This is a genomic window from Lederbergia citrea, assembly GCF_018343525.1.
GTDB lineage: Bacteria > Bacillota > Bacilli > Bacillales > Bacillaceae_C > Lederbergia > Lederbergia citrea.
Genome location: NZ_JAGYPH010000001.1, coordinates 1343806 through 1401476, shown reverse-complemented (window position 1 = coordinate 1401476; position 57671 = coordinate 1343806). Strand labels below are relative to the sequence as shown.

At 39.3% G+C, this 57671-nt stretch carries 58 protein-coding genes (2 of these 58 only partly in view); 56 read left to right on the top strand and 2 right to left on the bottom strand.

Annotated elements, in window-relative coordinates:
• The 30 genes from spoVE to pyrE form a co-directional block, all read left to right on the top strand.
• Window positions 1-799: the 3' portion of a stage V sporulation protein E gene (gene spoVE, locus KHA88_RS07250; protein ID WP_213096558.1), read on the top strand. The gene continues 302 nt to the left of window position 1, outside the view; the window shows 799 of its 1101 coding nt (coding positions 303-1101); its start codon lies off the left edge, out of view; the stop codon is at window positions 797-799.
• Window positions 800-1093: 294 nt separating this feature from the next.
• Window positions 1094-2206 carry an undecaprenyldiphospho-muramoylpentapeptide beta-N-acetylglucosaminyltransferase gene (gene murG / locus KHA88_RS07245; RefSeq protein WP_213096559.1) on the top strand — a complete coding sequence of 371 codons (1113 nt, stop codon included), beginning with the start codon at window positions 1094-1096 and terminating at the stop codon, window positions 2204-2206.
• A 6-nt stretch (window positions 2207-2212) separates the two neighbouring features.
• Window positions 2213-3109: a UDP-N-acetylmuramate dehydrogenase gene (murB, locus tag KHA88_RS07240; RefSeq protein ID WP_213096560.1), complete on the top strand. Its 897-nt coding sequence runs from the start codon at window positions 2213-2215 to the stop codon at window positions 3107-3109.
• 41 nt (window positions 3110-3150) lie between these two features.
• Entirely contained in the window at window positions 3151-3930 is a 780-nt protein-coding gene (locus KHA88_RS07235) for a cell division protein FtsQ/DivIB (RefSeq protein WP_213096561.1), read from the top strand.
• Window positions 3908-4615 carry a DUF881 domain-containing protein gene (locus KHA88_RS07230; RefSeq protein WP_213096562.1) on the top strand — a complete coding sequence of 236 codons (708 nt, stop codon included), beginning with the start codon at window positions 3908-3910 and terminating at the stop codon, window positions 4613-4615. Before KHA88_RS07235 ends, KHA88_RS07230 begins: the two co-directional genes overlap by 23 nt.
• Entirely contained in the window at window positions 4615-5340 is a 726-nt protein-coding gene (locus tag KHA88_RS07225; protein WP_213096563.1) for a DUF881 domain-containing protein, read from the top strand. The genes KHA88_RS07230 and KHA88_RS07225 overlap by 1 nt, the downstream gene beginning before the upstream one ends.
• Window position 5341: 1 nt before the next feature.
• Window positions 5342-5698, top strand: coding sequence for a small basic family protein (locus KHA88_RS07220; protein WP_213096564.1), 357 nt, complete (start codon window positions 5342-5344; stop codon window positions 5696-5698).
• 130 nt (window positions 5699-5828) lie between these two features.
• Entirely contained in the window at window positions 5829-7121 is a 1293-nt protein-coding gene (gene ftsA, locus KHA88_RS07215; protein WP_213096565.1) for a cell division protein FtsA, read from the top strand.
• Window positions 7122-7158: 37 nt separating this feature from the next.
• Window positions 7159-8301 carry a cell division protein FtsZ gene (ftsZ, locus tag KHA88_RS07210; protein WP_213096566.1) on the top strand — a complete coding sequence of 381 codons (1143 nt, stop codon included), beginning with the start codon at window positions 7159-7161 and terminating at the stop codon, window positions 8299-8301.
• Window positions 8302-8719: 418 nt separating this feature from the next.
• Complete coding sequence (gene spoIIGA / locus KHA88_RS07205; RefSeq protein WP_213096567.1) at window positions 8720-9646, top strand: sigma-E processing peptidase SpoIIGA; 927 nt, start codon at window positions 8720-8722, stop codon at window positions 9644-9646.
• A 51-nt stretch (window positions 9647-9697) separates the two neighbouring features.
• The gene (gene sigE, locus KHA88_RS07200) at window positions 9698-10417 is read left to right on the top strand and encodes an RNA polymerase sporulation sigma factor SigE (RefSeq protein ID WP_213096568.1); all 720 of its coding nucleotides are present in this window, start codon (window positions 9698-9700) and stop codon (window positions 10415-10417) included.
• Window positions 10418-10529: 112 nt separating this feature from the next.
• Window positions 10530-11348: an RNA polymerase sporulation sigma factor SigG gene (gene sigG, locus KHA88_RS07195; protein ID WP_346728954.1), complete on the top strand. Its 819-nt coding sequence runs from the start codon at window positions 10530-10532 to the stop codon at window positions 11346-11348.
• A gap of 136 nt (window positions 11349-11484) precedes the next feature.
• Entirely contained in the window at window positions 11485-11760 is a 276-nt protein-coding gene (locus tag KHA88_RS07190; RefSeq protein ID WP_213096570.1) for a YlmC/YmxH family sporulation protein, read from the top strand.
• A 92-nt stretch (window positions 11761-11852) separates the two neighbouring features.
• Window positions 11853-12524: a YggS family pyridoxal phosphate-dependent enzyme gene (locus KHA88_RS07185; RefSeq protein ID WP_213096571.1), complete on the top strand. Its 672-nt coding sequence runs from the start codon at window positions 11853-11855 to the stop codon at window positions 12522-12524.
• A 17-nt stretch (window positions 12525-12541) separates the two neighbouring features.
• On the top strand, window positions 12542-12988 hold the full coding sequence (locus tag KHA88_RS07180; protein ID WP_213096572.1) for a cell division protein SepF: 447 nt from the start codon (window positions 12542-12544) through the stop codon (window positions 12986-12988).
• Between the two features lie 5 nt (window positions 12989-12993).
• On the top strand, window positions 12994-13257 hold the full coding sequence (locus KHA88_RS07175; RefSeq protein WP_213096573.1) for a YggT family protein: 264 nt from the start codon (window positions 12994-12996) through the stop codon (window positions 13255-13257).
• Between the two features lie 32 nt (window positions 13258-13289).
• Window positions 13290-14066: a YlmH family RNA-binding protein gene (locus KHA88_RS07170; RefSeq protein WP_213096574.1), complete on the top strand. Its 777-nt coding sequence runs from the start codon at window positions 13290-13292 to the stop codon at window positions 14064-14066.
• Between the two features lie 89 nt (window positions 14067-14155).
• The gene (locus KHA88_RS07165) at window positions 14156-14665 is read left to right on the top strand and encodes a DivIVA domain-containing protein (protein ID WP_213097813.1); all 510 of its coding nucleotides are present in this window, start codon (window positions 14156-14158) and stop codon (window positions 14663-14665) included.
• A gap of 338 nt (window positions 14666-15003) precedes the next feature.
• Window positions 15004-17763 (top strand): isoleucine--tRNA ligase, encoded by a 2760-nt coding sequence (ileS, locus tag KHA88_RS07160; RefSeq protein WP_213096575.1) that lies wholly within the window; start codon window positions 15004-15006, stop codon window positions 17761-17763.
• Between the two features lie 94 nt (window positions 17764-17857).
• Entirely contained in the window at window positions 17858-18334 is a 477-nt protein-coding gene (lspA, locus tag KHA88_RS07155) for a signal peptidase II (RefSeq protein WP_213096576.1), read from the top strand.
• The gene (locus KHA88_RS07150; protein ID WP_213096577.1) at window positions 18321-19232 is read left to right on the top strand and encodes an RluA family pseudouridine synthase; all 912 of its coding nucleotides are present in this window, start codon (window positions 18321-18323) and stop codon (window positions 19230-19232) included. The genes lspA and KHA88_RS07150 overlap by 14 nt, the downstream gene beginning before the upstream one ends.
• Window positions 19233-19421: 189 nt before the next feature.
• Complete coding sequence (pyrR, locus tag KHA88_RS07145) at window positions 19422-19964, top strand: bifunctional pyr operon transcriptional regulator/uracil phosphoribosyltransferase PyrR (RefSeq protein WP_283247421.1); 543 nt, start codon at window positions 19422-19424, stop codon at window positions 19962-19964.
• 148 nt (window positions 19965-20112) lie between these two features.
• Window positions 20113-20997: an aspartate carbamoyltransferase catalytic subunit gene (locus KHA88_RS07140; RefSeq protein WP_213096579.1), complete on the top strand. Its 885-nt coding sequence runs from the start codon at window positions 20113-20115 to the stop codon at window positions 20995-20997.
• A gap of 13 nt (window positions 20998-21010) precedes the next feature.
• Entirely contained in the window at window positions 21011-22291 is a 1281-nt protein-coding gene (locus tag KHA88_RS07135) for a dihydroorotase (RefSeq protein ID WP_213096580.1), read from the top strand.
• Entirely contained in the window at window positions 22288-23388 is a 1101-nt protein-coding gene (locus tag KHA88_RS07130) for a carbamoyl phosphate synthase small subunit (RefSeq protein ID WP_213121685.1), read from the top strand. Before KHA88_RS07135 ends, KHA88_RS07130 begins: the two co-directional genes overlap by 4 nt.
• Window positions 23372-26587, top strand: a complete 3216-nt coding sequence (gene carB, locus KHA88_RS07125) for a carbamoyl-phosphate synthase large subunit (RefSeq protein ID WP_213121684.1) — start codon at window positions 23372-23374, stop codon at window positions 26585-26587. The genes KHA88_RS07130 and carB overlap by 17 nt, the downstream gene beginning before the upstream one ends.
• Entirely contained in the window at window positions 26584-27366 is a 783-nt protein-coding gene (locus KHA88_RS07120) for a dihydroorotate dehydrogenase electron transfer subunit (RefSeq protein ID WP_213121683.1), read from the top strand. The genes carB and KHA88_RS07120 overlap by 4 nt, the downstream gene beginning before the upstream one ends.
• The gene (locus KHA88_RS07115) at window positions 27363-28304 is read left to right on the top strand and encodes a dihydroorotate dehydrogenase (RefSeq protein WP_213107207.1); all 942 of its coding nucleotides are present in this window, start codon (window positions 27363-27365) and stop codon (window positions 28302-28304) included. The genes KHA88_RS07120 and KHA88_RS07115 overlap by 4 nt, the downstream gene beginning before the upstream one ends.
• A complete protein-coding gene (gene pyrF, locus KHA88_RS07110; RefSeq protein ID WP_213121682.1) occupies window positions 28276-28989 on the top strand; it encodes an orotidine-5'-phosphate decarboxylase in 714 nt (237 codons plus the stop codon). The genes KHA88_RS07115 and pyrF overlap by 29 nt, the downstream gene beginning before the upstream one ends.
• Entirely contained in the window at window positions 28986-29615 is a 630-nt protein-coding gene (pyrE, locus tag KHA88_RS07105; RefSeq protein ID WP_213096586.1) for an orotate phosphoribosyltransferase, read from the top strand. The genes pyrF and pyrE overlap by 4 nt, the downstream gene beginning before the upstream one ends.
• 40 nt (window positions 29616-29655) lie before the next feature.
• Here the strand turns inward: pyrE and KHA88_RS07100 are convergent, their stop codons facing one another.
• Window positions 29656-31368, bottom strand: a complete 1713-nt coding sequence (locus tag KHA88_RS07100) for an Rqc2 family fibronectin-binding protein (RefSeq protein ID WP_213096587.1) — start codon at window positions 31366-31368, stop codon at window positions 29656-29658.
• Between the two features lie 139 nt (window positions 31369-31507).
• Here KHA88_RS07100 and KHA88_RS07095 point away from each other — a divergent pair, with 139 nt between their 5' ends.
• The 15 genes from KHA88_RS07095 (at window position 31508) to spoVM (ending at window position 47122) form a co-directional block, all read left to right on the top strand.
• Window positions 31508-34186, top strand: a complete 2679-nt coding sequence (locus KHA88_RS07095; protein WP_213096588.1) for a cation-translocating P-type ATPase — start codon at window positions 31508-31510, stop codon at window positions 34184-34186.
• A gap of 133 nt (window positions 34187-34319) precedes the next feature.
• Window positions 34320-34580 carry an extracellular matrix/biofilm regulator RemA gene (gene remA / locus KHA88_RS07090; protein WP_213096589.1) on the top strand — a complete coding sequence of 87 codons (261 nt, stop codon included), beginning with the start codon at window positions 34320-34322 and terminating at the stop codon, window positions 34578-34580.
• A gap of 12 nt (window positions 34581-34592) precedes the next feature.
• The gene (gene gmk, locus KHA88_RS07085; protein WP_213097814.1) at window positions 34593-35207 is read left to right on the top strand and encodes a guanylate kinase; all 615 of its coding nucleotides are present in this window, start codon (window positions 34593-34595) and stop codon (window positions 35205-35207) included.
• A gap of 2 nt (window positions 35208-35209) precedes the next feature.
• Window positions 35210-35410 carry a DNA-directed RNA polymerase subunit omega gene (gene rpoZ, locus KHA88_RS07080; RefSeq protein WP_213096590.1) on the top strand — a complete coding sequence of 67 codons (201 nt, stop codon included), beginning with the start codon at window positions 35210-35212 and terminating at the stop codon, window positions 35408-35410.
• A 119-nt stretch (window positions 35411-35529) separates the two neighbouring features.
• Window positions 35530-36738, top strand: a complete 1209-nt coding sequence (coaBC, locus tag KHA88_RS07075; RefSeq protein WP_213096591.1) for a bifunctional phosphopantothenoylcysteine decarboxylase/phosphopantothenate--cysteine ligase CoaBC — start codon at window positions 35530-35532, stop codon at window positions 36736-36738.
• Window positions 36735-39140, top strand: a complete 2406-nt coding sequence (priA, locus tag KHA88_RS07070) for a primosomal protein N' (protein WP_213096592.1) — start codon at window positions 36735-36737, stop codon at window positions 39138-39140. Before coaBC ends, priA begins: the two co-directional genes overlap by 4 nt.
• 25 nt (window positions 39141-39165) lie before the next feature.
• Entirely contained in the window at window positions 39166-39651 is a 486-nt protein-coding gene (gene def, locus KHA88_RS07065; RefSeq protein ID WP_213096593.1) for a peptide deformylase, read from the top strand.
• Window positions 39648-40601, top strand: coding sequence for a methionyl-tRNA formyltransferase (gene fmt, locus KHA88_RS07060; protein ID WP_213121681.1), 954 nt, complete (start codon window positions 39648-39650; stop codon window positions 40599-40601). Before def ends, fmt begins: the two co-directional genes overlap by 4 nt.
• Window positions 40594-41937 (top strand): 16S rRNA (cytosine(967)-C(5))-methyltransferase RsmB, encoded by a 1344-nt coding sequence (gene rsmB / locus KHA88_RS07055; protein WP_213121680.1) that lies wholly within the window; start codon window positions 40594-40596, stop codon window positions 41935-41937. The genes fmt and rsmB overlap by 8 nt, the downstream gene beginning before the upstream one ends.
• A 75-nt stretch (window positions 41938-42012) precedes the next feature.
• Window positions 42013-42768, top strand: coding sequence for a Stp1/IreP family PP2C-type Ser/Thr phosphatase (locus tag KHA88_RS07050; RefSeq protein ID WP_213096596.1), 756 nt, complete (start codon window positions 42013-42015; stop codon window positions 42766-42768).
• Window positions 42762-44717, top strand: a complete 1956-nt coding sequence (gene pknB / locus KHA88_RS07045) for a Stk1 family PASTA domain-containing Ser/Thr kinase (protein WP_213121679.1) — start codon at window positions 42762-42764, stop codon at window positions 44715-44717. The genes KHA88_RS07050 and pknB overlap by 7 nt, the downstream gene beginning before the upstream one ends.
• Before the next feature lie 23 nt (window positions 44718-44740).
• Window positions 44741-45622: a ribosome small subunit-dependent GTPase A gene (gene rsgA, locus KHA88_RS07040; protein ID WP_213121678.1), complete on the top strand. Its 882-nt coding sequence runs from the start codon at window positions 44741-44743 to the stop codon at window positions 45620-45622.
• Window positions 45623-45626: 4 nt separating this feature from the next.
• Window positions 45627-46280, top strand: coding sequence for a ribulose-phosphate 3-epimerase (rpe, locus tag KHA88_RS07035; RefSeq protein ID WP_213121754.1), 654 nt, complete (start codon window positions 45627-45629; stop codon window positions 46278-46280).
• A 1-nt stretch (window position 46281) separates the two neighbouring features.
• Window positions 46282-46944: a thiamine diphosphokinase gene (locus KHA88_RS07030; protein WP_213121677.1), complete on the top strand. Its 663-nt coding sequence runs from the start codon at window positions 46282-46284 to the stop codon at window positions 46942-46944.
• 100 nt (window positions 46945-47044) lie between these two features.
• Window positions 47045-47122 carry a stage V sporulation protein SpoVM gene (gene spoVM / locus KHA88_RS07025; RefSeq protein ID WP_213097815.1) on the top strand — a complete coding sequence of 26 codons (78 nt, stop codon included), beginning with the start codon at window positions 47045-47047 and terminating at the stop codon, window positions 47120-47122.
• Window positions 47123-47179: 57 nt separating this feature from the next.
• On the opposite strand, the gene rpmB is transcribed toward spoVM, so the two are convergent.
• On the bottom strand, window positions 47180-47368 hold the full coding sequence (gene rpmB, locus KHA88_RS07020) for a 50S ribosomal protein L28 (RefSeq protein WP_213096601.1): 189 nt from the start codon (window positions 47366-47368) through the stop codon (window positions 47180-47182).
• A gap of 292 nt (window positions 47369-47660) precedes the next feature.
• Here rpmB and KHA88_RS07015 point away from each other — a divergent pair, with 292 nt between their 5' ends.
• From KHA88_RS07015 to rnc, 11 genes are all read left to right on the top strand, one after another.
• Window positions 47661-48023: an Asp23/Gls24 family envelope stress response protein gene (locus KHA88_RS07015; protein WP_213096602.1), complete on the top strand. Its 363-nt coding sequence runs from the start codon at window positions 47661-47663 to the stop codon at window positions 48021-48023.
• A 17-nt stretch (window positions 48024-48040) separates the two neighbouring features.
• Window positions 48041-49711, top strand: coding sequence for a DAK2 domain-containing protein (locus KHA88_RS07010; protein ID WP_213121676.1), 1671 nt, complete (start codon window positions 48041-48043; stop codon window positions 49709-49711).
• A gap of 84 nt (window positions 49712-49795) precedes the next feature.
• On the top strand, window positions 49796-50458 hold the full coding sequence (gene sdaAB / locus KHA88_RS07005) for an L-serine ammonia-lyase, iron-sulfur-dependent subunit beta (protein ID WP_213096604.1): 663 nt from the start codon (window positions 49796-49798) through the stop codon (window positions 50456-50458).
• Between the two features lie 37 nt (window positions 50459-50495).
• Window positions 50496-51392 carry an L-serine ammonia-lyase, iron-sulfur-dependent, subunit alpha gene (gene sdaAA / locus KHA88_RS07000; RefSeq protein ID WP_213121675.1) on the top strand — a complete coding sequence of 299 codons (897 nt, stop codon included), beginning with the start codon at window positions 50496-50498 and terminating at the stop codon, window positions 51390-51392.
• The gene (gene recG / locus KHA88_RS06995; RefSeq protein ID WP_213121674.1) at window positions 51376-53427 is read left to right on the top strand and encodes an ATP-dependent DNA helicase RecG; all 2052 of its coding nucleotides are present in this window, start codon (window positions 51376-51378) and stop codon (window positions 53425-53427) included. The genes sdaAA and recG overlap by 17 nt, the downstream gene beginning before the upstream one ends.
• A gap of 98 nt (window positions 53428-53525) precedes the next feature.
• On the top strand, window positions 53526-54107 hold the full coding sequence (gene fapR / locus KHA88_RS06990) for a transcription factor FapR (RefSeq protein ID WP_213096607.1): 582 nt from the start codon (window positions 53526-53528) through the stop codon (window positions 54105-54107).
• Window positions 54107-55096, top strand: coding sequence for a phosphate acyltransferase PlsX (plsX, locus tag KHA88_RS06985; protein ID WP_213096608.1), 990 nt, complete (start codon window positions 54107-54109; stop codon window positions 55094-55096). Before fapR ends, plsX begins: the two co-directional genes overlap by 1 nt.
• 22 nt (window positions 55097-55118) lie before the next feature.
• The gene (gene fabD / locus KHA88_RS06980) at window positions 55119-56066 is read left to right on the top strand and encodes an ACP S-malonyltransferase (RefSeq protein WP_213121673.1); all 948 of its coding nucleotides are present in this window, start codon (window positions 55119-55121) and stop codon (window positions 56064-56066) included.
• Window positions 56063-56806 (top strand): 3-oxoacyl-[acyl-carrier-protein] reductase, encoded by a 744-nt coding sequence (gene fabG, locus KHA88_RS06975; RefSeq protein WP_213096610.1) that lies wholly within the window; start codon window positions 56063-56065, stop codon window positions 56804-56806. The genes fabD and fabG overlap by 4 nt, the downstream gene beginning before the upstream one ends.
• Window positions 56807-56907: 101 nt before the next feature.
• Window positions 56908-57138, top strand: coding sequence for an acyl carrier protein (locus KHA88_RS06970; RefSeq protein WP_213096611.1), 231 nt, complete (start codon window positions 56908-56910; stop codon window positions 57136-57138).
• A 307-nt stretch (window positions 57139-57445) separates the two neighbouring features.
• Window positions 57446-57671: the start of a ribonuclease III gene (gene rnc / locus KHA88_RS06965; RefSeq protein WP_213096612.1), read on the top strand. 506 nt of this gene lie beyond the right edge of the window; only the first 226 of its 732 coding nucleotides appear in the window; its start codon is at window positions 57446-57448; the stop codon falls past the right edge of the window.

The following is a 57671-nucleotide window of genomic DNA, read 5'->3' as shown; positions in this document are numbered from 1 at the left end:
TAGAAGCTGGATTGGTGTGGGCGCTTTTTCTATCCAGCCTTCTGAATTTATGAAACTGGCGATGATTGCTTTTTTAGCAAAATTTCTTTCCGAACGGCAGCGATACATTACAACAATAAAAAAAGGGCTTTTACCATCATTATCACTCGTGTTCCTAGCTTTTGGGATGATCATGCTTCAGCCGGATTTAGGGACAGGGACAGTAATGGTCGGGACATGCATTGTAATGATATTTATTGCTGGTGCTAGAATTGCTCACTTTGCTGTCCTTGGATTGTTTGGCTTGGCTGGATTCGCAGCTCTTGTTATATCTGCACCGTATAGAATAAAGAGGATTACTTCTTTTCTCGATCCGTGGCAAGATCCATTAAATAGCGGATTTCAAATCATTCAATCATTATATGCCATTGGACCGGGCGGATTATTTGGTTTAGGACTAGGAGCAAGCAGACAGAAGTTTTTCTATTTACCAGAACCGCAAACTGATTTTATATTTGCCATACTTACAGAAGAACTTGGTTTTATCGGAGGAAGCTTCGTCCTGCTATTGTTCGCAATTCTTTTATGGAGAGGGATTCGGATTGCACTCGGAGCACCGGATCTTTTTGGAAGCTTTCTGGCAATCGGGATCATTTCAATGATTGCAATCCAAGTTATGATTAATATCGGAGTAGTCACTGGTTTAATGCCAGTAACAGGTATTACCCTTCCATTTCTTAGTTACGGTGGCTCATCATTGACCTTGATGTTAATGGCAGTAGGTATATTGCTAAATATAAGCAGATATTCCAAAATATAGTGTAAAAATAGGAACTCACATGGGTTCCTATTTTTTCTGTCCAGCTCTAGCGCCTAGCCCCTCGAGGTCAAATAACCTGATCCAATAAAAGTCAAGACCGGACTTTTTTTGGATCAGAACATTTGCTTGTCGGGGCTGACCAAGGCGCTTGCGCTTTTGTTCTTTCTTTACAATTCGACAACAATCCATTGAGAACACATTTTTCTTGTATAATATATAGTAAGATAAGATAATTAAAGAGTTCATCATGGAACATCTTTATACATAATGATTATATCGATCGAGGTGGCAATAATGAAAATCGTTGTTAGCGGCGGAGGGACAGGAGGCCATATTTATCCTGCACTCGCCTTAATCCGGACGATTAAAAAGCAGTATCCAAACACAGAATTTCTATATATAGGAACTGAAAAGGGATTAGAAGCCAATATTATTGGAAGAGAGAATATTCCGTTTGAAGCAATTAATATTACCGGATTTAAGAGATCACTTTCATTTGAAAACGTCAAAACAATTTTTCGCTTTCTAAAAGGGGTTAGAGATAGCAAAAAAATACTAAAAAAATTTAAGCCTGATGCAGTAATTGGTACTGGTGGGTATGTTTGTGGCCCGGTTGTTTATGCTGCTGCAAAAGCGAACATTCCAACTATTATTCATGAACAGAATAGCGTACCGGGATTAACCAACAAGTTTTTGAGTCGATACGTAGATAAAGTTGCGATCTGTTTTCAGCAAGTAGAAGAATTTTTCCCAAAGGAAAAGGTTGTCCTCACGGGTAATCCTCGAGCGTCTGAAGTAATTGGCTCCAAGTCTAAAGGCATTTTGGAATCGTTTGGCTTAAAAGAAAACGTTAGTACTGCACTTATTGTTGGTGGCAGCAGAGGAGCGAAACCAATAAATGAGGCGGTTATTAAATCATTATCTCAATTATCTAGTAAACCCTATCAAGTTATATATGTAACTGGCGAAGCTCATTTTAATGATGTTAAAAAAGAAGCAGAATTGTTAGGGGCTAATCATCAAGTAGCTATTTTGCCCTTTATTCATAATATGCAAGAGGTTATTACTTCCATTGATGTCGTAGTGGGAAGGGCAGGAGCGACGTCATTAGCCGAAATTACAGCACTTGGCTTGCCGTCAATATTAATTCCTAGTCCATATGTGACGAATAATCATCAAGTAAAAAATGCTGAAGCATTGGTGGAAAATGGCGCAGCTATGATGCTTGCCGAAAACGATTTAACTGGTCAACGACTCGTGGAATCCCTAGATTCCATTTTACTGGATGACGTTAAAAGAGAATTGATGGGAGAGGCTTCCAGAAAACTAGGAATGCCGGACGCTTCGGAAAAGTTATTTGCATTAATACTTAACTTGGTAAAAGGTAGACCAAAAAGAAAGGAGTAAGACGGCTTGGATAATTTATTGAATGAATTACACGGCAGCGATGTCGGAAAAGTAAAGGAAAAAGAGCCGCTGGCTACCCATACAACAATTAAAATTGGAGGCCCTGCAGATATTTTTGTAGAGCCTGCATCTGTAGATAATCTTGTCAAAACAATGAATATCATAAAAAATTATGACGTTCCTTGGAAGATCATCGGCCGAGGTTCAAACTTGCTTGTCGCCGATGAAGGAATTGAAGGAATTGTCATCAAAATTGGAAAAGGTATGGATCATCTAGAGATCAACGGGTCAGAAGTCAGGGTTGGCGGTGGTTACTCTTTTATTGTCCTGGCAAATGTCTTAAGCAGAAAAGGCTACAGCGGCTTAGAATTTGCGGGTGGAATTCCTGGTTCAGTTGGTGGAGCAGTTTATATGAATGCTGGTGCTCACGGATCGGATATTTCAAAAATTTTAAAGAAAGCGCGCGTTCTTTTTCCTGATGGCAAAGTGGAGTGGTTGTCAAAGGAAGAGATGAAGTATTCATATCGCACCTCTGTTTTGCAGAAGGAACGTCCAGGAATTGTTATTGAAGCAGTTTTTGAGTTAACTCCTGGTAACTTAGAAGTTATTTCAACTGAAATGAAGAAGCATAAAAGTTATCGGCGTGAAACTCAGCCAGTGAAGCCTTGTTGTGGAAGTGTCTTTAGAAATCCTCTTCCGGACCATGCAGGGAAATTAATCCAAGATGCAGATTTAAAAGGTTTTTCTATTGGTGGAGCCCAAATATCAGAGCTCCACGGTAATTTTATCGTTAATAACGGCAATGCTACAGCAAATGATGTTTTATCTTTAATTGAGCATATAAAAACTACAATTCTTGAAAGAAACGGTATTCAGCTTCATACTGAAGTAGAATTCCTTTAAAAAATACTTATAAAAGAAATGTCTTTAAAGGGGAAGTGGTTATGCAAAAAGGGAAAGTATTGTCCCTAGAAGACAGGATTCCAAAAATAAAAGAGCATCGAAAGCGAAAGGCAAACAGGCGCCTTATTATTCTACTTTCTTTATTCTTCTTGCTCATTGCTTGTGTCGTTTATTTTCAATCCCCTCTAAGCCAAATTAAAAAAATTGATGTCCTCGGCAATGCTACAGTCACAATTGATGAAGTGTTATCAGCATCTGGATTGAAAGCAGGCAATAATATTTGGAAAATAGATAAAGCCAAGGCTGAAGAAAATTTATTAGCCCTCCCCGAGATTAAAAGCGCCAAGATTAAGATCGGATTTCCGAATAAGGTAGTTATAAAACTAAAGGAATATCCCGCCATCGCCTTTATGAATTCTGAGAATCATTTTTATCCAATCTTGGAAAATGGCGTCATTCTGAAAAAAAACAAGGGAGCATATGTTAATGCACCTATCTTAACTAATTTCAAAAAGGGCGTTATATTAGAAGAATTGGCGGGGCAACTAAAACAATTTTCTCCTGAGATATTGAATGCCATTTCCGAGATCCACTATGATCCGAAAAAAACAGACAAGTATCATATATATTTATTTATGAATGATGGTTTTGAAGTGAATGCAACGATTCCGACTTTAGCATCTAAAATGGTCCATTATCCTTCTATAATTAGCCAACTAGATCCTAATGTGAAGGGAGTTATTGATTTAGAGGTAGGTTCATTTTTTAGGGCTTATAAAAACGAAGGAGAGAAAAAGGATGAAGAAGAGGATGAAAGGTAAATACGTTATTTTTTCTTTTGTCTTCTTAGTGTTTGGCTTTATTCTTGCCTTTTCCTATAGTCAATCCGGCAAGGAGGCTAGGATGGCTACTAATATTACCGATAAGCAATATTTAATGGAAAATAATTTAAGAAAAGAATTGATTTTAACACAAGATAGAAATCGAGATTTACAAAGAGAATTGTATGACAAGCAAGAGAAGGTACGCCAATTTGAAAAAGAATTATCTCAAGAAGAAAAGATTTATTTCAACTTAGCCGAAGATGCGGAAAGATATCGGATGTTTCTAGGTAAAGTTAAAGTTCAAGGAAGTGGCATTGAAGTAAGTCTGGAAGATGGGGAGTATAAACAAAGTGAGGATGCTAATAATTACCTCGTTCATGAACATCATGTATTTAAGGTAGTGAATGAACTATTTATTGCGGGAGCATCCGCTGTCGCCATTAATGGGCAAAGACTTAATCATGATTCTTATATTATTTGTAATGGACCCGTTATTACTGTTGACGGAAATCCCTTCCCTGCTCCTTTTAAAATAACAGCCATTGGCGATACAGATATACTCTTATCCGCACTTACATTAACTGGTGGCGTCCGGGATCAACTAGTTAACGATAATATTATATTTACAGTTGTGAAGAAAAAACAAATTATTTTAGATCCGGTACTGGGAGAGTCATCATAATGGTAAAACGGGCAAAAATATATTTTACATTAATTGCTTTCATCATCGGATTTATGATTGCTGTTCAATTCCAAACTGTTCAAGAGCCTGTTATTAGAGATACTAGGGATATATGGGAGCTTCGCGACTCATTATCCAAGGAAATGGATCTCCAATCAAAGCTGTTGGAGGAAATTCGTTTGAACGATAAAAGAATGAATGATTATGCTTCGGAGATAAAGGGAAGCCAAGAAGAGGCGCTTAAACAGACATTATCAGAACTGAAAAAGGAAGCCGGACTTACTGAGGTAAAGGGCCCTGGACTCACTTTAACAATTGCCCCGATTGACAAAGCGCTCTTAATTGGGAAAACCATTCACTCAGTATCACCAATTACTTTAAAACGACTTATTAACGAATTAAATATGTATGGTGCAAAATACATATCGATTGATGGGGAGAGAATTATCAATACCACAGTCATCAGGGATATAAATGGGGAAACTAAGGTTGGGACCCATTCTCTTAACTTGTTTCCATTTAATATTCATATCATTACAGAAAATATGGAAGTAGCTAATAAAATGTATAATAGAATGCAAATTTCCCCATCGATTGATGACTTTTTCATTGATAATTTGGTAGTCGAAATATCCAAGCCAAATGAGTCAATTTTGGTTCCAGCACATGTTGAATCCATCCGCGTTCAAAATATGGAGCCTGTAGAAGATAAAGGAGAGAGCTGATATGTGGCTTCCGATACTCGGTCTCCTAATTGGGCTGTTTTTAGGGTTATTAACAGATATAAAAGTGCCTGAGGAATACGCTAATTATTTGTCTATTGCTGTTTTAGCAGCTTTAGATACTTTCTTTGGCGGTATAAGAGCATATTTACAAAATCTTTATGATAATCGTGTATTTGTTTCCGGTTTTTTCTTTAATATATTGCTTGCAGCAAGTTTAGCTTTTCTAGGTGTCCATCTTGGTGTAGACTTGTATTTAGCCGCAGTTTTTGCTTTTGGAGTTAGGTTATTTCAAAATATAGCCGTTATTCGAAGAATATTGTTGAATAAATGGGGAACTGCTAGAGAAAATTCTAAATAAATAGTATTATTAAACAGGAAAATATGAATAGATGACGAATAAATCTAATTAAGTATACTCTAGGATGATTACGAATGATATTGATAAAAAAATGTGAGAGAAAGCTTAGTGTAAAAGGAGGTGCCAGTGAATGAACAACAGTGAGGTATTTGTAAGCTTAGACATCGGTACGTCCTCAGTCAAAGTGATCATTGGGGAAATGTCCAATAATTCACTGAATATCATTGGAGTTGGAACGGCAAAAGCTGAAGGTATCAGAAAAGGTTCAATTGTTGATATTGACGAAACAGTTCATTCGATTAAACAGGCAGTTGAGCAAGCAGAAAGAATGATCGGAATGAAGATTAATCGCGTCATCGTTGGAATTGCTGGCAGTAACCACGTTGGATTGCAGCCATGCCATGGGGTTGTGGCAGTATCAGGTGAGAATAGGGAAATTAGTGATGACGATGTAGCGAGAGTAATTGATGCTGCTGAGGTTATATCCATCCCCCCAGAAAGAGAAATCATCAATATCATCCGGCACCAATTTGTAGTAGATGGACAGGATGAAATTAATGATCCTCGCAGAATGATTGGAGTTCGCCTCGAAATGGAAGGTACGATTGTCACAGGATCTAAAACCCTTTTACATAATACACTTCGCTGTGTTGAACGGGCCGGACTGGAAATTGTGTATATCGTTTTACAGCCGCTGGCAGCCGCTTCAGCAGCATTATCAAAAGACGAACAAAACCTAGGTACTGCCTTGATTGATATAGGAGGCGGCTCTACTACTCTAGCAGTTTTTAAGCAGGGACAACTAAAAGGAACGGCTGTTATTCCTATCGGCGGCGAGCATATTACTAAAGACTTATCGATCGGACTACGAACTGCTACAGAGGATGCGGAGAAAATTAAAATTAAACATGGCCATGCATATTATGACCATGCCTCTGAGGATGAGGTGTTCAGTGTTCCGATTATAGGAAGCGACCAACACCAGCAATTTAATCAGCTTGAATTGGCTGATATCATTGAAGCAAGAATGGAAGAGGTTTTTGAGCTAGTCCAACAAGAAATGAATACGATGGGCGTATCCGATTTACCAGGCGGATTTGTATTGACTGGTGGAGTTGCGAATATGCCTGGAGTAATGGAGTTAGCCCAGGTCATTTTACAAAATAGGGTCCGAGTTGCAATACCAGATTATATTGGAGTAAGAGAACCTCAATATACAAATGCTGTTGGTCTAATTAGGTATGCAAACAAGGATGCGAGATTACTAGGAATAAATGTAAGTGCTGCTCCAATTCAAATAACTGATGAGTTGACAGAAAAACGGCCTGCTAGGCCTTCTACGCAAAAACAAAATAATGAAAAACATCCGGATGAGAAAATCTCCTCAAAAGTAAAAAAGTTTTTTGGATACTTTTTCGAGTAGGGCATCCCAGTTAGTAAACAAATTAGGAGGACTTGCCATGTTGGATTTCGATACAAATTTGGATTCATTAGCAACGATTAAGGTAATAGGTGTCGGTGGAGGCGGTAATAACGCTGTAAACCGGATGATTGAGCACGATGTACAAGGAGTAGAATTTATTGCTGTAAATACAGATGCACAAGCACTGAATCTATCAAAAGCAGAAATCAAAATGCAAATTGGTGCAAAACTGACAAGAGGACTAGGAGCGGGAGCAAATCCTGAAGTCGGGAAAAAGGCAGCTGAGGAAAGTAAAGAACAGATTGAAGAAGCACTAAGAGGCGCTGATATGGTGTTCGTTACTGCTGGAATGGGTGGAGGAACAGGAACAGGTGCTGCTCCTGTTATCGCTCAAATTGCAAAAGATTTGGGAGCATTGACAGTTGGTATTGTGACAAGGCCGTTTACATTCGAAGGCCGTAAGCGTGCTAATCAAGCAGGTGTCGGCATCGATGCAATGAAGGAAGCGGTCGATACATTGATCGTAATTCCTAATGACCGTCTACTTGAAATTGTAGACAAGAGCACACCGATGCTGGAAGCTTTCCGTGAAGCGGATAATGTACTACGCCAAGGTGTTCAAGGGATATCTGAGTTGATCGCTGTTCCAGGACTCATTAACCTTGATTTTGCAGACGTGAAAACAATCATGACGAACAAAGGGTCCGCTTTAATGGGTATTGGTGTTGCTACTGGCGAAAACCGCGCAGCTGAAGCAGCTAAAAAAGCTATTTCTTCCCCATTGCTTGAAACTTCCATCGATGGAGCCCAAGGGGTATTGATGAATATATCAGGCGGAACAAACTTGAGTTTATATGAAGTTCAAGAGGCGGCAGATATTGTTGCATCCGCTTCTGATCAAGAAGTAAATATGATTTTCGGATCTGTCATTAACGAAAATCTAAAAGACGAAATTATTGTAACGGTTATTGCAACTGGCTTTAACGAATTAGCATCGGTGCAGCCTAAACAGCCACAACAACAAAGACCGAATTTTGGCCAAGCTAAGCCAAATAGTCAACCGGTTCATCATGTTCAGCGGGAGCAAAAAAGAGAAGAGGAACATACACGCAGTAATCAATCTGTTGATGACACACTGGATATTCCTACATTCCTTAGAAATAGGAATAGAAGAAGATAATCATTTATTTAGAAGCTGTCCCAACGCATCATCTGGGACAGCTTCTTTTTGTTGTCTAGCTTGCGCTTTTTTTTATATCGCTTAGATTAGACAAACTTCGAATTAAATGGTGAAAACTTCTATATTTTCCATTACAGAAACTGACACAATCTAAAGAGCTTGTGGACTATACTTCTAAATAATAAGGAATTGGCATAGGCTGCGTAATTTTAACTTTATTCAGCAAAAGCTTCCTATTTCGATAAGTGGTCAGATGACGAAACAGATATCCAATTCAATGGGGGTTCAACCCCAGGCTGAATAAAGTTAGAGCCTCCGGCGAGCCTTTAGATTTTTTAGAGGAATTTATCGAGCAAGCTAAGGTAAAAATCTGGGCGCAAATACGCCAAGGCGAATTTGATAATAGGGGGAGGTTTGCTTGGTTGTATACTTGGATATTATCTGGCTCTTGAACCTACTTGTGGACAGCCTCTTATTATGGACGACGTCTATCTATTTGAAAAGATCCACCCATCCTATCAGATTGTTTCTTGGAGGTTTTTTAGGTTCACTTCTTATCATACTTGCAGTCACTCCTTACTCTACAATTGCATCACAACCTCTGGCCAAAGCAATAATTTCAATTGGCATGGTTTTAACAGCCTTTGGATTTAAGAAGCTCTCATACTTTTTTTCAGGTTTATTTACTTTTTATTTTGCGACATTTCTAATGGGCGGGATATTACTTGGCACGCATTATTTTCTCACCTTTGATTTGGAACTAAGATCTACAGTATTACTGGAAAGTGTCCGTGGATATGGAGATCCTATCAGTTGGCTTTTTTTAATAGGTGCATTCCCCGTTGCCTGGCATTTTTCTAAACGAAGAATCGATGGCATTACAATCTCTAATATCCAATATGAAGTACTTACTGATGTTACCATTAAAATAAACGGATCCGTTTTCCAGTTAAAAGGACTCATTGATAGTGGTAATCAATTATATGATCCCATTTCCAAAACACCTGTCATGATTGTTTCTGTACACACGATAAAAGACTTGCTCCCAAAAGAAGTTTTATTATTGACAGAGGATAAAAATGATACTTACGAAGTAGTTGCAGCGCTCCCGTCAAAGTGGAGCAGTGCTTTGCGGCTCATACCAGCTAAAACTCTAGGGCGTAATAATCAACTTCTCTGTGCTTTTAAACCAGATTTTATCGCTTTACGAGACGGGAATGGGAAGGAAAATGAAAAAAAAGCTTTTGTTGTATTTACAGATCAAATCTTATCAAGTGATGGGAGCTTTCATTGTATTATCCACCCTCATATGGCATCCGGAAGCATTACTCAATCGGCATCTTAAAAATGAAACTTTCGTGGAAAGGGATAACTATTTTGGAGGGAGGAAATTGTTATGAAGAAAATATGGCTGCAAATACGTTATTATTGGTATCGGTTCCTAATGAAAATTGGTTTAAAATCGGATGAAATTTTTTATATTGGTGGCAGCGAAGCTTTACCTCCACCCCTTTCTAAAGATGAAGAAGAAATTCTCTTAAATAAACTGCCTAATGGTGATAAAACGGCCAGGTCGATTTTAATCGAAAGAAACTTACGACTTGTTGTATACATTGCTAGAAAATTTGAAAATACTGGCATCAATATTGAAGATTTAATTAGCATCGGAACAATTGGATTAATAAAAGCAGTGAATACGTTTAATCCGGAGAAAAAAATTAAGCTTGCTACATATGCGTCGCGATGTATTGAAAATGAAATTCTTATGTATTTACGAAGGAATAATAAAACAAGATCTGAAGTCTCCTTTGATGAACCATTAAACATCGATTGGGATGGAAATGAGTTATTGCTTTCTGATGTCCTTGGAACAGATGATGATATTATTACAAAAAATCTTGAAGCAAACGTCGACAAGAAACTATTGTCTACTGCACTGCGAAAATTATCCGATCGCGAGAAGCAGATAATGGAGCTTAGATTTGGCCTTACTGGCGGTGAAGAAAAAACCCAAAAGGATGTAGCTGATATGCTTGGAATTTCCCAATCTTATATTTCTCGACTGGAAAAACGCATTATCAAAAGATTGAGAAAAGAATTTAATAAAATGGTTTGAAAAAATATTTAATAAACAAAAATAGTGCTAAAAGCCTGATGTTCCATATAATATCTCATAATTGAAAGCCATATAAAGAAAAACGAAATGCATAGATTTTCCCTCTGCGGAGATACTTAATTTTGTACAGCAGCTCCTGCAAGGAGGGAAAAACTTGAAGCGAAATAAAGTGGAAATATGCGGTGTCGATACTTCTAAGCTCCCTGTCCTAAAAAATGAAGAAATGCGGGAACTTTTAAGGCAAATGCATCAAGGGGATCTAATGGCAAGAGAAAAATTAGTAAATGGAAATTTAAGACTTGTTTTGAGTGTTATACAGCGTTTTAACAATAGGGGAGAATATGTCGATGACTTATTCCAGGTAGGATGTATTGGATTAATGAAATCCATCGATAATTTTGACTTAAGCCAAAATGTTCGTTTTTCAACATATGCGGTACCTATGATCATTGGCGAAATTAGACGCTACTTAAGAGATAATAACCCAATCCGTGTTTCAAGATCACTGCGGGATATAGCTTATAAAGCATTGCATGTCCGTGAACGTTTGATGGCGAAAACTTCACGTGAACCTACTGCAGAGGAAATCGCAAAGGAACTAGACATTCCCCATGAAGAAGTAGTATTTGCTCTTGATGCAATTCAAGATCCTGTATCTTTGTTTGAACCTATATATAATGATGGTGGAGACCCAATCTTTGTTATGGATCAATTGAGTGATGAGAAAACCCGTGACACGCAATGGATCGAAGAAATCGCACTGCAAGATGGATTGCAGAGATTAAATGACAGAGAAAAAATGATTATTCGCAAACGATTCTTTCAAGGAAAAACACAAATGGAAGTTGCTGAAGAAATCGGAATTTCTCAAGCTCAAGTTTCAAGACTTGAAAAAGCTGCTATTAAACAAATGAATAAAAATATTCAATAAGAGCTTGATTCCTTGCAATAGTTACTTGCAAGGAATCGAGCTCTTAAATTTTAAACTTCTTATCATTGTAAAAGAGGCCTACCTTGCATACATATAGTTAGTAAGAATAGTATGCAAAGAAGGTGAGGAATAAACAATGGTTAGAATTTCGGAATTTCAAATTAAAGATGTAGTTAATATTTCTGATGGTAAAAAGTTAGGAAACATTGGAGATATTGAAATCAATCTTGAAACAGGCAAAATTGAGACAATTATTATTGGATATTCAGGAAAGCTACTTGGCTTTTTTGGCAAAGAAGAAGAAATCATTATTCCTTGGAATCAAATTGTGAAAATAGGCACGGACGTTATTCTTGTCAGGCATAATGCGCACCAATATGTCCAACAGCAGCTCGGCGTTCCGAAAGAATGATATTTCATTATCCGACAACAGTCTTTTATGGTACACTAGAGAAAATATCTTTTCCCGTAAATTTGACAAACTTATAATAGGAGTTTTGATTCATGAAGGTGGAGCAAAAATTTTCTCTAGTTAAAAGTAATATTGTCTCAGCATGCAACAGGTCAGCTAGAAGTCCTGAAGAAGTGACCGTAATTGCTGTGACAAAATATGTTTCCGAAGAACGAGCATTAGAAGCACTAGATGCTGGTATCATACATTTTGGCGAGAATAGGGATGAGGGCCTGGCTGCCAAATGGGATAGATTGGGAGACAGGCCAGTATGGCATTTTATTGGCAATCTTCAAACACGTAAAGTGAAAAATATCATTGATAAGGTTACATATATCCACTCGTTGGACAGGCATTCTTTAGCAAAAGAGATTAATAAGCGAGCAAATAGGCAAATAAAATGTTTTGTTCAAATAAATACTTCTGGTGAGGAATCTAAGCAGGGTCTTAAACCAGATGAAGCGATAAAATTTATCAATGAGCTTAAGGAATATCCGCACATTCTCGTAGTGGGCTTAATGACAATGGCTCCGAATACAAATGAAGAAAATATACTGCGTAACTGTTTTAGACGTTTAAAAGACCTACAAACAGAAGTCGAAAACTTAAGCTTGCACCATGCTCCATGTAAAGAATTATCAATGGGCATGTCAAATGATTATATGATTGCCATAGAGGAAGGGGCTACATTCGTTCGTATTGGAACTGCCCTTGTTGGAGAATAATTAAAGGAGGTAACATTATGGGTATTAAATCGAAGTTTAAAAATTTTTTTCTACTCGAAGATGAGTATGATGAGTATGAAGAGGAAGAAAAGATGGTAAAGGAATCATCAGCGGATCAGGAAATGGCTCCAGCAGTAAACCGCAAACAAAATGTAGTCAGCCTACAAAGTGTGCAAAAATCTTCGAAAGTGATTTTGATTGAACCTAGGGTGTATGCGGAAGCACAAGAGGTTGCTGACCATTTAGTCAATCGCCGCGCTGTATTAGTAAATTTACAAAGAATTCAGCATGACCAGGCTGTTAGGATTGTTGATTTTTTAAGTGGAGCGGTTTATTCAATTGGTGGGGACATCCAACGTGTCGGGAGAGATATATTTTTATGCACGCCGGATAACGTGGAAGTATCCGGTAATATATCGGAATTGATGGAAGAAAACGATTATCATGATACGAGGTGGACATAAGCAGGATGAATATGATTGTAAGCATCATTGCAACATTTATTACTTATTACACATGGGCGCTCATTATTTACATTTTAATGGGTTGGTTTCCGAATGCAAGGGAATCCGCCATTGGCCAATTTTTAGCACGAATTTGCGAACCATATCTTGAACCATTTCGAAGAATTGTTCCGCCGCTTGGAATGATTGACATTTCACCAATAGTCGCCTTTTTCGTTTTGAGGCTGGCAACGAATGGTTTGTATCAAATATCACATTGGATTGGGTAAAAGTATTATTGGTTTTTATGGAGTTGAATTAAATGTCTGTCATCTATCAGCATTTTCGGCCGGAAGAAAAAGAATTTATCGATCAAGTGACAGGCTGGCGGCAATACGTAGAAGATGCATACGCGGATAAGTTAACCGACTTTTTAGATCCACGTCAGCAATTTATACTTAGTTCGATTATTGGCGATCAAGGGAACATAAGTTGTAAGTTTTTTGGGGGGACAGATCGTTGCGAACGGAAAAGGGCTCTAATTTTCCCTGAATACTTTCAACCCGAAACCGATGATTTTCGACTAGGACTTTATGAAATTCATTATCCGAAAAAATTTATTCAACTTGACCATCGAATGGTCCTTGGATCAATCATGTCCTTAGGATTAAAAAGGGAAAAATTTGGTGATATTATTATTAGCGGTGACAGAATTCAATTTTTTATGGCAAAAGAAGTTGCAGATTTTGTCACTCTTGAATTGAATCAAATTGGAAAGGCAAAGGTTTCTATTAATAAACAAAAGATAACTGAGGCTGTATTCTCAGATGAAAAATTAAGAGAAATTGAGACAACGGCTAGTTCTTTACGTCTTGATGTTATTTTAGCTGCTGCCTATAATATTTCAAGGCAAAAAGCACAGAATCTCGTCCAACAAGGCCATGTAAAAGTAAATTGGGAAATAGTGGAGCGCCCCTCCTTTGACTGTGCTGAAGGTGATGTACTTTCCGCAAGGGGGCTAGGTAGATGCAATTTATTAGAAATTCAAGGTAAGACTAAAAAAGACAAATTACGAATTAAATTAGGTATTTTGAAATAAAATTTTAAAAAATTTACAGAATCGCGCCATTACCAGTCGAAATTCTGTATAATATGGTTAATAGAAAGATGAGCAGTGGAGGTGGCATGATGCCGTTAACGCCAGTTGATATACATAATAAAGAATTCAGCAGAGGATTCCGTGGTTATGATGAAGATGAAGTTAATGAGTTCCTTGATCAGGTAATTAAAGACTTTGAGTTATTAATCCGTGAGAAAAAAGAACTGGAAGACAAATTGACTTCGCAGAATGAGCGTCTAGGACATTTCAGTACAATTGAGGATACACTGCACAAATCTATTGTTGTAGCACAAGAGGCAGCTGAAGAAGTAAGAGGAAATGCCCAAAAGGAAGCGAAGCTCATTATTAGGGAAGCAGAAAAAAATGCTGACAGAATTGTTAATGAGTCATTATCTAAGGCAAGAAAAATTGCGATGGAAATTGAAGATTTGAAGAAGCAATCCAAAGTGTTTAGAACAAGGTTTAAAATGTTGATTGAGGCGCAATTAGATCTGATTAGTAATGATGATTGGGACCACTTAATGGACTATGAAGTGGATACAACAGAGCTAAAAGCTCTCCATGAAGTTGAAGAGTAGTCTTGACGAAGTAATAAGCACTCACATATAATGGAATATATTTTAAATAATTAAATGATGACGGGGACAGTACACTTCTCATATGCCTATTAAATATTCAGCGATCCAGGAAAGGTGAAAGCCTGGAATAGGTGAGAAATGGAAGATCACCCTTGAGTTCTTGACTCGAAAGCTAGTTGTAAGTAGATGATAGCGGCCTATCCACGATACGGAACTGAGCGGGCAATGAGCCATTTTTGGAGTTGCCTATGTGGGTGGTACCGCGGGAATATAACCTTCTCGTCCCTTTTTTGGGGATGAGAAGGTTATTTTTTTTAATCAAAAAGGAGGAAGACGTTATGGATTACAAAGATACATTATTAATGCCAAAAACAGAATTTCCAATGCGAGGGAATTTACCGAAAAAAGAACCGGAAATTCAAGCTCGCTGGGAAGAACAGGATATTTATCGAAAAGTACAAGAACATACAAAAGGAAAGCCGCTTTTTATTTTGCATGATGGTCCTCCATATGCAAATGGTGATCTTCATATGGGCCATGCACTGAATAAAACATTAAAGGATTTTATTGTTCGTTATAAATCAATGAGTGGCTATTGTGCACCGTACGTTCCTGGATGGGATACACACGGACTTCCGATTGAACAAGCGCTTGCTAATAAAGGTGTTAAACGTAAAGAAATGACCGTAGCTGAGTTTAGAGAACTATGCGCTAAATATGCATATGAGCAAATTGATAATCAACGGACAGAATTTAAACGACTTGGTGTAAGAGGCGATTGGGAAAATCCTTATATTACATTGAAGCCGGAGTACGAAGCGCAGCAAATTCAAGTTTTCGGTGAGATGGCGAAAAAAGGCTATATTTATAAAGGGAAAAAGCCAGTTTATTGGTCGCCTTCTAGTGAATCTGCACTTGCGGAGGCTGAAATTGAATATAAAGATAAACGTTCTCCATCTATTTATGTTGCATTTGACACAGTTGATGGTAAAGGAGTTTTAGATGCTGGTACAAAGTTTATTATTTGGACGACAACTCCATGGACTATTCCAGCAAACCTTGCCATTGCTGTCCACCCTGATTTGAATTATTCTGTTGTTACAGCTCAAGGAAAAAAATATGTAGTAGCAGAATCATTACTTGAAGAAGTTAAAACAGTTCTGGGCTGGGAAGAGGTAGAGACAGTACAAACAATTAAGGGTGCGGAGTTAGAAAAAATTGTTGCGAAGCATCCGTTTTATGAGCGTAATTCCCTTGTTGTTTTAGGGGAACACGTCACGGTTGACTCCGGTACTGGCTGTGTCCATACGGCGCCCGGACATGGGGAAGACGATTTCCACGTTGGCCAGAAATATGATTTAGATGTTCTTTGTCCTGTTGATGATCGGGGACATATGACAGCGGAAGCACCAGGATTTGAAGGATTGTTTTATGATGCTGCGAACAAGCCAATTACTGAGAAATTGGAAGAGACAGGTGCATTACTGAAACTTGAATTTATTACCCACTCGTATCCACATGATTGGCGAACAAAGAAACCCGTAATTTTCCGGGCAACTTCCCAATGGTTTGCTTCAATCAAAGATTTTCGTTCTGAGCTTTTAGAAGCGGTCAAGGAAGTAAAATGGGTTCCAAATTGGGGAGAAACAAGGCTTTTCAATATGGTGAGAGACCGCGGTGACTGGTGCATTTCAAGGCAGCGTGTGTGGGGAGTGCCAATTCCTGTATTTTATGCAGAAGATGGCGAGCCAATTATTACAGATGAGACAATTGCACATGTATCAAGCCTTTTCCGAGAGCATGGGTCAAATATTTGGTTCGAGAAAGAAGCTTCTGAGCTACTACCTGAAGGCTTCGAACATCCAGGCAGTCCGAACGGTGTCTTTACTAAAGAAACTGATATTATGGATGTTTGGTTTGACTCTGGATCTTCGCATCAAGGTGTGCTTTTAGAGCGTGAAGATTTACAACGACCTGCTGATTTGTATTTGGAAGGATCTGATCAATATCGCGGTTGGTTTAACTCTTCATTAACTACGGCTGTTGCCGTTACAGGTAAAGCACCATATAAAGGTGTTTTAAGCCACGGGTTTGTCCTAGATGGCGAAGGTAGAAAGATGAGTAAATCACTTGGAAACGTCATTGTTCCAAGTAAGGTTACAAATCAGCTAGGAGCTGAAATTATCCGGCTATGGGTGGCATCTGTTGACTATCAGGCAGATGTCCGTGTATCGGATGCAATCTTGAAGCAAGTAAGTGAAGTTTATCGGAAAATCCGAAATACTTTTCGCTTCCTGCTTGGCAACTTGGCCGATTTTACTCCTGAACAAGATGCGATTCAATATGAAAAGCTAAGAGAAGTTGACCAGTTCATGCTTGTAAGATTGAACAGATTGATTAAAGAAGTGAAAAGTTCATATGAAAACTTTGAGTTTGCAAATATTTATCACGCTGTTAACAATTTCTGTACATTGGAGTTAAGCTCATTCTATATGGATTTTGCGAAAGATGTGCTATATATCGAGTCTAAAAACCATTATGAGCGTAGAGCAATGCAAACTGTAATGTATGAAAGTGTCATTACACTGGCCAAATTACTTGCGCCTATTCTTCCGCATACGGCCGATGAAGTATGGTCGTTTACACCGGGTGTTGAGGAAGAAAGCATCCAGCTAACTGACATGCCAGCATATCAAACATTTGAAAATGCTGAACAACTTGAGGAAAAATGGAGTGCATTTTTACAACTTCGTGATGACGTGTTAAAAGCATTGGAAGAAGCACGGAATGAAAAAGTCATCGGTAAATCATTGACAGCTAAAGTAACATTGTATGTCAATGATGATACAAGGGCATTACTTGATAGCTTGTCAGAAAGTATGAAGCAATTATTTATTGTTTCAGGCTTTGAAGTTGCCGGTTCAATTGAGACTGCTCCAGCGCATGCACTAAAGCTTGATCATGCTGCAATTGTCGTAGAAAAAGCTGAAGGTGAAACATGCGAGAGATGCTGGGTTGTCACTCCTGAAGTAGGGAAGGATAGCGAACATCCGACACTTTGTCTACGGTGTGCAGAAGTAGTAAGGGAATATTCTTGATTTAATGAAAGCCTTCCGTTTAACGGGAGGTTTTTCACCTTAATATATGTTAAAATTCACAATGGACACTTTATTAAGATTCGGGGGATTCGCTATGAGGTATTACATTATTGCTCTTTTTGTAATTGGATTGGATCAGTTTACTAAGTGGCTTATAGTTCGAAATATGGAACTAGGAGAAAGTATTAAGGTTATCGATGATATTTTCTATATTACTTCCCACCGGAATAAAGGCGCTGCCTGGGGAATATTAGAAGGGCAAATGTGGCTATTTTATATTATTACAATCATCGTCGCAGCTGGAATAGTTTATTATATGGAAAAGCATGCAAAAGGAAAACCACTTTTCCAAATCAGCTTAAGCTTCATATTGGGAGGCGCCATTGGTAACTTTATAGATAGACTGGTTAGAAAAGAAGTGGTTGATTTTCTTGATACATATATTTTCACTTATGATTTCCCGATTTTTAATATAGCGGATTCCGCATTAACAATAGGAGTAGCGCTCATGTTTATCCAGATGATGAAAGAAAGTCGTGAGGAAAAGGAGAAATTAAATGAGCAAAATTGAGCATCAAGTTCTTGAAAATGAAAAAGGTGAACGGCTTGACAAGTTAATTACCGGATTAAATGGTGAGTGGTCACGCTCACAAGTTCAGCAATGGATCAAAGACGGCCATGTATTGGTTAATGGTCAGTCCGGAAAAGCGAATTATAAATGTAATATCCAAGATGTGATTTCAATCATTATTCCGGAGCCGGAATTGCTTAATGTGGAAGCAGAGCAAATGGATTTAGATGTATATTATGAAGATGGAGACGTCATCGTCGTTAATAAACCAAAAGGAATGGTTGTACATCCAGCACCTGGACATCAATCGGGAACACTTGTTAATGGGCTGATGGCACACTGTAAAGACTTGTCAGGTATCAATGGAATATTGCGTCCGGGCATCGTTCATAGAATCGATAAAGACACATCAGGCTTATTAATGGTTGCAAAAAATGATAAGGCTCATGAACGCCTAGTTGAACAGCTTGTTGCAAAAACAGTTACACGAAAATACTTTGCACTTGTCCATGGGGTTATACCACATGATCATGGAACAATCGAAGCTCCAATAGGTAGAGATAAAGATGAACGTCAAAGCATGACAGTTATTGAAGGCGGGAAACAGGCTGTCACCCATTTTAACGTCTTGGAGAGATTCGATGAGTTCACATTTGTTGAATGTATATTAGAAACAGGCAGGACACATCAAATTCGTGTTCACATGAAATATATTGGCTATCCACTTGCAGGTGATCCAAAATATGGTCCACGTAAAACATTAAATACAAATGGACAAGTATTACATGCTGGTATTCTTGGATTTAATCATCCTAGGCTTAATGAATATATGGAATTCTCATCCCCGCTCCCTGCGTATTTCGATGAGTTATTAAAATCCTTACGAAATAAAGATTGACAAACCGTTCATTGGGCACTATATTGATAGTAGTTGAATAAGCACCTTTAATTTAGTCCTGTGAGGCTGAGAAGGATACGGAATAGAAACGATGATTTATTTTCGAATCGTTATCTATATGTAGGATACGTATACCCTCTTGCCTTTCTGGTGAGAGGGTTTTTATTTTTGAATGAGGTGAAATGAATGTTGCAGAAAAATACTGTACTTGATGAAAAAGCTATTCAAAGAGCTTTAACACGAATTGCACATGAAATTATTGAACGTAATAAAGGTATTGACGATTGTGTGCTTGTAGGTATAAAAACGAGAGGAATTTACCTAGCGGAGCGCTTGGCGAAACGAATAGAAAAAATAGAGGGGCAATCAGTTTCAGTGGGTGAGCTAGATATTACTTTGTATCGCGACGATCTCTCTATTAAGACCAAAAATGCTGAGCCCGAAGTTAAGGGTTCGCATATGCCGGTAAATATTAATAATAAAAATGTAATACTCGTGGATGATGTGCTATTTACAGGAAGAACGGTAAGAGCGGCGATGGATGCACTCGTTGATATCGGACGGCCATCGCTCATTCAGCTGGCTGTACTAGTTGATAGAGGTCATCGCGAATTACCGATACGTGCAGACTTTATCGGTAAAAATATTCCGACATCCAGTCAGGAACGGATTGTAGTTGAACTTTTCGAAGTTGATAACAATGATCAAGTAAGTATTTATAAAACAGAATAAATCCCTTTTAAAAACAGTCCCGTGAGGCTGGCAAAGGGAGGCTGCTAATAGAAGCTTTTTAAGCTTCTGTACAAGTATACCCTCTTTGTCAAAATATGGACAAAGAGGGTTTTTTATTACACTGAAACTGAGGGAGGCTGCTATAAGTATGAAGCATCTTGTATCAATGAATGATTTATCAACTGCTGAAATGATGGAAATTTTAGAGTTGGCCGAATCATTCGCAAATGATGAGCAATGGTCTCCAGGTAAAAAAACATATGCAGCTAATTTATTCTTCGAACCGAGTACAAGGACGAAGGTAAGTTTCGAAATGGCTGAGCGCAAACTTGGATTAGATGTAATTCCCTTTGAAACGAGTACATCAAGTTTATTAAAAGGTGAAACTTTATACGACACAGTTAAAACACTGGAAGCAATTGGAGTAGACATTGCGGTTATCCGTCATGAAGAAGAAGCTTATTACAAGGAATTACTTAATCAAGTAAATATACGGATTATTAATGGCGGGGACGGGTGTGGACAACATCCAACACAGTCACTTTTGGACTTATACACAATCAAACAGGAATTTGGGACGTTCGCCGGCTTAAAAGTAGCAATAGTTGGGGATTTATGCCATAGCAGAGTGGCAAAATCAAATAAAGAGGCCTTAACTGCGTTTGGAGCGGAGGTCATTTTCTCAGGTCCTCAAGAATGGTATGCAGGTGATGCCGAACAATCTGAAAACTATTATGAGATGGATGACATTGTAAATAAAGCGGATGTCGTCATGCTGTTACGAATTCAGCATGAACGACATCTTAATATGACAACGATCACTACCAATCAATATCATAGGCAATATGGTTTGACAGTTGAACGAGAAAAAAGGATGAAAGAAAGAAGTATTATCATGCATCCAGCACCTGTAAATAGAAATGTAGAAATAGCTGATAGTCTTGTAGAATGTGAAAGATCAAGAATTTTTAAACAAATGGCAAACGGTGTTTTTATTAGAATGGCAGTATTGAAAAAATTACTCGACCAATAAGGAGGATATGATCATGAATTTGCTAATAAAAAATGCAAAAAACTTAAGAGAAGAAGCTGGAATAATAGATGTTAGAGTCCGAGATGGAAAGATCGCGGAAATCGGAGAAAACCTTATTAATAACGGTGAACGAAAGTTTGATGCGAATGGTCTTACGATTACACCTGGGTTCATTGATCTTCATATCCACTTGCGAGAACCAGGGGGGGAAAAGAAAGAAACGATTGAAACAGGTACACTTGCTGCAGCAAAAGGCGGTTTTACGACGGTTGCAGCCATGCCAAATACCCGTCCAGTACCAGATACCGCTGATCAGATGAACTGGCTGGTGAATGAGCTGAAAGAAAGGGGGGCAGTAAAAGTACTCCCATATGCATCAATCACAACACGTCAGCTAGGTAAAGAGCTCGTTGATTTTTCAGCCCTAAAAGAAGCAGGAGCATTTGCATTTACTGATGATGGAGTAGGAGTTCAAACAGCCGCCACAATGTATGAAGCAATGACAAAAGCAGCTGAACTTGATATGGCAATTGTCGCCCATTGCGAGGATAATTCATTAATTTATGGTGGTGCCATACATGAAGGGAAATTGTCGAACCAATCAGAGATCCCTGGTATTCCATCAATTTGCGAGTCTGTACATATTGCTAGAGACGTGCTGCTTGCTGAAGCAGCAGGTTGCCATTATCATGTTTGCCATATTAGTACAAAAGAGTCAGTAAGGGTCGTAAGGGATGCAAAGAGAGCAGGAATACGAGTTACGGCTGAAGTATCACCACATCATTTACTACTATGCGAAGACGATATCCCGGGTTTAAATACGAATTTTAAAATGAATCCTCCACTTCGAGGAAGTGACGACCGTAACGCACTAATTGAAGGGCTGCTCGATGGTACAATCGATTTCATTGCCACCGACCACGCTCCACATACGGAAGAAGAAAAATCTCAAGGAATGAAGCTTGCACCATTTGGAATTGTCGGTCTTGAAACAGCATTCCCGCTTCTTTACACATATTTTGTAGAAAAAGGAAAATGTTCATTGAAACAGCTGATAGACTGGCTTACGTGTAAACCTGCCCAAACATTTGCGCTGGAAAGCGGCACTTTGGAAATAGGCATGCCCGCCGATATTACATTGCTTGATTTGAACAAAGAAAAAGAAATTGATCCGGCTACATTTGCTTCCAAAGGGAAGAACACACCATTTGCCGGATGGAATTGCAAAGGTTGGCCAGCTGCGACATTTGTTGATGGAGAATTGAAATGGGCTGAAGGGAATGAATATCAATGAAGCGTAAACTAATATTGGAAGATGGAACCACTTTAATCGGAACCGCGTTTGGCAGTGAAAGGGAAACAAGTGGCGAAGTTGTTTTTAACACGAGCATGACCGGTTATCAGGAGGCAATCTCAGATCCATCCAACTATGGGCAAATTCTCACTTTTAGTTATCCGTTGATCGGAAATTACGGAATTAACCGCGATGATTTTGAAAGTATCCAGCCTGTTATTAAAGGGATAATTGCAAAGGAAGTGTGCGACTTTCCATCAAATTGGCGGAGCAGCATGTCATTAAGTGAATTTTTAAAGCTGAAGAATATCCCTGGCATTTCCGGCATTGATACGCGAATGCTCACGAGGCTAATTAGAAATAAAGGGATATTGAAAGGAGCTATTTGCAGCGCTGATGAAAACACAGGAGATGTACTTGCACGCTTGAGAGCTATGATCCCTTCTGTTGACGCGGTGAAACAAGTTTCTACGGCAAAGCCTTATCCAAGTCCTGGACGGGGAAAAAATGTAGTTGTGGTCGATTTAGGACTAAAACATGGGATTTTACGTGAACTGACGAACCGAGGCTGCGATGTAACGGTCGTTCCGTATCATACACAAGCAGAAGAAATACTTACTTTAAGCCCGGACGGTGTTTTGTTGTCAAATGGTCCAGGCAACCCAGAACATGTCCTGGAAGTGTGTGAAATGATCAAAGTAATCCAACGAGAGGTTGCATTATTTGGAATTGGGCTTGGGCATCAATTGTTTGCTCTCGCAAATGGTTGCCGGATAGAAAAAATGCTGTTTGGACATCGTGGCTCAAGTTACCCGGTAAAAGATCTCACAACCGGAAAAATTATTTTCACTGCACAAAATCATGGCTATGAAGTTACTGAGGGATCAGTAGATTCTGCAACTCTTTCGGTAACGCACCGCGCATTGAACGGCGGCTCTATTGAAGGGCTTGTACATCAAATATTCCCGGCTTTTTCACTTCAGTATGAGCCAGAAGCTTCACCAGGATCAGAAGATGGTAAACAAGCATTTGACCGCTTTATTGACATAATGAATGAACAAGATGGAAAGGTGGAGCAACATGCCGAAACGTATTAATATTGAAAGTATTTTAGTCATTGGCTCAGGCCCAATAGTCATCGGACAAGCAGCAGAATTTGATTACGCAGGAACACAGGCTTGCCTTGCTTTAAAAGAAGAGGGGTATCGAGTCATATTAATCAACTCCAACCCAGCGACAATCATGACAGATACAGAAATTGCCGATGCAGTTTATATAGAGCCACTCACGCTTGAATTTGTCTCGCGAATTATTCGAAAAGAAAGACCTGATGCCATTCTTCCTACCTTAGGAGGGCAAACAGGATTAAATATGGCGATTGAGCTGGCTAAAGCAGGGGTGCTAGAAGAGTGTGAGGTTGAAATCCTTGGTACAAAGCTCTCAGCAATCGAGCAAGCGGAGGACCGCGATCAGTTCAGAGAATTAATGAAACAATTAAATGAACCAGTACCAGAAAGTGAAATTGTTCATTCACTTGAGGAGGCCGTTGCATTTACAGATAAGGTCGGATTTCCGGTAATTGTTAGACCGGCCTATACACTTGGAGGAACCGGTGGCGGCATTTGTGAAAATATCGAGGAATTAACCGAAATTGTTACAAGCGGTTTGAAAAATAGTCCAGTTCGCCAATGTCTGCTTGAAAAAAGTATTGCAGGCTTTAAAGAAATAGAATATGAGGTTATGCGTGACGCTAATGATAACGCGATTGTTATTTGTCATATGGAGAATGTTGATGCAGTCGGTATTCATACTGGTGATTCAATCGTTGTTGCACCTTGCCAAACACTGAGTGACAGGGAAGTACAAATGCTCCGTAATGTGTCACTAAAACTTATTAGGGCACTTGGCATTGAAGGTGGCTGCAATGTGCAGCTTGCACTGGATCCCCACAGTTTTCAATATTATATTATCGAAGTTAACCCACGAGTAAGTAGATCATCTGCATTAGCTTCAAAGGCTACAGGATTTCCAATTGCAAAGTTAGCGGCAAAGATTGCAGTAGGTTACACCCTTGACGAAATCATGAATCCTGTGACAGAAAAGACGTATGCTTGCTTTGAGCCTGTTATCGATTATATCGTAACAAAAATTCCAAGATGGCCGTTTGATAAATTTGAATCAGCAAATAGATTGCTCGGTACCCAAATGAAAGCAACAGGCGAAGTGATGGCAATTGGGAGAACATTTGAAGAATCATTATTAAAAGCAGTCCGATCCCTTGAAAGTAATGTATACCATTTAGAACATCCAGATGGTCAAAATATGGATCATGAATTTTTACAAAAGCAAATAGAAAAAGCAACGGACGAAAGACTGTTTTACTTAGGTGAAGCACTAAGACGGGGTATTTCACTTGAAGTGCTGCATGATTGGAGTAAGATCGATCTTTTCTTCCTATATAAAATGAAAAAAATCATTAAGCTTGAAAGGGAGCTAGTAAAGAGACCATTTGATGTTGAATTAGGAAGAATCGCTAAACAGATAGGATTTGCTGACATCACGATTGCTAAGCTGTGGGTAACAGATGAAAAATTTGTCTATGAGTGGCGTAAAGAGAATGGGATTATCCCCGTATACAAAAAAGTAGATACTTGCGCAGGTGAATTCGAATCTGATACACCGTATTTCTATGGTACGTATGAAGCAGAAAATGAATCGGAAAAAACAGACAAAAAAAGCGTAATTGTATTAGGTTCCGGACCAATCCGCATTGGGCAGGGAATCGAATTCGACTATGCCACCGTCCATAGTGTATGGGCCATCCAGGAAGCAGGCTATGAAGCTATTATAATTAACAATAATCCAGAAACAGTATCCACCGACTTTAGTATCTCAGATAAGTTGTACTTCGAACCGCTAACTATTGAAGATGTCATGCATATCATTGATTTGGAGCAACCCGAGGGAGTCGTTGTACAATTCGGCGGGCAAACCGCTATTAATCTTGCTGCAAGCCTTGAAGAACGAGGAGTGAAAATACTTGGTACATCCCTTAAAAGTTTAGATCGTGCTGAAAATAGGGATAAGTTTGAGCAAGCATTATCAACCTTAGGAATTCCGCAGCCGAAGGGAAAAACAGCTTTCTCAGTTGAAGAAGCCGTTAAAATAGCAAACGAGATTGGATATCCTGTCCTTGTTCGTCCGTCATATGTTTTAGGTGGAAGAGCGATGGAAATCGTTTATGAAGAACGAGAATTACTTCATTATATGGAAAATGCAGTGAAAATCAATCCCGAACATCCTGTCTTAGTTGATAGATATTTAGTCGGAAAAGAAATTGAAGTAGATGCAATATCGGATGGGGAAAATGTATTAATACCGGGAATTATGGAACATATAGAACGGGCAGGTGTCCATTCTGGCGACTCGATTGCTGTCTATCCGACTCAAAATATTAGTACAGAAATGAAAGAAAAAATTATTGACTATACAGTAAGACTTGCAAGAGGTCTCGAAATTGTCGGTCTATTAAACATCCAATATGTTATCTCCAAGAATGAATTATATGTGATAGAAGTGAACCCGCGCTCGAGCCGAACGGTACCGTTTTTAAGTAAGATTACTAGAATACCAATGGCAAACGTTGCGACAAAAGTCATTTTAGGTGAGTCCCTTCCATCCTTAGGATATGAAACGGGTATAGCTCCGGAGCAATCTGGTGTTTATGTAAAAGTTCCTGTCTTTTCTTTTGCAAAGTTAAGAAGAGTTGATATTACACTCGGTCCGGAAATGAAGTCAACTGGTGAAGTCATGGGGAAAGACAAAACGATGGAAAAGGCACTATACAAAGGGCTTGTAGCATCTGGAATGGAAATAAAAACATATGGAACAGTGTTAATTACAGTTGCTGATAAAGATAAAGAAGAAGCTTTGCAGCTTGCAAAAAGATTTTCTGCTATTGGTTACCGAATTATTGCTACGAGTGGTACTGCAGATACGATCTCAAAAGCAGGAATCAAAGTGGAGGTCGTTGATAAGATAGGATCAATTGGACCGACTTTGATCGATGTAATTAGACAAGGTAAAGCACAAATTGTCATCAATACGCTAACAAAAGGAAAACAACCTGAGCGTGATGGTTTTAGAATTAGAAGAGAATCCGTAGAAAATGGGGTAGCCTGCCTGACATCGCTCGATACAGCAGAAGCGATTCTTGGAGTGTTGGAATCGATGGTCTTTTCCGCAGAAGCGATGATTGGCGGAAAAATGCAAATGGAAGAGGCGATTCGGTCATGATTCAACAAGAAAAAATGCGCATCGTCTCACAGAGGATGCTCGCAAAAGATATATATGAGTTGATCTTGGAGGGCTTAATGGTAAACGAAATGAACGAACCTGGTCAATTCGTCCATGTAAGGACCAACCCGGGACTTGATCCTCTTTTGCGCAGACCAATCAGCATAGCATCGATAGTTAAGGAAAAGAATCGCTTTACGCTTATTTATCGGGCGGAAGGAAAAGGTACGAAGTTGCTTTCCGCGAATATGGCCGGAGAACAAATTGATGTCCTTGGTCCTCTAGGAAATGGATTTCCAATTACTGAAGTTAAGGAAAACGAAACGGCTTTGCTTGTCGGCGGGGGAATCGGAGTCCCCCCGCTCTATGAACTGGCAAAACAGTTGAATAAAAAAGGAGTAAAAACGATTCACATACTCGGATTTGAAACAAAAGAAAAAGTGTTTTATGAACAGGATTTCTCTGAACTCGGACCGACATTTATTACAACTGTTGATGGTTCGCAAGGGACCGCGGGATTTGTCACAAATGTCATTGACGAATATACAATTCAGTTTAATACGTTATATGCTTGTGGTCCAATCCCAATGCTGAAGGCGTTGGAAGATCGCTTTACCGGCAGAAAGGCTTTCCTGTCGCTTGAACAGCGAATGGGTTGCGGAATCGGTGCTTGCTTTGCATGTGTTTGTCATGTCAATGATGACCCATCCGGCACAAATTATGTAAAAGTATGTAGCGACGGTCCAGTTTTCCCAATTGGAAAGGTGGTATTGCAATGAATCGTTTACAAATAGAGTTACCTGGCCTGTCACTTAAAAATCCAATTATGCCAGCATCTGGCTGCTTTGGCTTCGGTAAAGAGTTCAGCAAGTTGTATGATTTAAATATACTTGGCGCAATGATGATTAAAGCGACAACGTTAGAGCCTAGATTTGGAAATCCCACTCCACGTGTAGCTGAAACCGCAGCTGGAATGCTGAATGCAATTGGATTACAAAATCCCGGGTTAAAAGGAGTACTTGCCGATGAACTTCCTTGGCTGGAGCAATTTGATGTACCGATCATTGCAAATGTTGCCGGCTCGGAAACAGAAGACTATGTAGAAGTGGCAAAACAAATCTCGAAAGCGCCAAATGTAAAAGCATTAGAGTTAAATATTTCTTGCCCAAATGTAAAAAAAGGCGGTATTGCCTTCGGAACAATTCCAGAAGTAGCTATGGAGTTGACGAAGCAAGTAAAAGCAGTATCCTCAGTACCTGTCTACGTAAAACTATCTCCCAATGTTGCTGATATTGTTGGAATGGCCCAAGCTGTAGAGGCTGCCGGTGCAGACGGACTAACAATGATCAATACATTACTTGGTATGCGGTTGGATGGGAAAACAGGCAGACCAATACTTGCGAACAATAGCGGCGGATTATCGGGACCAGCCATCAAGCCAGTTGCGATAAGAATGGTTTATGAAGTAAGCCAAAAAGTAAATATACCGATTATTGGAATGGGTGGAATCGAGTCTGTTGATGATGTCATCGAATACTTTTATGCCGGTGCAAGTGCTGTAGCGATAGGTACCTTGAATTTTACAGATCCATTTATCTGTCCAAAGTTAATTGATGACCTGCCTCAGCGACTTGATGAACTAGGCGTATCACATATATCAGAACTGACCGGAAGGAGCTGGAAGAAATATGGGTCACATGCCAATCATTGCTCTTGATTATCCGGGGAAAGCCGAAGCAGCTCGATTTTTACAGAGATTCAAAGAAGAACGATTATACGTAAAAGTGGGAATGGAGTTATTTTATAAAGAAGGTCCACCTTTGATCCAATGGCTAAAAGAACAGGATCATCAAGTTTTTCTTGATTTAAAACTTCATGACATTCCGAATACGGTTTACAGTGCAATGAAGGTGATTGCCGGGCTAGGGGTGGATATGGTTAATGTCCATGCTGCAGGTGGCACAAGGATGATGGAAGCAGCATTAAATGGTTTGGATGAAGGCACCCCTACCGGAGGGATGCGCCCAAAGTTAATTGCAGTTACGCAATTAACGAGTACGAGTGAGGAAGAGATGCAGCACGACCAGTTGATCAGCCATACCCTATCTGATTCAGTCCTTCACTATGCAAAGCTTGCCCATCAATCCGGTTTGGATGGGGTCGTATGTTCTGCTCTTGAAGCGGGACAGATCGGCGAAGCTACGAGTTCAAGTTTTTTGCGGGTAACTCCAGGGATTAGAATGCACGGTGATGCAGTCCATGATCAAAAGAGAATTGTTAACCCTGCTGAAGCTCGGAAGTTTGGTTCGACAATGATTGTAATTGGACGTTCAATTACACAGGCAGTAGATCCACTTTCTGCCTACTATAAAGTAAAATCAGAATGGGAGTTGGGTTTATGATTACTTCAGATAAAATAGCGGAACAATTACTTGAGATTGAGGCTGTTTTTTTGCGCCCGAATGATCCATTTACATGGTCTTCAGGTATAAAATCTCCCATTTATTGTGACAACCGATTAACACTTTCTTATCCACATTTAAGAAAAGAAATTGCTTCAGGTCTTGCTAATTTGATTAAAAAATCCTTTCCAGAGGTGGAATTAGTAGCAGGTACTGCTACAGCAGGGATTCCACATGCAGCATGGGTCAGTGATTTGCTTGACCTACCTATGTGTTATGTAAGATCCTCTGCTAAAAGCCATGGGAAAGGAAATCAAATTGAAGGTAAAATTTATCCTGGCCAAAAGGCGGTCGTTGTTGAAGATCTCATTTCAACTGGCGGAAGTGCAATTACTGCATCTGAAGCACTTCGTTCAGCCGGCATTGAAGTACTTGGAATTGTCTCAATTTTTTCATATGAACTGGAAAAGGGTAATCGCCGATTGGAAGAAGCAAATATTCGAGCATACTCATTAACAGGATATTCAAGTTTAATTAAAGCAGCTTTACATAAAGGAATCATTGAAGAAAAAGATGAAGCTGCCCTCGAAAGCTGGAGACAAAATCCAGACGTATGGGCTAATTAAAAAATATCCCGGCATAGTTATGTGCCGGGATATTTTTTAATTAATTTATTTGCATTGCCCTAACCTTGTCTTCATCAGGTGTAACAAACACTGTTTGCTGGTTGTCATAGATGACAAATCCAGGTTTGGAACCGTTTGGCTTTTTAACATGTCTTATTCTAGTGAAATCCACCGGGACAGAAGCTGAATTTTTTGCTTTGCTATAGTAAGCAGCAAGGACCGCTGCCTCAAGAATCGTTTCTTCCGTTGGTTCTTTGCTGCGTATTACAACATGTGATCCCGGTATATCTTTCGTGTGAAGCCAAATTTCATCGCGATGGGCTAATTTACTCGTTAAATAATCATTTTGTTTATTATTTTTACCGACTAATATTTCCGTTTGGTCACTAGCCACGTATTTTTCAATAACAGGCTTTGCGTTCGGGTTTTTCTTTTGTCCTTTTTTCTGACGAAGCCGCAAATAACCTTGTTCTGCTAATTCTTCGCGGATTTCTTCAATATCCCTTGTCGAAGCGGAAGCGATTTGTTGAAGTAAACCATCAAAATAATTGATTTCATCGATTGCTTTGGCAATCTGTTCTTTCACTATGTGTACGGAATTCTTTGCTTTTTGGTATTTTGAAAAATAGCTTTGAGCATTTTCCGCAGGACTTTTTCTCGGGTCAAGAGCTATAAGAATTTGTCCGCCTAAATCGTCATAGTAGTTTACTACCAAAATTTCCTGCATTCCTTTTTTAGCAACATGCATATTAGCTGTCAACAGTTCTCCAAGCAGTTGATATTGATCAGCTTTCTCTGCATCTTTTAAAGTGGATTGAAGCTTCTTCACCTTTGTTTCATTTTTCTCTTTCTCATTTTTCATAAGTCTTTCAAGATCAGATGCTTGTTGTTTGACACGGTCTCGGACCGCTTTTCCGAAATAAAAGCGATCAAGCATTTCACTCAAGGATGAAAATGGCTTAGATTCTCCTTCCAGATGCGTAAGCGGAAACAAATAAAAATGTTCTTTATTTGCTGAATCAGTAATAGCAGGATTATATTCATGCTGACGCAACTGTGCCATTAATGTGATAAAAGCATCTGGGAGTGATACTCTATTGGCCAAACCTGACCGAAATGTGATTTCTTTGGCAAGGATCGGCGAGATTCCAGCAAATTTTTCGACTATTTGTTTATCAAGTTTTCCACTATTAAAATCAATTGCTTTTAGCATATCCTCTTTAGTTGCTGAAAGTGGGTCAGCTTTGTCTTGTGCAGGGGGAAATATATAACTAGAGCCCGGTAAGATTGTCCGGTAACTATTTAGCGCAGCCGAAATGTGCTTAATGCTATCAATAATCGTTCCTTTCTCCTTATCAACTAAGACCACATTGCTATGTCTACCCATAATTTCAACGATTAAGTGTTTATAAGAAACATCACCTAGTTCATTGCGTCCTTTAATATCAAAAATAACAATTCTATCCATTTCGAATTGGCGTATCTCTTCAATAATTGCACCTTCCAAATGTTTTCGAAGGATCATGCAAAACATCGGGGGCTCATTAGGATTATCGAATGTATCTTCAGTAACTTGTAATCTCGCATAACTTGGATGTGCCGAAATGAGCAGCTTATGATTTTTTCTACCAGCTCTAATTCCAATCACAAGTTCGTTTTTATATGGCTGATGGATTTTCCCAATCCTTCCGCCAGCTATTAAGTCGGACAATTCTTTAACCATTGCCCTTGTAAAGAAACCATCAAATGGCATCGCAAACATCCTTTACCAACAAATATTAGTTCCTGTTTATTCCGTTAACGAAAATTATATCATGAATTGCCCTCACACTGAATAAGCTTCCTACTATATAGGACAACTTCTGTTTGTCGGGGAAAGCGAGGATGGCTGCATGCTTTATCATGGAATGAAGGAAAAAGAAGTAGAACAGTCACTAAATACAAGTGTTAAACAAGGGTTATCAGAAAAAGCAATAGAAACACGAAGAAAAAAGTTTGGATGGAATGAATTGTCAGAAGGGGAAAAACAATCGGCTATTCTTCTGTTCTTTAGCCAGTTTAAAGATTTTATGGTTCTCGTATTATTAGGGGCGACACTTGTGTCAGGACTACTTGGCGAGTATATTGATGCGGTAGCAATCATGGCGATCGTCCTTCTTAATGGAATTTTAGGTTTCTTTCAGGAAAGAAAAGCAGAGAAATCATTGCAAGCCCTTAAAAACTTATCTGCACCCCAAGTAACTGTTTTAAGAGATGGACGATGGATAAAAAAGAATTCAAGAGAAATCGTTCCCGGTGATGTGCTTAAATTTGCCAGCGGTGACCGTATGGGTGCTGACGTACGAATCATAACCGCCAATAATTTGGAACTAGAGGAATCGGCTTTGACAGGTGAATCCATTCCAACTGTAAAAAATACACATCTCATCAAAGAGAAAACTCCTAATCTTGGTGACATGAACAATATGGCCTTCATGGGGACAATGGTTACAAGAGGAAATGGTGTCGGAATAGTTACAGCAATCGGAATGGAAACGGCAATGGGGAAAATTGCACATATGATCCAAATGACGGGCACAATTGTAACGCCACTCCAAAGAAGATTGGAGCAGCTTGGCAAAATTTTAATCACAGTAGCTTTACTCCTTACTATGCTTGTCGTTGTTGTAGGAATTATTCATGGTCATGATGCATATACGATGTTCCTTGCTGGAGTATCTTTAGCTGTTGCAGCTATACCTGAGGGTCTTCCAGCAATTGTTACAGTAGCATTATCGCTCGGCGTGCAAAGAATGATTAGAAAGAACGCCATTGTCCGTAAACTCCCTGCAGTTGAAACTCTTGGATGTGCATCGGTAATTTGTTCTGACAAAACAGGTACAATGACTCAAAATAAAATGACGGTTACACATTTATGGAGTGGAGGGAAGACGTGGAATGTTGCTGGTGAGGAGCATAGTAAATTAGAAAAATTTTATGAAGGAGAAACGCCGATTGATCCTTTCCGTGAAAAATCGATACAGCAGCTGCTGACGTTTGGAGTATTATGTAATCATACTGATTTGATTATACAGGGAAATACAATGGCGATTGATGGTGATCCAACGGAAGGCGCTTTACTTATAGCAGCATTGAAAGCTGGGATCGATCGTGATTCCCTCAGTGAACAATTTACGATAGAAAAAGAGTATCCTTTTGATTCGACGAGAAAAATGATGAGCGTCATTGTAAAGGATTCAAATGGTAAAAAGTTCGCCATTACAAAAGGTGCCCCAGATGTATTAGTTGAAAAATGTGAATCTATTCTGTGGGACGGTAAGCAACGAATCTTAAATTACGAATTTGGAAATGATGTTAAAACTGCTGTAAGCAATCTTGCCGCACAAGCTTTACGAACGATTGCCATTGCATTTAAACCGATCCATTCCTCGGCATATCCGCAAAAGGAATACGAATTAGAGAAAGGACTAACATTTATTGGATTGCAAGGAATGATTGATCCTCCTCGTCCAGAGGTAAAAGTGGCAGTAGAAGAATGTAAAAGTGCGGGAATCAAAACAGTGATGATTACAGGAGATCACGCAGCCACGGCATGTGCCATCGCTGAACAGCTAGGTATTCTTGAACATAAAGAACAAGTAATGGACGGACAGCGGTTGAACGAATTATCGGTTGAAGAACTTGAAGAAGTGGTTGAAGACATTGCTGTTTTTGCTAGAGTGACACCGGAGCATAAATTAAAAATTGTTAATGCCTTCCAAAACAAGGGACATATCGTGGCGATGACCGGAGATGGTATCAATGATGCACCGGCGATTAAAGCTGCAGATATTGGCATTGCGATGGGAATAACCGGGACTGATGTTGCGAAAGAGGCATCATCTCTCATTTTACTTGATGATAATTTTGCGACGATTAAAGCGGCCATTAAAGAAGGGCGTAATATATATGAAAATATCCGTAAATTTATCCGCTACTTGTTAGCATCAAATGTCGGAGAAATTCTCGTAATGCTGTTCGCGATGCTAATGTCTTTACCATTACCACTCGTTCCCATCCAAATATTGTGGGTAAATCTTGTGACAGATGGTTTGCCTGCAATGGCACTTGGACTTGATCAGCCGGAAGAAAACGTGATGCAAAGGAAGCCGCGTCATCCAAAAGAGGGAGTGTTTGCTCGAGGATTAGGCTGGAAAATTATTTCCAGAGGGTTTTTGATTGGTGTGTCAACGCTAATTGCTTTTATTATTGTGTATCATAAAGACCCAAATAATCTTCCTTATGCCCAAACGATTGCCTTTGCCACACTAGTTATGGCTCAGCTTATACACGTATTTGACTGCAGAAGTGAAATATCTGTTTTTTCAAGAAACCCGTTAGGCAATAAATATCTTGTTTGGTCAGTCATTTCATCTGCAGCTCTCATGGTTGCTGTAATCTATGTTCCTGTATTACAACCTATTTTTCACACTGTCCCGATAATCCTTAACGATTGGTTATTAGTCGTTGGTATGAGTGCCCTGCCTACATTTTTACTTGCTGGATCATTTATCTTAAGAAAAAAGAAATAGTTTATGATATAATTCAAAAGGTGATAGAGGCTGCTCTATTGCCTTTAATTTTTGACATAGACAGCCATCTAAAAATTGTTGAGTAAATGTATACAAAGGGCTAAAATAACCGATAGATGACTGGAGGGGCAATATGCCAATTAAGCTCTTAAATATTGGTTTTGGAAACATCGTTTCAGCCAATCGAATCATATCAATAGTCAGTCCAGAATCAGCGCCGATCAAGCGGATCATTCAGGATGCCCGCGATCGTGCGACATTAATAGATGCTACATATGGCAGGCGAACAAGAGCAGTAATCATCATGGATAGTGAGCATGTCATCCTTTCGGCTGTCCAGCCTGAAACCGTTGCTCAGCGCTTAAACGGGAAGGATGACAATGAAGAAGGGTAGGAACGATTGATTATGAAAGAAAAGGGATTACTGATTGTACTTTCCGGGCCTTCAGGGGTTGGAAAAGGAACAGTTAGACAGGCCGTATTTTCACGCCCGGATGCCAAATTCGAATACTCGATTTCGATGACGACGAGAAAGCCGCGTGAAGGTGAAAGAGACGGAGTAGATTATTTTTTCAAAAGCAAGGAAGAGTTTGAACAGTTAATTAAAGAAGGAAAACTACTGGAATACGCAGAATACGTTGGCAATTATTACGGGACCCCAGTAGATTATGTAAAGGAAACACTTGAATCCGGTCGAGATGTTTTTCTGGAAATTGAAGTACAGGGAGCAAAACAGGTCCGTGAAAAAATCCCCGAAGGATTATTTATTTTCCTCATGCCTCCAAGCCTAGATGAACTTGAAAGCAGGATCGTAGGCAGGGGGACAGAGTCAGTAGATTTAATCCATAATCGTATGGAAGCTGCCCGTAAAGAAATTGAATTGATGAGCCTGTACGATTACGTTGTAGAGAATGATAATGTAGACTTCGCTGTTGATCGGATTAATGCAATTGTCCAAGCTGAACATTGCCGAAGTGAAAGAGTAGCCTATAAATACATTAAAATGCTGGAGGTAGATTAACTATGCTTTACCCATCGATTGATAAATTAATGACTGTAATCGATTCAAAATACTCCCTAGTAACAGTTGCAGCACGGAGGGCCCGTCAGTTTCAAGAAGATGAAGATCCGAAATTGGATAAATATTTTTCTTATAAATATGTCGGAAAAGCGCTTGAAGAAATATATGACGGTGTGATTAAGGTAAAAGAAGTAAAAGAATAAGCTCACTTTATGACAACCTGTGTTCATGGGTTGTCTTTTCTTTTCTCTTTCGTTCATAATAATAGAAGGAAATGACCGAAAATATCTCGTTTGATTATATATAGATAGGGGTTTTATAGGTGAATGGGAAAAAAATTCTGTTATGTGTAACAGGCGGAATTGCCGTTTATAAAGCTGCTGCATTAACGAGCAAGCTCGTACAGGCAGGCTATGAGATTAAGGTAATCATGAGTGAATCAGCTTCAAAGTTTGTATCACCGCTTACATTCCAGGCATTATCAAGGAATGAGGTGTATACGGATACGTTTGATGAGAAAGAACCAGCTGTGATCGCACATATTGAACTTGCTGACTGGGCTGATCTCATTCTAATCGCTCCAACGACAGCTAATTGCATCGGCAAACTAGCAAATGGCATAGCTGACGATATGATTACTACCACCTTACTGGCAACAACCGCTCCTGTTTGGATCGCTCCTGCGATGAATGTTCATATGTATAGTCACCCAGCTGTTCAAAAAAACATTGAAACATTACACCGATATGGCTATCGCTTTATTGAACCAGGTGAGGGCTATTTGGCTTGCGGTTACGTAGGTAAAGGGCGGCTTGAAGAACCTGAGGAAATTGTACAACTGGTAAATAATTTTTTTACACCTCAAACATCCATATTAAGTGGTAAAAGTATCTTGATTACAGCGGGTCCTACAAAAGAAATCATCGATCCCGTCCGTTATTTAACAAACCGCTCCAGTGGAAAAATGGGCTATGCACTCGCGGAAGAAGCAGTGAAAATGGGAGCAGATGTTATTCTCATATCGGGGTCCGATACTTTATCACCTCCTTCAGATGTAACGCTAATTAATGTAGAGAGTGCAGAGGAAATGTATAATGAGGTAATGAAACATTTTCAAGAAGTGGATATTGTAATTAAGAGTGCAGCAGTTGCAGATTATCGTCCCGTTCAGGTGTTCGATAAAAAAGTGAAAAAGAAAGACGGAAATCTTGTTATAGAACTAGAACGCACGAAAGACATTTTACAAAAATTAGGACAAATAAAGCGTGGGCAATTCTTGGTAGGGTTTGCGGCAGAAACGAATAATATTGAAGAATATGCCTTACAGAAAATTGAAAGAAAAAATGCTGATATGATTGTAGCCAACGATGTTACAGCTAAGGGAGCGGGCTTTGGCGTTGATACGAATATCGTTACAATATTTCACAAAGATCAATCTGTTAAAAAATTGCCCTTGCTAAGTAAACATGACGCAGCTAAGGAAATTTTGGCAGAAATCGTCCATAAGTTGGGAGATGATCGCGAAACATGAATATTGCTTCTGTTATTGTTGATGTACCTGCACTTGGAACGGATAGAGAATTTGATTATCTCGTACCAGACAAATGGATTGGTATGATTGAGCCGGGGATGAGAGTAGCGGTTCCGTTTGGCCCCCGTACAATTCAAGGGTTTGTCACTGGGATCAAGGATAGCAGCGACTTTAGTAAATTAAAAGAAGTAAAAGAGTTACTTGATTTAACCCCTGTACTGAATAAGGAATTGCTTGAACTAGGTGGTTGGCTGGCGGAAGAAACGCTTTCTTTTAAAATCTCTGCATTCCATGCAATGCTTCCTGCTGCCATGAAAGCAAAATATGAAAAAAGTATTCGGCGCGTCAATGGGGAAGACAATCCATTTCTTGATGATTTATTTAATGGGAATAATGAAATATCATGGAAGGACGCTGAAAATAAAGACTTACTACCTGCCCTTCATACTGAAATAAAGAACGGGAATGCAGAAGTCATCTATTATGTAAAGAATCGGGCGCGAAAAAAAACAATTAATATGTATCAGTCAGAAATGGCTAAAGAAGAGTTGAACAGTTTGCTAGAATCCCTTAGACCTAGTGCAGAAAAACAAAAACAAATAATTGAATTTTTTATACTACATCCTTCTGAAAAATTTAGTGCTAAACAGCTTATTGAAAAAACCGGATCATCGCAATCAACCATCAACACCTTAATAAAAAAAGGTGTTTTATCCGTAAGCCGTGAAGAGATCTATCGAGATCCGTACGAACATAAACATTTTAACCCGACCACTCCATTACCGCTTACGGTTGAACAGAAAGCGGCGATTACACCTATTTTGAATACAATCGATTCAGGAGATTATAAAACTTTTCTTTTATATGGTGTAACGGGAAGTGGAAAAACTGAAATTTACTTACAATCAATTCAAAATGTATTAGATAAAGGTAAGGAAGCCATCGTTCTTGTACCGGAAATTGCGCTGACGCCGCAAATGGTTGATCGCTTTAAAAGTAGATTCGGAGATGATGTAGCCGTTTTACATAGTGCACTTTCTACTGGTGAGAGATATGACGAATGGAGAAAGGTCCAAAGAAAAGAAGCAAAAGTAGTTGTTGGTGCGCGGTCAGCTATATTTGCACCGTTTGAAAATCTAGGCATTATTATTATCGATGAAGAACATGAAACAAGCTATAAGCAGGAAGAGGCGCCGCGTTATCATGCAAGGGATGTTGCGATACAAAGGGCGAAACACTATAATTGCCCAGTTATTTTAGGTAGCGCTACTCCGTCGCTAGAATCTTTTGCAAGGGCAAAAAAAGAAGTGTATCATTTGCTTACATTATCAAAACGAATGAATAACCAAGCTCTTCCAGCCGTATCAATCGTCGATATGCGCGAAGAAATGCGGGGCGGAAACCGCTCTATGTTCTCTAGAGAATTATTTGAAAAGCTTGAAGATCGCTTAGCAAAAAAAGAGCAAACGATACTTTTTCTTAATCGCAGGGGTCATTCTTCTTTCATGATGTGCAGAGATTGCGGGTATGTTATGCAATGCCCGCATTGTGACATATCCTTAACGTACCACCGTTATTCAAATCAAATGAAATGTCATTACTGCGGATTTGATACGGGTGTACCGGAAGTTTGTCCTGAGTGTACGAGCAATCATATTCGTTATTTTGGTACAGGGACACAAAAGGTGGAAGAAGAATTAAATAAAATTTTACCGGAAGCTAGAATTGTCCGAATGGACGTTGACACAACAGGAAGAAAAGGGGCCCATGAAAAGCTGCTTGATCATTTTAAGTCAGGCAATGCTGATATATTGCTTGGTACACAGATGATTGCCAAAGGTCTTGATTTCCCAAACATCACTCTTGTCGGAGTGCTAAGTGCAGATACGATGCTCCATCTCCCCGATTTCAGAGCAGGCGAAAAAACGTTTCAGTTACTTACTCAAGTCAGTGGCAGGGCAGGTCGACATGAACTCTTAGGTGAAGTAGTCATTCAAACTTACACACCCGAACACTATAGTGTTGAGTATGCAGGCATCCAAGATTATGACCGTTTTTATAGACAAGAAATGATGATGCGAAAAATTGGATCCTATCCACCATTTTTTTATTTAACAATGGTAACAGTCAGTCATGAAGATTTGATAAAGACCATCTCTACAACGGAAAAAATTACAAAGTATATCCAATCGAGGATATCGAATGAAGCGATTCTTCTCGGGCCAGTTGCTTCCCCGATACCGCGCATCAATGATAGATATCGCTATCAATGTTTGATAAAATACAAACAAGAACCAGAACTAAAACTAACATTAAAAAAAGTAATGGAACATTATCAGCAGCAGTTTGTAAAAGAAGGTTTGGCTATTTCAATAGATGTTAATCCTTATATGATGATGTAAACGTAAAAGAAAAGAGTGAAATGTGTTGGCTAATCTCCCAATTGTCCATCATCCGGCCGATATTTTGGAAGTTAAATGTGACCAAGTATTTGAATTTAACCGGGAACTGCATGAACTACTGGATGATATGTATGAAACAATGATCAGCGAAGACGGAGTTGGTCTTGCTGCTCCTCAAGTTGGCATCAGCAGTCAAGTTGCCATCGTCGAGATTGATGATGAAGAAGGATTGATTGAATTAATCAATCCGAAAATCATTAGTCAAAGCGGGGAACAAACAGATGTTGAAGGTTGTCTTAGCTTTCCGGGGCTGTATGGAACAGTATCTCGGTCTTACACTGTAATAATAAAGGCGCAAGATCGGTATGGCGAGGAATTCAAGCTTAAAGCAAATGACTTTTTAGCTCGTGCGATACAGCATGAACTAGATCATTTAAATGGAGTGCTTTTTACTTCGAAAGTGATTAAATATGTGAATGAAGAAGATTTAGAAGGTAGTGAAGACAAATGACAAAAATCGTTTTTATGGGCACACCTGATTTTTCAGTTCCCGTGCTCAGGAGACTAATTGAAGAAGGCTACGAAATAATTGGAGTCGTTACACAGCCTGATAGGCCGGTAGGAAGAAAAAAAATCATGACTCCCACCCCGGTAAAGATCGAAGCGGAAAGTCATGGGATACGAGTTTTTCAGCCAGAAAAAATTCGTGATCCGGAACAATCAAAAGAAATTCTATCCCTTCATCCTGATTTGATAGTCACAGCGGCATATGGACAAATATTGCCAAAATCAATTCTTGATGCTCCGAAATATGGCTGTATTAATGTGCACGCCTCCCTTCTCCCTGAATTAAGAGGGGGTGCACCCATTCATTACGCTATAATGCAAGGGAAAGAAAAAACGGGTATTACGATTATGTATATGGCGGAAAAACTCGATGCCGGGGATATTATCAGTCAAGTGGAAGTGCCGATTACTGAAGAAGATGATGTAGGAACAATGCATGATCGATTGAGTGAGGCCGGAGCGGAATTGCTTGCAGAAACAGTCCCAAAACTATTATTAGGACAAATTGAAGCAATTCCTCAGGATCATACGCTTGCGACCTTTGCTTCAAATATAAAACGTGAACAAGAAAAAATAAATTGGGAGAAAACCGGTGAAGAAGTTTTCAACCATATTAGAGGATTATGTCCATGGCCAGTTGCATTTACAACTTTATCGGGGACTACCTTGAAAATTTGGAAATCGGAAAAAAGTCGTGTTGAAGGTAAATACCAACCTGGCGAAGTCATTTCAATTGAGAATGACGGCTTTGTTGTAGCAACTGGGAACGATTATGGAATCAAAGTATTAGAGTTGCAGCCAGCAGGTAAGAAGCGAATGACTGCGGATCAATTTTTAAGAGGGGTAAATGAAGAATTTAAAACAGGAATAATATTGGGTAGAGAAAATGAATAAAAATACAAAAAATGTCCGTGAAGCTGCTTTAGACGTATTAGAAGCAATTGATAAGCATCAGTCATATAGCAACTTACTATTAAATCAAGTGATAAAGAAACACAAAATAAACGGTCCGGATACAGGACTGCTAACAGAAATTGTATATGGAACGATTCAACGCAAATTGGCACTTGACTACTATTTACGCCCATTTATAAAAAAACAACCTGATAATTGGGTGCTTAATTTACTCCGGCTCTCGCTTTATCAAATGGTTTATTTAGATCGCGTTCCAGATCGGGCGGTATTTTATGAAGCTGTAGAAATTGGGAAAAAACGTGGACATAAGGGAATCGCGAGTTTAGTAAACGGCGTTTTAAGGTCAATCCAAAGGCAAGGTATTCCATCTTTAGATGATATAGACAGTCCATTAGAGAGGCTTTCTATTGAAACCAGCCATCCGCTTTGGCTTATACAAAAATGGGAAGCACAATATGGACTTGAAACAACAAGAGCAATGTGTGAAGAGAATTTACTTGCTCCTGTTCAAACGGTGAGAATCAATAAAATGAAAGCGACAAGAGAAGAAGTTCTACAAATGCTTGAAGCTGAAGGATTTGCGGTTCAGCCTAGTCCAATTATTCCTGTAGCTATAAGAATTTTAAAGGGTAATGCTGTACACTCGGATACATATAGAAATGGATACATTAGTATTCAGGATGAAAGCTCCATGGCAGTGGCTTTTGCATTGGATATTTCCGAAAATATGAAAGTTCTAGATGCTTGTGCAGCACCAGGTGGCAAAACGGGTCATATCGCAGAGCTTCTCGGCGGAACAGGATTGGTAAATGCTCTAGACTTGCACCCTCATAAAATCAAACTGATTAAGGAAAACGCAGATCGCCTTGGGCTGAACAATATTGAAGCTGAAGCCTTAGATAGCAGAGATGCTAGTGATGCATTCAGTCTAGAATCTTTTGATCGAGTCCTCGTTGACGCACCTTGTTCCGGCCTGGGAGTTTTGAGGAGAAAACCGGATATTAAATATTCAAAATCACAAAATGACATTGAAGCGCTGCAAAATATACAAATAAAGATTTTATCAGAAACAGCTGGATTGGTGAAAAAAGGCGGATTACTTGTATACAGTACATGCACAGTTGATCGAGAAGAAAATGATGGCACAGTCAATCAATTCCTTGAACAACATCCCGATTTTGAACCACACCCGCTTAACCTACCATTAGGACTATCAGAATTAGTAGAATCAGGCTCACATACCTTGCAAATATTTCCGCAAGACTTTGGAGGGGATGGGTTTTTCATTTGTTCTTTTAAAAAGAAGGAGTCATAACTGGAACAAAATAGCACTAAGCTGATGCTATCTATGATCAGCATAGTGCAAAGGAGCGTAAAGAGGAGACGAGATATGATAGCATTTTTTAAAACGGATCAAGGCATGGTTCGCCGTAATAATGAAGACAATGGTGGTGTGTTTTTTAATAGTGCCGGAAATTGTCTTGCTATTGTGGCTGATGGAATGGGTGGCCATAATGCGGGTGAAGTGGCTAGTCAAATAGCCGTCAGCAGTATTCGGGAAGAATGGTGCGCTGTAGAGAAAGAATTTACACCTGACCAGGCAGAAAAGTGGTTGAGAACCCAAATAACCGCAGTTAATGAAAAAATATTTAAACACTCACAAACTCATAAAGAATGTGATGGAATGGGTACTACGATTGTGGCCGCAATCTGTACGCCATTGTTTGCAACTGTAGTAAACATAGGGGATAGCCGCTGTTATTTATTGAATGAAAATGGGTTTAAGCAAATAACTGAAGATCATTCACTTGTAAATGAACTAATTAAAACAGGGCAAATATCCCGTGAAGACGCTGAACTTCATCCCCGGAAAAACGTGTTGTTAAAAACGGTTGGCACTGAATCTGTCATGGATATGGATATTACAACTATTACCTTTGAAGAAGGGGATAAACTTCTGCTTTGTTCAGACGGGTTATCTAATAAAGTATCGAATGATGAAATGGCAACTATTTTAAATGATGGTACAGAAGTAAGTGAAAAGACAACAACTTTGATTGGATTGGCAAATAAATATGGCGGTGAAGATAATATTTCACTGGCCATCATTGAAGCCTGCATCGAGAGCAGGTGTGAAGAATGTTAATCGGAAGAAGAATTAGTGGACGCTATAAAGTAATAGAAATGATCGGCGGCGGAGGTATGGCCAATGTCTACCTAGCAAGAGACATAATCCTCGACCGTGATGTTGCCGTGAAAATTTTACGTTTAGACTTTGTAAATGAAGACGAATTTATTCGGCGTTTTCAAAGAGAAGCGCAATCTGCCACAAGTTTGACTCATGAGAATATTGTCAGCATTTACGATGTAGGAGAAGAAAAAGATATATATTATATTGTGATGGAATATGTGGATGGAATGACGTTGAAACAATACATACAGCATTACCATCCGGTACCGTTGGAAAAAACTCTTGATATTATGAAACAATTAACATCAGCTGTCGCACATGCCCATGAAAATCACATTGTTCATCGGGACATCAAGCCCCAAAACATTTTGATTGACCATCATGGCCATGTAATGATTACCGATTTTGGAATCGCCATGGCCTTAAGTGCCACTTCCATAACACAAACGAATGCGGTTTTGGGTTCGGTTCATTACCTTTCACCAGAACAGGCGAGAGGTGGAATGGCGACAAAAAAATCGGATATTTATTCAATCGGGATTGTTATGTTCGAACTGCTCACAGGAAGGTTACCTTTTTCTGGTGAATCCGCTGTTTCGATTGCATTAAAACATTTACAATCTGAAACACCCTCACCAACACGCTGGAACCCTGATATACCCCAAAGTGTTGAAAACATTGTCTTAAAAGCTACCGCAAAGGATCCGTTTGTACGCTATGAAAGTGCGGAAGAAATGGAAAGAGACCTTGAAACAGCTTTAGATCCTAATCGTTTTAATGAGCCTAAATTTGAAATCCCTGAAGATGTAGATGCAACAAGGGCTATTCCTGTCATTACTGGGAATAATCTTGAAAATAAACATGGCAATACCATCCTACATCAAAAAGAACAAGATACAAAAGTGCCAAAAGACAATAATAAGCCAAAAAGAAAGAAAAAGTGGCCTTGGGTCATTGGAATTCTTTCTGCATTACTGATTTTGTCACTCTTGTTTTTCACTACTGTTTTACCAGCGATTCGTGATGCGCAAAATGTTGAAGTTCCTGACATAAGTGGTGAGGAATATGATGATGCTCTCCTTATATTAAATAATGCTGGTTTAATTGTTGGCGAAAAGATTGAGTCTCCAAGTGAGGATGTACCCGAAGGCGAGGTAATCAAAACGAGTCCGAGAGCAGGGAGAGAACTAAAGAAAGGCAGTTCTATAACAGTTTATCTTAGTACCGGAAAAGAAAAGTTTATTCTTGGTGATTATCGGGGAAGACAATTTGATGAAATTGACTCCTTGCTTGATGACGAACTGTTTAAGGAAATAAGGAAAGATGATAGATATGATGAGTCACCTGAAGGGACTATTTTAGAGCAAACGCCAAGTCCCGAGAGTCCGGTTGTACCGGAAGAAACTGTTTTGTCCTTCATCGTAAGTCTAGGACAAGAAAAAATCAGCTTGAGAGATTTAACGGAATACAATAAAAAAGGATTAGAAATTTACGAAGAGGCTACGGGAATTTATATTGATGTTGCCAGCGAGGAGTATTCAGATCACGTTCCGGAAGGACTTGTAATTTCGCAGAATCCAGCGCCTGGAACTCACCTTTCAAAAGGTGATCGCGTAAATGTAACTATTTCTAAAGGGAAAGAAGAAATTCCTCCTGATACATTCTCTAAAGAGATCATGATACCTTATAATCCTGAGGAGGAAGGAAAACCACAGGAAATTAAAATTTTTATTGAAGATATGAATCATCATAATTTCTCTGTTCCGGTAGAAACCTTTACAATTGAACATGATGTCGTAAAAGAATTGCAGTTTACTGTTGAAAAAGGTAAAAAAGCAAGTTATAGAGTGATGAGCGGTGACTCTGTAGTCGAAGAGAAAGAAGTGGAATATTCAGGTGACTAATCATCATCGAAAGGATAGGTGCCATGACTGAAGGGAAAATAGTTAAAGCCTTAAGTGGTTTTTATTATGTGTTAAATGAGGCTGGACTTGTTCAATGTAGAGGACGAGGTGTTTTCCGGAAAAATAAAGTGACTCCTCTTGTAGGAGATTATGTTATTTTTCAAGCAGAGAATGATAAAGAAGGCTATATCATGGAAGTTAAACCGCGAAAAAATGAACTGATTCGCCCGCCAATCGCCAACACTGACCAAGCGATATTGGTGTTTTCAGCATCAGAACCGGAATTTAGCACCATGTTGCTTGACCGTTTTCTTGTCATTGTCGAATCAAGCGGGATATTACCATTAATTTGTGTAACTAAGGCAGATTTACTATCAAGTGAAAAACGCTCGGAAATTAACGGTTATTTACAAGACTATCGTACCATTGGATATGAAGTCATATTGCTGTCATCAAAAACGGAAGAAGGCGTGGATCAACTTCGTCCCTTTTTAACAGGTAAGACGAGTGTCTTTGCCGGGCAATCGGGCGTAGGGAAATCCTCCCTACTCAATGCCTTAAAACCTGAACTGGAATTAAAAACTGATGAAATATCCTCGCATCTTGGTCGTGGTAAACATACGACAAGACATGTGGAATTAATCGCAGTTGGTGGAGGGCTTGTTGCCGATACACCTGGCTTTAGTTCATTGGAATTTACGGAAATAGAAGCGGAGGATTTAGCTGAAGCTTTCCCAGAAATGTCCAAAGTAAGTGAGGACTGTAAATTTCGGGGTTGTCTTCATGTAAATGAACCCAAATGTGCTGTAAAAACAGCTGTGGAAAATGGAGAAATTCCTCCATATCGCTATGAACATTATCTACAATTTATACAAGAAATTAAAGATAGAAAGCCGAGGTATTGATACTATGAAGATTGCTCCATCCATTTTAGCTGCCGACTTTTCTAAGCTGGCAGATGAAATAAAAGAGGTAGAATTAGGGGGAGCCGATTATATCCATATCGATATAATGGATGGCCATTTTGTTCCTAATATTACAATGGGACCAATGATCGTTGAAGCTGTCAAAAAAGTGACAAGTCTTCCTCTTGATGTTCATTTAATGATTAAAAATCCCGAACAATATGTAAAAGCATTTGCAGATGCCGGAGCCGACTTTATTACCGTGCATATCGAAGCTGACCCTCATATACATCGAACACTTCAGGAAATAAGAAGGTTGGGAGCAAAGCCAGGAGTCGTACTAAATCCCGGCACCCCAACTTCTACGATTACGAGCGTTTTAGAGGAAGTTGATATGATTTTGCTCATGACAGTCAATCCAGGATTTGGCGGCCAATCTTTCATTGATGCTGTTTTGCCAAAAATCCGTGAAGTAAAAGATATGGTTGAATTGAAACAATTAAATATTGAAATCGAAGTAGATGGGGGCATTAACGCGGAAACGGCAAATATGTGCAAGGATGCAGGGGCTAATGTATTCGTCGCGGGATCTGCCATTTTTAATAATCAAGATCGACAGGCTGCCATTCAGGAAATACGTTCCCGGCTCTCCAAATAATATGGCTGCTAATGATAAGATTATTTATATTGTAGCTGGTGGTCCAAAACACTTAATACCTAATTCTACCTTTTGTGAGCGAGAAGGCATTGTATGGATTGGCGTAGATCGTGGTGTGCACTACCTTTTGGAAAAAGGAATAATCCCTGATTTGTCCGTCGGTGATTTTGACTCGGTTACGCATAGTGAATGGGAAAAAATAAAAGCCCAATCGCCATCAGTCAACCGATATCGGCCTGAAAAAGATGAAACGGATATGGAACTTGCGATCATTATGGCGCTAAAACAAAATCCTTCTGCCATTAAAATTTTTGGCGCTACTGGAGGCAGGTTGGATCACTTCATGGCCAATGCACTTATGCTCGTGCAATTTCAAACCCCAAAATCAAACGTGAAAATAGAAATAATTGATATTCAAAATGCGATATCAGTTTTTTCACCTGGTAAATATGAAGTGGAATTGGATTCCCAGACAAAATATATCTCGTTTCTTCCCCTAACTGCGGAAGTGAAAAATATAACCTTGGTTGGATTCAAATATCCCCTTGCCAATAAAACTGTGCATTTCGGATCATCATTATGCATAAGTAATGAACTTATACAACAATCTGGTACTTTTTCGTTTGAAAAAGGCATATTAATGATGATAAGAAGTAGCGATTAAAAATTGGCCCATTTCTGTAAGGGCGCGTACTTATCTATATATCGTGAATATAATAGCATTGGATGAAAGGCGCCTATTTTCAGATTAGGAGGGAATTTATATGAGGTTTTATACAATTAAACTGCCGAGATTTTTAGGGGGAATCGTAAGAGCAATGCTGGGGTTTAAAAAAGGATAATCTAAATGATAAAAGGCACCTGAATATCAGGCGCCTTTTATTTGTTTATTGATTTTTTTATACTCTTTCTACTTTACCGGATTTAAGAGCTCTAGCTGAAACCCATACACGTTTTGGTTTACCGTCAACAAGAATGCGGACTTTTTGTAGGTTTGCGCCCCAAGTACGTTTGTTCGCGTTCATTGCGTGTGAACGTTTGTTTCCTGAACTTGTTTTGCGGCCGGTGATAACACATTGCTTTGGCATCTATAATTCCCTCCCGTCGCTGAAGTAAGACTATTCGTTGGTTCACTTCAATTTACTCATCATGAAAGATACTTTAATAATTTATCACACATGTATTTAGAATGCAATACTTCTATATAGTTGAATAAAGAGAAATTCCTTGACAGCAATCCATTAAGAAACAATAATCTAACAGGTGAAGCTTTCAAAAAATGAGCCATTATAGTAAAATAATCATAGCTAATCTGTGAATACGGTAACATTCATTCAATAATGTTTCTAAGGATATTTCGACCAATAAGGGGGAACTTGCATGTCCATTGAAATGAAAACGAAATATGGCCAAATTGATATATCCAATGAAGTGGTTGCGACCGTTGCTGGCGGTGCCGCAATAGATTGCTATGGCATAGTTGGGATGGCTTCTAAAAACCAAATAAAAGATGGTTTAACCGATATTTTGCGCAAGGAAAACTTTACACGAGGAATCATCATCCGCCAGGAAGGTGGGGCCTTGCACATAGATATGTTTATCATCGTAAGTTATGGAACAAAAATCTCGGAGGTAGCCCATAATGTGCAATCCAAAGTCAAATATACACTTGAACAAACAATTGGTATTTCCGCAGATACAGTAAACATCTATGTTCAAGGGGTTCGAGTAACGAATCCGTAATAAGGAGGAAGAAGTACGTGTCTATTACATCATTGGATGGAAATCGGTTCGCCGATATGATCATACAAGGGGCCAATCATTTATCTGCTAATGCGCAAATGGTTGACGCATTAAATGTATTTCCTGTACCAGATGGCGATACAGGAACAAATATGAATCTGTCGATGTCTTCAGGTTCAAAAGAAGTTCAGAATAATAAGCAAGAGAATATTGGAAAAGTTGCTGCTGCACTTTCGAAAGGTCTTTTGATGGGAGCCCGCGGGAATTCTGGTGTTATCCTGTCGCAGCTGTTCCGAGGATTTGCAAAAGATATTGAATCTAAAACTTTTCTTTCTAGTATTGAATTCGCGCATGCGCTTGAAGCGGGTGTTAATACCGCCTATAAAGCTGTAATGAAGCCAGTCGAAGGAACCATTTTAACTGTTGCAAAGGACGCCTCCAAAAAAGCAGTAGAAATAGCTAATCATGAGACGGATATAATAGTTGTTATGGAGGCGACTTTAAAAGAAGCAAGAGCATCCTTAAAGCGGACTCCTGATTTGCTTCCAGTTTTAAAAGAGGTAGGAGTTGTAGATAGTGGAGGTCAAGGGCTTGTTTGTGTATACGAGGGATTCTTGGCTGTTTTAAAAGGAGAGAAGCTTCTCGATATGCCAGCAGTTTCTCCCTCTATGGATGAGCTTGTAAATGCACAGCACCATCAAAGCGTTCAAGGCTTTATGAACACCGAGGATATACAGTACGGATACTGTACAGAATTTATGGTCCGATTTGAAAAGGATAAAAAAGAGTTTTTTGAGGATGCATTTAGAAATGATTTAAGTGAATATGGGGATTCCTTGCTCGTTATTTCAGATGATGATGTCGCAAAAGTTCATATCCATTCCGAACAGCCCGGCGATGTATTATCTTACGGCCAGCAATACGGAAGCTTAATTCATATGAAAATTGAAAACATGAGAGAGCAACATAGCGCAATAATTGATAGTTCCAATTCTCATCCGGGACAAGCAGTTGCTGTTCCAAAAGAAAAAAAGGAATATGCGATCATTGCGGTATCAATGGGTTCAGGGATTGCCGATCTTTTTAAGAGTATCGGAGCATCCGAGGTTATAGAAGGCGGCCAAACGATGAATCCAAGTACCGAAGACATTATGAAAGCTATTAAAGCAGCTTATGCGCACAAAATCATTCTTCTTCCAAATAACAAGAATATCATTATGGCGGCTGAACAAGCTGCCGAAATTGCCGAGGAAGAAGTGGTGGTTGTTCCATCAAAAACGGTTCCACAAGGTTTGGCAGCAGTACTTGCTTTCAATCCCACGCTGTCATTAGAAAAAAATGGCCAGGAAATGCAGGCAGCTTTGGCTGAAGTTAAAACAGGATTGGTTACTTTCGCTGTTCGGGATACAAATATTGATGGAATGAATATAGCAAAAAATGATTTTATGGGCATCCAAGACGGTAAGATAGTTGAAACAAATAAAGATTTAATTTCAGCTTCTCGTAACCTACTTTCGAAGATGATTGATGAAGATGCAGAAATCCTCACCATCCTTTATGGTGAAGATACTAATTCCGTGGAACTTAATCAGCTCGTTGAGTTTATTGGCGAACATTACGAAGATCTTGAAGTGGAAGTCCATAACGGACAACAGCCGTTATATAATTTTATATTTTCAGTTGAATGATAATAAATAGAAGGGCCACCTCCCTCGGGATCCCTTCTATTTCCATGTTCCCATTTATGTAAAAGCTAGGAAGGAGAGAGTGAGTTGAAATACAAAAGTGTATTTGACATCATTGGTCCAGTAATGATTGGCCCTTCAAGCTCTCATACTGCAGGGGCTGCAAGAATTGGTAGAGTGGCAAGAAGTTTATTCGGCAAGGAGCCACGATGGGCAAAAATATCTTTTTATGAATCATTTGCTAAAACATATAAAGGTCACGGTACGGATGTTGCCATTGTTGGAGGTCTTCTTGATTTCGATACAGACGATGAACGGATTATTAAAGCAAAAGAAATCGCCTCTGAAAGAGGTATAAACATCGAGTTTATAGAAGAAACTGCAAATGCCGATCATCCAAATACAGCCCGTATTAGGATTGGCGATGACCAAGACGAAATGGAGCTTGTTGGGATTTCAATCGGTGGCGGAAAAATAGAAATTACTGAACTAAATGGATTTCTATTAAAACTATCCGGACACCATCCAGCAATTCTTGTAGTGCATGATGATCGTCACGGTGCCATAGCTTCTGTTTCTAATATCCTAAGCAAGCATGAAATTAATATTGGACATATGGAAGTTTCCAGAAAAGAAAAAGGGAAAATGGCTCTAATGACGATTGAAGTAGACCAAAATATTGATCAGGACGTTATTGATGAAATTAGCAAGCTTTCGAATATAACGCAAGTTTCAAGAGTAGTCGACTAAGATTCGCATCTAGAGCTTTATAAAGGAGGATTCTGACATGTTTAGAAATGTTGCCGAATTGGTTCATTTAGCAGAATCACAAAATAAGCAAATATCGGAAATCATGATCGAACAGGAAATGGAAGTAACAAATAGGAGCAGGGAAGAAATTTTCACCCAAATGGACAAAAGCCTTACTGTAATGGAAGAGGCCGTAGAACGAGGATTAAAAGGTGTTACATCACACTCTGGGTTAACTGGAGGAGATGCTGTTTTGATGCAAAGATATATTGAAAAAGGAAATTTTCTTTCTGGTGAAATAATTTTGGATGCGGTCAGTAAGGCTGTAGCAACGAATGAAGTAAATGCTGCAATGGGAACGATTTGTGCTACACCTACAGCAGGCTCTGCTGGAGTGGTTCCTGGTACTTTGTTTGCTGTAAAGAATAAATTGAATCCGTCGCGAGAGCAAATGGTTAAATTTTTGTTTACCTCGGGGGCATTTGGTTTTGTTGTAGCTAATAACGCATCTATATCAGGTGCCGCTGGAGGCTGCCAGGCTGAAGTTGGCTCTGCGGCGGGAATGGCTGCTGCTGCGATTGTGGAATTGGCCGGTGGTACACCTTCACAGTGTGCGGAGGCAATGGCCATTACTTTGAAAAATATGTTAGGGCTTGTTTGTGATCCTGTAGCGGGTCTAGTAGAGGTCCCCTGTGTAAAAAGAAATGCAATGGGGGCCTCAAATGCAATGATTGCAGCTGATATGGCATTAGCTGGCATCACAAGTCGAATTCCGTGTGATGAGGTAATTGATGCAATGTACAAAATTGGTCAACGAATGCCAAGCGCTTTAAGAGAAACGGCAGAAGGAGGGTTGGCGGCGACTCCGACTGGGAAAATGCTCGAGGCAAAAATATTTGGGATCGCGCCAGCAAACCGTGATGAAGCGCATTGACCAGCCTACTGACGTCTTAAAAGGAATTGGTAATGAGACAGCAATGAACCTAGCTAATATGGGCATTCAAACGATAGGTGATTTGTTGAATTATCTTCCTTTTCGGTACGAAGATATAAGACTTCGCGATTTAGCTGAAGTTGCTCACGATGAAAAAATTACAGTCGAAGGCACGGTCCATAGTGAGCCATCACTCATGTATTATGGGAAGAAAAAAAATCGGCTCACTATCCATTTGCTCGTGGATAAATATTTAATTAAAGTTACATTTTTTAATCGAGCTTATTTAAAAGGCAAGCTTTCTCCTCAAGATGTTATTACAGTTTCGGGAAAGTGGGATAAACATCGCCAGTTAATTACGGGACAAGATTTAAAAATAGGCTCCCCCCAAACCCCAAACGCCGATTTCGAACCCGTTTATCCAGTAAAAGGGTCAGTGACTGTAAAAGCTTTGCGAAGATATATTATCCAGGCCTTCAATGAATATGGGGATGACATAGAGGAAACTTTACCGGGATTTTTTATGGAAAAGTATAAATTACCTGCCAAAAAAATAGCTTTGCAAAATATGCATTTTCCTCAATCTCAAGAAGAAGTGAAGCAGGCAAGGCGGCGCTTTGTGTATGAAGAGTTCCTTTACTTTCAATTGAAAATGCAAGCGTTTCGCAAATTTGAAAGAGAGCAATCAGAGGGAATCGGACAGCAATACGATCTTCAAAAAATAAAAATGTTTATTCAATCACTCCCATTTCAGTTAACAAATGCCCAGAAAAAAGTTGTGAATGAAATATGTGCCGATTTAAAATCACCGTATAAAATGAATCGTCTTCTACAAGGAGATGTAGGGTCTGGTAAAACAGCTGTTGCAGCGATCGCTCTTTATGCTAGCGTAACTGCAGGTTTTCAAGTTGCATTAATGGTGCCTACAGAAATACTTGCTGAACAGCATTTAGAATCTATTAGCGGACTACTTGAACCAGTAGGAGTGAAAACAGCCCTACTATCTAGCTCAGTTAAAGGGAAAAAGCGAAGAATTATTTTGGAACAACTGCAAAATGGTGAGATTGATATTATCATAGGAACCCATGCCCTTATTCAGGATGAGGTTGATTTTCATAAGCTGGGTCTCGTTATTACGGATGAGCAGCATCGTTTTGGTGTAGAACAGCGGCGGGTATTGCGAGAAAAAGGCGAAAGCCCAGATGTGTTATTTATGACTGCAACTCCTATACCTAGAACTCTAGCTATTACAGTATTTGGTGAAATGGATGTCTCAACTATTGATGAAATGCCTGCCGGGAGAAAAACGATTGAAACACATTGGGCGAAACACAATATGCTTGATCGAATTCTTGAGTTTGTAGAAAAGGAATTAAAAAAAGGTCGTCAAGCTTATGTTATTTGTCCCTTAATTGAAGAATCAGATAAAATTGATGTCCAAAATGCGATCGATGTCCATGATGTGCTATCTAATTATTTTCATGGAAAGTTTAAAACGGGTCTAATGCATGGAAGACTTCCTTCCGCAGAGAAAGATGAAATAATGAAGGCGTTTAGTAATAACGAAATTCAGCTCCTCGTATCAACCACCGTAGTGGAAGTTGGCGTAAATGTTCCGAATGCTACTGTCATGGTCGTTTATGATGCTGAGAGATTCGGATTATCACAGCTTCACCAGCTTCGTGGCAGGGTTGGGCGCGGACGTGAACAATCATACTGTATATTGTTAGCCGATCCAAAAACAGATATTGGTAAAGAACGTATGAGGATTATGACGGAAACAAACGACGGATTTAAGCTTAGTGAACGAGACTTAGAACTGCGAGGACCAGGCGACTTTTTCGGCAAAAAACAAAGTGGACTGCCTGAATTTAGAGTCGCTGATATGGTACACGATTATCGTGCACTTGAAACAGCACGTAATGATGCATCAATGTTAATCGAACAAAAGGAATTCTGGGAAAATCCAGATTTCTTGCCTCTACGAAATTATCTAAAAGCGTCGGGTGCTCTATCTGGAGAGAAATTGGATTAATAATAAAAAGGGGTGGCGTATTTGTTGCGCTTCACTCCTTGTTTTTATATACTACTGTTAATACCTAGTCTTAATATCGTGAAATGGTGTTGATAAAGATGAGACCGTCCAAAAAAGATCGCCAAAAAATGCTGCGTCAAACAATTGATGAGAATCCCTTTGTAACTGATGAGGAATTATCAGAAAAATTTTCTGTCAGTGTTCAAACAATTAGGCTAGATCGAATGGAATTGGCGATACCTGAATTAAGAGAAAGAATTAAGACAGTTGCAGAAAAGAATGTAGTAGATGAAGTGAAATCTTTGCCTATTGACGAAGTCATTGGAGAAATTATCGATATTCATTTAGACGAAACCGCAATTTCAATTTTTGATGTGAAAAAAGAGCATGTTTTTAAGCGGAATTTAATTGCACGTGGTCACCACTTATTTGCTCAGGCTAACTCTCTTGCGGTGGCTGTAATTAACGATGAACTTGCTTTAACTGTTAAAGTTGGCATTCATTTTACCCGGCCTGTAAAAATGGGAGATAGAGTCGTCGCAAAAGCAAAGGTGCGTAAGCAAACATGGCCTTCTGATCGAACAATCGTAGATGTAAACAGCTATGTTGGCCAGGAATTGGCATTTAAAGGCGAATTTGAAATGTTTCGTTCCAGTCATATTGTAGAAGGTGAAAATTAATGAAGATAGCAATTGATGCGATGGGTGGCGACCATGCACCGAAAGAAATTATTTTAGGTGTCAATCGAGCTGCGCAAGATTTTACGGATACAGAGTTTATATTATATGGCGATAAAGCTCGTATTAAAGAGCATTTGTCTGAAAATGCTCGTGTTCACATTATACATACGACAGAAATAATTGAGTCAACGGATGAACCTGTAAAGGCTGTCCGCCGCAAAAAGGATGCATCAATGGTCAGAATGGCTCAGGCGGTAAAAGAAGGTGAAGCGGATGCTTGTATCTCCGCGGGGAATACCGGAGCGCTAATGGCTGCGGGCTTATTCGTTGTGGGCAGAATAAAAGGGATTGAACGCCCTGCCCTTGCGCCCACTCTGCCGACATTAGACGGCAGGGGATTTGTCATGCTAGATTTGGGGGCAAATGCAGACGCAAAACCGGAACATTTATTGCAAAATGGAATCATGGGAAATATATACGCAGAAAAAGTTAGAAAGATTAACAAGCCTAAAGTAGCTTTGTTGAATATCGGATCCGAAGAAAATAAAGGTAATGAACTGACAAAAAAGGCTTTTGAGTTGCTAAGTGCTGCAGATTTGAATTTTGTCGGTAATATTGAATCCCGCGATTTACTTGAAGGACACGCGGATGTTGTCGTGACTGATGGTTTTACAGGAAATATTGTACTAAAAGCAATCGAGGGAACTGCTGCATCTGTTTTTTCGATGTTAAAAGACACGTTAACGAGCAATTTGAAAAATAAACTCGCTGCCGGTATTTTAAAACCTGATCTAATCCAACTGAAAAATAAAATGGATTATACAGAGTATGGCGGTGCTTGCTTATTTGGTCTTGAATCGCCAGTCGTTAAAGCACACGGATCTTCAAATGCCAATGCGATTTATCATGCGATTCGACAGACGAGAGACATGGTTAAACATGATATATCAGATACAATTAGAACGGTTATTTCTAAAAAAGAACAATGATTAGATGTGGAGGTTTTAAAAAATGGGAAAAATAGCATTTGTTTTTCCAGGCCAAGGGTCACAAACAGTAGGAATGGGAAAAGCTATCGCTGATGCAAATATTAAAGCAAAAGAAATATTTGAAAGTGCCGATAGACGACTAGGAAATGAACTGTCCTCCATAATCTTTAACGGCCCCCAGGAAACATTGACACAAACTACGAATGCCCAGCCTGCTCTTTTAACAACGAGCATTGCGCTTTTACAGAGCATTCAAGAAGCGGGCATCAAGGCAGATTATACCGCAGGCCATAGTCTTGGGGAATATACAGCGCTAGTTGCAAGCGGGGCAATCGAGTTTACAGATGCTGTATATGCTGTATCCAAACGTGGAGAATTTATGGAAGAGGCTGTTCCTAATGGTGAAGGAACAATGGCGGCTGTCCTCGGACTCGATCGAAACGTATTGCAAGAAATTACTGAGACGATTACAAATAGCGGCGATTCGGTTCAACTCGCCAATTTGAATTGCCCAGGTCAAATCGTCATTTCCGGTACGACAAAAGGTGTTCAAAGAGCCGGAGAAAAAGCAAAGGAATCAGGTGCAAAGCGAGTGCTGCCTTTACAGGTGAGCGGTCCATTTCACTCAAGCTTAATGAAACCTGCAGCCGAAAAATTCCGAGCCATTCTTCAGGAAATTGAACTGAATGATGCGGCTATTCCCGTTATTGCGAATGTAACAGCTGCCCCTACTATTTCAAGTGATGATATTCAAGAAAAATTAGTGAAGCAGCTTTATTCGCCGGTTTTATGGGAAGACTCAGTGGAAAAGATGATAGAACTTGGTGTAGACACTTTTGTGGAAATTGGCCCTGGGAAGGTTTTATCGGGATTAATCAAAAAGGTGAACAGAAGTGTCAAAACTTTTTCAGTCCAAGATCCAGAAAGCTGTCAATTGGTTATTGAAGCACTAAAGGGGGAAGAAGAGTGAAGTTAGAAGGGAAATCGGCTATTGTAACTGGCGCATCCAGAGGAATTGGACGAGAAATTGCCATTTTCTTAGCAAAAGAAGGTGCGGATGTTGTCGTCAACTATTCAGGCAGTGAAGAAAAAGCGAATGAGACAGTTAGCGAAATCATTGCTATGGGACGAAAAGCCTTCGCGTTTAAATGTAACGTGGGAGACGCAGATTCTGTACAAGAGATGGTAAAGGAAACAATTAATCAATTTGGAAAACTAGATATCTTAGTGAATAATGCGGGAATTACTCGCGATAATTTGCTGATGAGGATGAAAGAAAGCGAATGGGATGACGTCATCAATATTAATTTAAAGGGTGTTTTTCTCTGCACAAAAGCCGTTTCTAGGCAAATGATGAAGCAAAGATCAGGCAAAATAATTAATATCGCTTCGATTGTTGGAGTCATTGGAAATCCTGGACAAGCAAATTATGTTGCAGCAAAAGCTGGAGTGATCGGCTTAACGAAAACCTCGGCGAGGGAGCTTTCAGCACGCGGAATTACAGTTAATGCGATTGCACCAGGTTTTATTTCAACTGATATGACTGACCAGCTTCCAGAAGATGTGAAAAACACCATGCTTCAACAAATCCCGCTCGGAAAATTCGGTGATGCTGCAGACATTGCAAAAGTAGCTTTATTCCTTGCTTCTGATGATGCAAATTATATGACTGGTCAAACACTGCATGTAGATGGTGGTATGGTTATGTAATTCGCCATATATTCATACAAATCAAATAAAGTAAATATCTTAACTGATCATTTTACTTTATTTAGATTTCTATTATAATGACTTGAGGGGAGGTGAATCGAATGGCAGATACAATTGAACGTGTAACAAAAATTATTGTTGACCGTCTAGGCGTCGAAGAATCAAAAGTAACGCTTGAAGCTTCTTTTAAAGATGATTTAGGTGCTGATTCCCTAGATGTAGTGGAACTTGTCATGGAACTGGAAGATGAGTTTGATATGGAAATTTCCGATGATGATGCTGAAAATATTACAACAGTAGGCGACGCTGTAAATTACATAAAAAGTAAATAACTAGTCGCTCAAGCTTAGAACATGTCCCGTTGAAAGTCGACGGGGCTTTTCTAGTTCAGTAGGAAATGATAAAGGCGCTTACGCTTTTGTTTCGTCCAGCTCCAGCGCCTAGCCCCTCGAGGTCAAATAACCTGATCCAATAAAAGTCAAGATCGGACTTTTATTGTCTCAGAACATTTGATTGTCGGAGGCCCGCAGGATGCGGGTCAGAACGGCGTTGCCACAGGAAGTGGCGATCTTAGCCGTTCTTCCTATACCAAGGCGCTTGCGCTTTTGTTAATAAATACACTTTCAAGGTGGATGGCATATGCGGAAAACATATCGAGACAGAAAAATAAATAATAAAATTTCCCAGAAATTTAAGGAGTTCCAGACTAGAAACGGTATCAAATTCAATGATGAAAAATTATTAATGCAGGCTTTTACACATTCATCCTATGTGAATGAGCATCGAAAAAAACCACATGAAGACAATGAACGACTTGAATTTTTAGGTGATGCAGTTTTGGAATTATCAGTATCACAGTACTTAT

Coding starts and splice junctions, on each gene's coding strand:
- murG (WP_213096559.1), top strand. CDS start 1,094: ATGAAAATCGTTGTTAGCGGCGGAGGGACAGGAGGCCATATTTATCCT.
- KHA88_RS07235 (WP_213096561.1), top strand. CDS start 3,151: ATGCAAAAAGGGAAAGTATTGTCCCTAGAAGACAGGATTCCAAAAATA.
- KHA88_RS07230 (WP_213096562.1), top strand. CDS start 3,908: ATGAAGAAGAGGATGAAAGGTAAATACGTTATTTTTTCTTTTGTCTTC.
- KHA88_RS07225 (WP_213096563.1), top strand. CDS start 4,615: ATGGTAAAACGGGCAAAAATATATTTTACATTAATTGCTTTCATCATC.
- KHA88_RS07220 (WP_213096564.1), top strand. CDS start 5,342: ATGTGGCTTCCGATACTCGGTCTCCTAATTGGGCTGTTTTTAGGGTTA.
- ftsA (WP_213096565.1), top strand. CDS start 5,829: ATGAACAACAGTGAGGTATTTGTAAGCTTAGACATCGGTACGTCCTCA.
- ftsZ (WP_213096566.1), top strand. CDS start 7,159: ATGTTGGATTTCGATACAAATTTGGATTCATTAGCAACGATTAAGGTA.
- sigE (WP_213096568.1), top strand. CDS start 9,698: ATGAAGAAAATATGGCTGCAAATACGTTATTATTGGTATCGGTTCCTA.
- KHA88_RS07190 (WP_213096570.1), top strand. CDS start 11,485: ATGGTTAGAATTTCGGAATTTCAAATTAAAGATGTAGTTAATATTTCT.
- KHA88_RS07185 (WP_213096571.1), top strand. CDS start 11,853: ATGAAGGTGGAGCAAAAATTTTCTCTAGTTAAAAGTAATATTGTCTCA.
- KHA88_RS07180 (WP_213096572.1), top strand. CDS start 12,542: ATGGGTATTAAATCGAAGTTTAAAAATTTTTTTCTACTCGAAGATGAG.
- KHA88_RS07175 (WP_213096573.1), top strand. CDS start 12,994: ATGAATATGATTGTAAGCATCATTGCAACATTTATTACTTATTACACA.
- KHA88_RS07170 (WP_213096574.1), top strand. CDS start 13,290: ATGTCTGTCATCTATCAGCATTTTCGGCCGGAAGAAAAAGAATTTATC.
- KHA88_RS07165 (WP_213097813.1), top strand. CDS start 14,156: ATGCCGTTAACGCCAGTTGATATACATAATAAAGAATTCAGCAGAGGA.
- ileS (WP_213096575.1), top strand. CDS start 15,004: ATGGATTACAAAGATACATTATTAATGCCAAAAACAGAATTTCCAATG.
- lspA (WP_213096576.1), top strand. CDS start 17,858: ATGAGGTATTACATTATTGCTCTTTTTGTAATTGGATTGGATCAGTTT.
- KHA88_RS07150 (WP_213096577.1), top strand. CDS start 18,321: ATGAGCAAAATTGAGCATCAAGTTCTTGAAAATGAAAAAGGTGAACGG.
- KHA88_RS07140 (WP_213096579.1), top strand. CDS start 20,113: ATGAAGCATCTTGTATCAATGAATGATTTATCAACTGCTGAAATGATG.
- KHA88_RS07135 (WP_213096580.1), top strand. CDS start 21,011: ATGAATTTGCTAATAAAAAATGCAAAAAACTTAAGAGAAGAAGCTGGA.
- KHA88_RS07130 (WP_213121685.1), top strand. CDS start 22,288: ATGAAGCGTAAACTAATATTGGAAGATGGAACCACTTTAATCGGAACC.
- carB (WP_213121684.1), top strand. CDS start 23,372: ATGCCGAAACGTATTAATATTGAAAGTATTTTAGTCATTGGCTCAGGC.
- KHA88_RS07120 (WP_213121683.1), top strand. CDS start 26,584: ATGATTCAACAAGAAAAAATGCGCATCGTCTCACAGAGGATGCTCGCA.
- KHA88_RS07115 (WP_213107207.1), top strand. CDS start 27,363: ATGAATCGTTTACAAATAGAGTTACCTGGCCTGTCACTTAAAAATCCA.
- pyrF (WP_213121682.1), top strand. CDS start 28,276: ATGGGTCACATGCCAATCATTGCTCTTGATTATCCGGGGAAAGCCGAA.
- pyrE (WP_213096586.1), top strand. CDS start 28,986: ATGATTACTTCAGATAAAATAGCGGAACAATTACTTGAGATTGAGGCT.
- KHA88_RS07100 (WP_213096587.1), bottom strand. CDS start 31,368: ATGCCATTTGATGGTTTCTTTACAAGGGCAATGGTTAAAGAATTGTCC.
- KHA88_RS07095 (WP_213096588.1), top strand. CDS start 31,508: ATGCTTTATCATGGAATGAAGGAAAAAGAAGTAGAACAGTCACTAAAT.
- remA (WP_213096589.1), top strand. CDS start 34,320: ATGCCAATTAAGCTCTTAAATATTGGTTTTGGAAACATCGTTTCAGCC.
- gmk (WP_213097814.1), top strand. CDS start 34,593: ATGAAAGAAAAGGGATTACTGATTGTACTTTCCGGGCCTTCAGGGGTT.
- rpoZ (WP_213096590.1), top strand. CDS start 35,210: ATGCTTTACCCATCGATTGATAAATTAATGACTGTAATCGATTCAAAA.
- priA (WP_213096592.1), top strand. CDS start 36,735: ATGAATATTGCTTCTGTTATTGTTGATGTACCTGCACTTGGAACGGAT.
- fmt (WP_213121681.1), top strand. CDS start 39,648: ATGACAAAAATCGTTTTTATGGGCACACCTGATTTTTCAGTTCCCGTG.
- rsmB (WP_213121680.1), top strand. CDS start 40,594: ATGAATAAAAATACAAAAAATGTCCGTGAAGCTGCTTTAGACGTATTA.
- KHA88_RS07050 (WP_213096596.1), top strand. CDS start 42,013: ATGATAGCATTTTTTAAAACGGATCAAGGCATGGTTCGCCGTAATAAT.
- pknB (WP_213121679.1), top strand. CDS start 42,762: ATGTTAATCGGAAGAAGAATTAGTGGACGCTATAAAGTAATAGAAATG.
- rsgA (WP_213121678.1), top strand. CDS start 44,741: ATGACTGAAGGGAAAATAGTTAAAGCCTTAAGTGGTTTTTATTATGTG.
- rpe (WP_213121754.1), top strand. CDS start 45,627: ATGAAGATTGCTCCATCCATTTTAGCTGCCGACTTTTCTAAGCTGGCA.
- KHA88_RS07030 (WP_213121677.1), top strand. CDS start 46,282: ATGGCTGCTAATGATAAGATTATTTATATTGTAGCTGGTGGTCCAAAA.
- spoVM (WP_213097815.1), top strand. CDS start 47,045: ATGAGGTTTTATACAATTAAACTGCCGAGATTTTTAGGGGGAATCGTA.
- rpmB (WP_213096601.1), bottom strand. CDS start 47,368: ATGCCAAAGCAATGTGTTATCACCGGCCGCAAAACAAGTTCAGGAAAC.
- KHA88_RS07015 (WP_213096602.1), top strand. CDS start 47,661: ATGTCCATTGAAATGAAAACGAAATATGGCCAAATTGATATATCCAAT.
- sdaAA (WP_213121675.1), top strand. CDS start 50,496: ATGTTTAGAAATGTTGCCGAATTGGTTCATTTAGCAGAATCACAAAAT.
- fapR (WP_213096607.1), top strand. CDS start 53,526: ATGAGACCGTCCAAAAAAGATCGCCAAAAAATGCTGCGTCAAACAATT.
- plsX (WP_213096608.1), top strand. CDS start 54,107: ATGAAGATAGCAATTGATGCGATGGGTGGCGACCATGCACCGAAAGAA.
- fabD (WP_213121673.1), top strand. CDS start 55,119: ATGGGAAAAATAGCATTTGTTTTTCCAGGCCAAGGGTCACAAACAGTA.
- KHA88_RS06970 (WP_213096611.1), top strand. CDS start 56,908: ATGGCAGATACAATTGAACGTGTAACAAAAATTATTGTTGACCGTCTA.